The organism is Pseudomonas sp. HY2-MNA-CIBAN-0224 (genome assembly GCF_040310285.1).
In the GTDB taxonomy this organism is placed as follows: Bacteria; Pseudomonadota; Gammaproteobacteria; order Pseudomonadales; family Pseudomonadaceae; genus Aquipseudomonas; species Aquipseudomonas helleri.
The window spans coordinates 1-57,505 of the sequence record NZ_JBEOPQ010000024.1; the positions used below are offsets into that span (position 1 = coordinate 1).

Annotated in this window: 48 protein-coding genes and 7 pseudogenes; 28 read left to right on the plus strand and 27 right to left on the minus strand. The window is 55.7% G+C overall.

Translation table 11 applies throughout. The features are described from left to right. Window positions 1-295: 295 nt before the first annotated feature. The 3 genes from AAEZ03_RS12945 to AAEZ03_RS12955 are packed head-to-tail and all read right to left on the minus strand — an operon-like array spanning window position 296 to window position 1,972. Window positions 296-886: an LON peptidase substrate-binding domain-containing protein gene (locus tag AAEZ03_RS12945; RefSeq protein WP_123751706.1), complete on the minus strand. Its 591-nt coding sequence runs from the start codon at window positions 884-886 to the stop codon at window positions 296-298. A 10-nt stretch (window positions 887-896) separates the two neighbouring features. After that, window positions 897-1,613: an LrgB family protein gene (locus AAEZ03_RS12950; RefSeq protein WP_123751705.1), complete on the minus strand. Its 717-nt coding sequence runs from the start codon at window positions 1,611-1,613 to the stop codon at window positions 897-899. Further along, the gene (locus AAEZ03_RS12955; RefSeq protein WP_123751704.1) at window positions 1,610-1,972 is read right to left on the minus strand and encodes a CidA/LrgA family protein; all 363 of its coding nucleotides are present in this window, start codon (window positions 1,970-1,972) and stop codon (window positions 1,610-1,612) included. Before AAEZ03_RS12955 ends, AAEZ03_RS12950 begins: the two co-directional genes overlap by 4 nt. 185 nt (window positions 1,973-2,157) lie before the next feature. Between AAEZ03_RS12955 and AAEZ03_RS12960 the strand changes: the two genes are divergently transcribed. Both AAEZ03_RS12960 and AAEZ03_RS12965 read left to right on the plus strand, forming a co-directional pair. Further along, window positions 2,158-3,840, plus strand: a complete 1,683-nt coding sequence (locus AAEZ03_RS12960) for a C13 family peptidase (protein ID WP_350579174.1) — start codon at window positions 2,158-2,160, stop codon at window positions 3,838-3,840. 61 nt (window positions 3,841-3,901) lie between these two features. After that, complete coding sequence (locus AAEZ03_RS12965) at window positions 3,902-4,543, plus strand: oxidoreductase (protein WP_048367662.1); 642 nt, start codon at window positions 3,902-3,904, stop codon at window positions 4,541-4,543. Between the two features lie 51 nt (window positions 4,544-4,594). Here the strand turns inward: AAEZ03_RS12965 and AAEZ03_RS12970 are convergent, their stop codons facing one another. From AAEZ03_RS12970 to AAEZ03_RS12985, 4 genes are all read right to left on the minus strand, one after another. Then, window positions 4,595-4,882 carry a YceK/YidQ family lipoprotein gene (locus AAEZ03_RS12970; protein WP_048367664.1) on the minus strand — a complete coding sequence of 96 codons (288 nt, stop codon included), beginning with the start codon at window positions 4,880-4,882 and terminating at the stop codon, window positions 4,595-4,597. Continuing rightward, window positions 4,875-5,504: a flavin prenyltransferase UbiX gene (gene ubiX, locus AAEZ03_RS12975; RefSeq protein ID WP_048367666.1), complete on the minus strand. Its 630-nt coding sequence runs from the start codon at window positions 5,502-5,504 to the stop codon at window positions 4,875-4,877. The genes AAEZ03_RS12970 and ubiX overlap by 8 nt, the downstream gene beginning before the upstream one ends. Then, entirely contained in the window at window positions 5,501-6,850 is a 1,350-nt protein-coding gene (gene mpl / locus AAEZ03_RS12980; RefSeq protein ID WP_350579179.1) for a UDP-N-acetylmuramate:L-alanyl-gamma-D-glutamyl-meso-diaminopimelate ligase, read from the minus strand. Before mpl ends, ubiX begins: the two co-directional genes overlap by 4 nt. 192 nt (window positions 6,851-7,042) lie before the next feature. After that, complete coding sequence (locus AAEZ03_RS12985; RefSeq protein ID WP_350579182.1) at window positions 7,043-8,944, minus strand: sigma-54-dependent Fis family transcriptional regulator; 1,902 nt, start codon at window positions 8,942-8,944, stop codon at window positions 7,043-7,045. Window positions 8,945-9,286: 342 nt separating this feature from the next. Here AAEZ03_RS12985 and exaC point away from each other — a divergent pair, with 342 nt between their 5' ends. From exaC to AAEZ03_RS13030, 9 genes are all read left to right on the plus strand, one after another. Beyond that, complete coding sequence (gene exaC / locus AAEZ03_RS12990) at window positions 9,287-10,807, plus strand: acetaldehyde dehydrogenase ExaC (RefSeq protein ID WP_153333069.1); 1,521 nt, start codon at window positions 9,287-9,289, stop codon at window positions 10,805-10,807. 201 nt (window positions 10,808-11,008) lie between these two features. Next, window positions 11,009-12,457, plus strand: a complete 1,449-nt coding sequence (gene eat, locus AAEZ03_RS12995) for an ethanolamine permease (protein ID WP_048367672.1) — start codon at window positions 11,009-11,011, stop codon at window positions 12,455-12,457. Window positions 12,458-12,509: 52 nt separating this feature from the next. Beyond that, the gene (locus tag AAEZ03_RS13000) at window positions 12,510-13,910 is read left to right on the plus strand and encodes an ethanolamine ammonia-lyase subunit EutB (RefSeq protein WP_350579187.1); all 1,401 of its coding nucleotides are present in this window, start codon (window positions 12,510-12,512) and stop codon (window positions 13,908-13,910) included. A gap of 2 nt (window positions 13,911-13,912) precedes the next feature. Further along, window positions 13,913-14,713, plus strand: coding sequence for an ethanolamine ammonia-lyase subunit EutC (gene eutC, locus AAEZ03_RS13005; RefSeq protein ID WP_153328183.1), 801 nt, complete (start codon window positions 13,913-13,915; stop codon window positions 14,711-14,713). Between the two features lie 266 nt (window positions 14,714-14,979). Continuing rightward, window positions 14,980-15,627, plus strand: a complete 648-nt coding sequence (locus tag AAEZ03_RS13010) for a DedA family protein (RefSeq protein WP_048367677.1) — start codon at window positions 14,980-14,982, stop codon at window positions 15,625-15,627. A gap of 13 nt (window positions 15,628-15,640) precedes the next feature. Further along, complete coding sequence (locus AAEZ03_RS13015; RefSeq protein WP_350579191.1) at window positions 15,641-16,453, plus strand: M90 family metallopeptidase; 813 nt, start codon at window positions 15,641-15,643, stop codon at window positions 16,451-16,453. Window positions 16,454-16,555: 102 nt separating this feature from the next. Beyond that, window positions 16,556-17,083: an inorganic diphosphatase gene (ppa, locus tag AAEZ03_RS13020; RefSeq protein WP_016779241.1), complete on the plus strand. Its 528-nt coding sequence runs from the start codon at window positions 16,556-16,558 to the stop codon at window positions 17,081-17,083. Window positions 17,084-17,317: 234 nt separating this feature from the next. After that, window positions 17,318-18,073 (plus strand): LexA family transcriptional regulator, encoded by a 756-nt coding sequence (locus AAEZ03_RS13025; RefSeq protein ID WP_350579194.1) that lies wholly within the window; start codon window positions 17,318-17,320, stop codon window positions 18,071-18,073. A 422-nt stretch (window positions 18,074-18,495) separates the two neighbouring features. Next, a complete protein-coding gene (locus AAEZ03_RS13030) occupies window positions 18,496-19,698 on the plus strand; it encodes a tyrosine-type recombinase/integrase (protein WP_095039838.1) in 1,203 nt (400 codons plus the stop codon). Window positions 19,699-19,974: 276 nt separating this feature from the next. On the opposite strand, the gene AAEZ03_RS13035 is transcribed toward AAEZ03_RS13030, so the two are convergent. Next, window positions 19,975-21,096: a hypothetical protein gene (locus AAEZ03_RS13035; protein WP_126588958.1), complete on the minus strand. Its 1,122-nt coding sequence runs from the start codon at window positions 21,094-21,096 to the stop codon at window positions 19,975-19,977. A gap of 397 nt (window positions 21,097-21,493) precedes the next feature. On the opposite strand from AAEZ03_RS13035, the gene AAEZ03_RS13040 reads away from it, so the two are divergent. Beyond that, the gene (locus AAEZ03_RS13040; RefSeq protein WP_223817932.1) at window positions 21,494-21,838 is read left to right on the plus strand and encodes a helix-turn-helix transcriptional regulator; all 345 of its coding nucleotides are present in this window, start codon (window positions 21,494-21,496) and stop codon (window positions 21,836-21,838) included. A 67-nt stretch (window positions 21,839-21,905) separates the two neighbouring features. Next, the gene (locus AAEZ03_RS13045; protein ID WP_126588959.1) at window positions 21,906-23,324 is read left to right on the plus strand and encodes a YfjI family protein; all 1,419 of its coding nucleotides are present in this window, start codon (window positions 21,906-21,908) and stop codon (window positions 23,322-23,324) included. Window positions 23,325-23,622: 298 nt separating this feature from the next. Here AAEZ03_RS13045 and AAEZ03_RS13050 read toward each other — a convergent pair whose 3' ends face one another. Next, window positions 23,623-23,943 (minus strand): hypothetical protein, encoded by a 321-nt coding sequence (locus AAEZ03_RS13050; protein WP_350579200.1) that lies wholly within the window; start codon window positions 23,941-23,943, stop codon window positions 23,623-23,625. Here AAEZ03_RS13050 and AAEZ03_RS13055 point away from each other — a divergent pair. Further along, window positions 23,936-24,859: a hypothetical protein gene (locus AAEZ03_RS13055; RefSeq protein ID WP_350579203.1), complete on the plus strand. Its 924-nt coding sequence runs from the start codon at window positions 23,936-23,938 to the stop codon at window positions 24,857-24,859. The two genes, AAEZ03_RS13050 and AAEZ03_RS13055, sit on opposite strands and share 8 nt — an antisense overlap. A gap of 93 nt (window positions 24,860-24,952) precedes the next feature. Here AAEZ03_RS13055 and AAEZ03_RS13060 read toward each other — a convergent pair whose 3' ends face one another. Next, a complete protein-coding gene (locus AAEZ03_RS13060) occupies window positions 24,953-25,222 on the minus strand; it encodes a hypothetical protein (RefSeq protein ID WP_126588962.1) in 270 nt (89 codons plus the stop codon). 283 nt (window positions 25,223-25,505) lie between these two features. Here AAEZ03_RS13060 and AAEZ03_RS13065 point away from each other — a divergent pair, with 283 nt between their 5' ends. From AAEZ03_RS13065 to AAEZ03_RS13085, 5 genes are all read left to right on the plus strand, one after another. Then, on the plus strand, window positions 25,506-25,835 hold the full coding sequence (locus AAEZ03_RS13065; RefSeq protein WP_126588963.1) for a hypothetical protein: 330 nt from the start codon (window positions 25,506-25,508) through the stop codon (window positions 25,833-25,835). A gap of 95 nt (window positions 25,836-25,930) precedes the next feature. Further along, entirely contained in the window at window positions 25,931-26,899 is a 969-nt protein-coding gene (locus tag AAEZ03_RS13070; RefSeq protein WP_126588964.1) for a DUF932 domain-containing protein, read from the plus strand. A gap of 78 nt (window positions 26,900-26,977) precedes the next feature. After that, window positions 26,978-27,979 carry a YqaJ viral recombinase family nuclease gene (locus tag AAEZ03_RS13075; RefSeq protein WP_126588971.1) on the plus strand — a complete coding sequence of 334 codons (1,002 nt, stop codon included), beginning with the start codon at window positions 26,978-26,980 and terminating at the stop codon, window positions 27,977-27,979. A gap of 86 nt (window positions 27,980-28,065) precedes the next feature. Next, window positions 28,066-28,962 (plus strand): recombination directionality factor, encoded by an 897-nt coding sequence (locus tag AAEZ03_RS13080; RefSeq protein ID WP_126588965.1) that lies wholly within the window; start codon window positions 28,066-28,068, stop codon window positions 28,960-28,962. Window positions 28,963-29,015: 53 nt separating this feature from the next. Continuing rightward, window positions 29,016-29,228 (plus strand): hypothetical protein, encoded by a 213-nt coding sequence (locus AAEZ03_RS13085; protein ID WP_126588966.1) that lies wholly within the window; start codon window positions 29,016-29,018, stop codon window positions 29,226-29,228. 102 nt (window positions 29,229-29,330) lie between these two features. Here AAEZ03_RS13085 and AAEZ03_RS13090 read toward each other — a convergent pair whose 3' ends face one another. From AAEZ03_RS13090 to AAEZ03_RS13150, 12 genes and pseudogenes are all read right to left on the minus strand, one after another. Then, window positions 29,331-31,277 carry a hypothetical protein gene (locus AAEZ03_RS13090; protein ID WP_198717401.1) on the minus strand — a complete coding sequence of 649 codons (1,947 nt, stop codon included), beginning with the start codon at window positions 31,275-31,277 and terminating at the stop codon, window positions 29,331-29,333. After that, complete coding sequence (locus AAEZ03_RS13095; protein WP_025167099.1) at window positions 31,274-31,744, minus strand: PaaI family thioesterase; 471 nt, start codon at window positions 31,742-31,744, stop codon at window positions 31,274-31,276. Before AAEZ03_RS13095 ends, AAEZ03_RS13090 begins: the two co-directional genes overlap by 4 nt. Before the next feature lie 35 nt (window positions 31,745-31,779). Next, complete coding sequence (locus AAEZ03_RS13100) at window positions 31,780-32,775, minus strand: BtrH N-terminal domain-containing protein (protein WP_232925853.1); 996 nt, start codon at window positions 32,773-32,775, stop codon at window positions 31,780-31,782. A gap of 453 nt (window positions 32,776-33,228) precedes the next feature. After that, window positions 33,229-33,333, minus strand: a pseudogene (locus tag AAEZ03_RS13105) (lycopene cyclase family protein); the annotation flags it as partial. A gap of 239 nt (window positions 33,334-33,572) precedes the next feature. Then, a complete protein-coding gene (locus AAEZ03_RS13110; RefSeq protein ID WP_126588967.1) occupies window positions 33,573-35,132 on the minus strand; it encodes a methyl-accepting chemotaxis protein in 1,560 nt (519 codons plus the stop codon). A gap of 117 nt (window positions 35,133-35,249) precedes the next feature. After that, window positions 35,250-35,942: an OmpW/AlkL family protein gene (locus AAEZ03_RS13115; protein ID WP_022963140.1), complete on the minus strand. Its 693-nt coding sequence runs from the start codon at window positions 35,940-35,942 to the stop codon at window positions 35,250-35,252. 103 nt (window positions 35,943-36,045) lie between these two features. Further along, the gene (locus AAEZ03_RS13120) at window positions 36,046-37,686 is read right to left on the minus strand and encodes a long-chain-fatty-acid--CoA ligase (RefSeq protein ID WP_126588968.1); all 1,641 of its coding nucleotides are present in this window, start codon (window positions 37,684-37,686) and stop codon (window positions 36,046-36,048) included. An 84-nt stretch (window positions 37,687-37,770) separates the two neighbouring features. Then, window positions 37,771-39,429: a GMC family oxidoreductase gene (locus AAEZ03_RS13125; RefSeq protein WP_022963142.1), complete on the minus strand. Its 1,659-nt coding sequence runs from the start codon at window positions 39,427-39,429 to the stop codon at window positions 37,771-37,773. Between the two features lie 38 nt (window positions 39,430-39,467). After that, window positions 39,468-40,919 (minus strand): aldehyde dehydrogenase family protein, encoded by a 1,452-nt coding sequence (locus AAEZ03_RS13130; protein ID WP_022963143.1) that lies wholly within the window; start codon window positions 40,917-40,919, stop codon window positions 39,468-39,470. Window positions 40,920-40,960: 41 nt separating this feature from the next. Next, the gene (locus AAEZ03_RS29255) at window positions 40,961-41,488 is read right to left on the minus strand and encodes a rubredoxin (protein WP_126588969.1); all 528 of its coding nucleotides are present in this window, start codon (window positions 41,486-41,488) and stop codon (window positions 40,961-40,963) included. Window positions 41,489-41,528: 40 nt separating this feature from the next. Continuing rightward, window positions 41,529-41,933, minus strand: a complete 405-nt coding sequence (locus tag AAEZ03_RS29260; RefSeq protein WP_126588970.1) for a rubredoxin — start codon at window positions 41,931-41,933, stop codon at window positions 41,529-41,531. A 282-nt stretch (window positions 41,934-42,215) separates the two neighbouring features. Continuing rightward, on the minus strand, window positions 42,216-43,424 hold the full coding sequence (locus AAEZ03_RS13150) for an alkane 1-monooxygenase (protein WP_025167106.1): 1,209 nt from the start codon (window positions 43,422-43,424) through the stop codon (window positions 42,216-42,218). Between the two features lie 440 nt (window positions 43,425-43,864). Here AAEZ03_RS13150 and AAEZ03_RS13155 point away from each other — a divergent pair. Continuing rightward, window positions 43,865-44,194 (plus strand): annotated as a pseudogene (locus AAEZ03_RS13155) (transposase); the annotation flags it as partial. Beyond that, window positions 44,175-44,525 carry a LysR substrate-binding domain-containing protein gene (locus tag AAEZ03_RS13160; protein ID WP_269816595.1) on the plus strand — a complete coding sequence of 117 codons (351 nt, stop codon included), beginning with the start codon at window positions 44,175-44,177 and terminating at the stop codon, window positions 44,523-44,525. The pseudogene AAEZ03_RS13155 and the gene AAEZ03_RS13160, both read left to right, overlap by 20 nt. On the opposite strand, the pseudogene AAEZ03_RS13165 reads toward AAEZ03_RS13160, so the two are convergent. Next, a pseudogene (locus AAEZ03_RS13165) lies at window positions 44,458-44,628 on the minus strand (IS1595 family transposase); the annotation flags it as partial. The gene AAEZ03_RS13160 and the pseudogene AAEZ03_RS13165 sit on opposite strands and share 68 nt — an antisense overlap. Here AAEZ03_RS13165 and AAEZ03_RS13170 point away from each other — a divergent pair. After that, a pseudogene (locus AAEZ03_RS13170) lies at window positions 44,625-45,071 on the plus strand (IS630 family transposase); the annotation flags it as partial. The pseudogenes AAEZ03_RS13165 and AAEZ03_RS13170 sit on opposite strands and share 4 nt — an antisense overlap. Window positions 45,072-45,349: 278 nt before the next feature. Here the strand turns inward: AAEZ03_RS13170 and AAEZ03_RS13175 are convergent. From AAEZ03_RS13175 to AAEZ03_RS13185, 3 genes are read right to left on the minus strand one after another with little or no spacing between them, the layout of a single operon-like run. Continuing rightward, entirely contained in the window at window positions 45,350-46,075 is a 726-nt protein-coding gene (locus AAEZ03_RS13175; protein ID WP_126589733.1) for a hypothetical protein, read from the minus strand. 57 nt (window positions 46,076-46,132) lie between these two features. Continuing rightward, window positions 46,133-46,741 (minus strand): sll1863 family stress response protein, encoded by a 609-nt coding sequence (locus tag AAEZ03_RS13180; protein ID WP_126589732.1) that lies wholly within the window; start codon window positions 46,739-46,741, stop codon window positions 46,133-46,135. A 59-nt stretch (window positions 46,742-46,800) separates the two neighbouring features. After that, window positions 46,801-47,460 carry a CerR family C-terminal domain-containing protein gene (locus tag AAEZ03_RS13185; protein WP_126589731.1) on the minus strand — a complete coding sequence of 220 codons (660 nt, stop codon included), beginning with the start codon at window positions 47,458-47,460 and terminating at the stop codon, window positions 46,801-46,803. Window positions 47,461-47,559: 99 nt separating this feature from the next. On the opposite strand from AAEZ03_RS13185, the gene AAEZ03_RS13190 reads away from it, so the two are divergent. The 6 genes and pseudogenes from AAEZ03_RS13190 to AAEZ03_RS29265 form a co-directional block, all read left to right on the plus strand. Next, on the plus strand, window positions 47,560-48,660 hold the full coding sequence (locus tag AAEZ03_RS13190) for an efflux RND transporter periplasmic adaptor subunit (protein WP_150056066.1): 1,101 nt from the start codon (window positions 47,560-47,562) through the stop codon (window positions 48,658-48,660). Then, on the plus strand, window positions 48,657-51,983 hold the full coding sequence (locus AAEZ03_RS13195; RefSeq protein WP_025167810.1) for an efflux RND transporter permease subunit: 3,327 nt from the start codon (window positions 48,657-48,659) through the stop codon (window positions 51,981-51,983). Before AAEZ03_RS13190 ends, AAEZ03_RS13195 begins: the two co-directional genes overlap by 4 nt. Continuing rightward, complete coding sequence (locus AAEZ03_RS13200; protein ID WP_126589729.1) at window positions 51,980-53,059, plus strand: lipid A deacylase LpxR family protein; 1,080 nt, start codon at window positions 51,980-51,982, stop codon at window positions 53,057-53,059. The genes AAEZ03_RS13195 and AAEZ03_RS13200 overlap by 4 nt, the downstream gene beginning before the upstream one ends. 172 nt (window positions 53,060-53,231) lie before the next feature. Continuing rightward, complete coding sequence (locus AAEZ03_RS13205) at window positions 53,232-54,686, plus strand: efflux transporter outer membrane subunit (RefSeq protein WP_051394296.1); 1,455 nt, start codon at window positions 53,232-53,234, stop codon at window positions 54,684-54,686. 63 nt (window positions 54,687-54,749) lie between these two features. Next, window positions 54,750-54,905 (plus strand): annotated as a pseudogene (locus tag AAEZ03_RS13210) (IS5/IS1182 family transposase); the annotation flags it as partial. A 264-nt stretch (window positions 54,906-55,169) separates the two neighbouring features. Further along, window positions 55,170-55,805: pseudogene (locus tag AAEZ03_RS29265) on the plus strand (transposase); the annotation flags it as partial. A gap of 501 nt (window positions 55,806-56,306) precedes the next feature. Here AAEZ03_RS29265 and AAEZ03_RS13225 read toward each other — a convergent pair. Next, window positions 56,307-57,397: pseudogene (locus AAEZ03_RS13225) on the minus strand (IS630 family transposase). Window positions 57,398-57,505 lie beyond the last annotated feature (108 nt).

Here is a 57,505-nt window from a genome sequence, read left to right on the forward strand (position 1 = left end):
ACTCTGCCCCCGCGCGCGCTCTTCAACTCTAGACCCAGTTTGCTGCGCGACAGCGCGGCGTCGAAGACGGGGCGGCCACTCTTATCAAACATAAAATAAGTGATTGATTCTAAAGGCCTTGTAGGAGCGAGCTTGCTCGCGATCTTTTGATCTTTATCTAAGAGCAACCCTCACCCTAGCCCTCTCCCGTAGGAGAGGGAACCGATTGGGGGATGCTGAAGATATTCGGCGGCCTGTTTGCTGCGCGACAGCGCGGCGTCGAAGACGGGGCGGCCACTCCTACAAGAGAGGTGGCTCAGTTAAGCATCTCGCCCTGCATCTCTTCGAGCAGGGCCTGGATCCCGTCGAGGCGCTGCTGCGGGTCGTCCACTTGCAGCAGGTCGAGTTTGTCTTCTTCGGCAAAGGGCAGCAGGTAGGCCAACTGATTGGCCAATGATTGTTGCCCGGTAACCTCAGTGTTCATGTTCAACGCGGCAACCATCGGGTGTTCCGCCAGGGCTTTGAGCAAGGCCAGCAGGTCCTGGTCCTCTTCCTGCAACGGTTGCTCCGGGATCTCGTCCAGCCATTGCACGTCGGCCATCAGCAGGTTGTCACGCTGCAACTCGGTGTTCAGCACCTCAAAACGCCGCCCCCCCTCGACGCGGATCCCCAGCAGGCCGTTTTCCTGCTTCTGGAAATCACTCACCCGCGCTTCACAACCAATCCCGGCGATATCGGGCTCGATGTCGCCGGTTTCGCTGCCCTCCAGAATGCACACCACGCCAAAACCGCTGCCTTGCTTCATGCAGCGGGCAATCATGTCCAGGTAACGGGCTTCAAACACTTGTAGATCCAGCACGCAGCCCGGGAAAAGGACGGTGCTCAAGGGGAACAATGGCAGCTTCATACAACCCTCCTTACACCACGAGGGTCACGGCCAGCGGCAGAAAGACCGCCGTGCCTACGCCCATTAGACTCATTGCCAACGCCGCAAAAGCACCCGCCTCTTCGCCTTCGTGCAACGCCACTGAAGTGCCCACCGCATGGGCCGTCATGCCCAGCGCCATGCCACGGGCTTCAGGGCTGTGCACCTTAAGTAGGTTCAACAGGGGTGGGCCGAAAATGGCCCCGATCACCCCGGTGATCAACACAAACACCGCCGCCAGCGCCGCCACACCGCCAATCTGTTCGGCCACCAGCATGGCAATCGGCGAGGTCACGGATTTAGGCGCCAGGGTCATCAGCACCATGTGCTCGGCACCAAACCACCACGCCAACAGCACCACCAACCCGGTTGCAAACACACCGCCTATGACCAGCGTAGTAAAAATAGGCCAGAACAGCTGGCGGATTCGCCGCAGGTTCAAGAACAGCGGCACCGCCAGCGCGACCGTGGCCGGGCCCAGCAAGATGGTGAGGATGTCGGTGCTTTTGCGGTATTCGTCATAGGTCAGCCCGCAACTGACCAGCACTCCAATCACCAGCAACATGCTGGCCAGCACCGGTTGCAGAAAGATCCAGCGGGTTTTCTCGTAGCCGGCGAGGACCAGTTGATAAGCCCCCAGGGTGATGCCGATGCCAAACAACGGGTGATGGATCACCGACTGCCAGGCACTTTGCCATTCAACACTCATGGTCGCTCCTCACGGCTGGCGTGAGGTTTGAGCAAGCGCTGCATCAGCACGCCGACGAACGCCATGGAGATCAACAGCGACAGCACCAGCGCCCCGGCGATGGCCCAAAAATCAGCAGCAATATCGGCGGCATAAACCATCACGCCCACCGCAGGCGGCACCAGCAGCAAGGGCAAGTAACGCAAAAGACCTTTGGCCGCTTCGTTCAGAGGCTCGCTGACCTGGCCACACACCAGCAAATACACCAGTAACAGCAACAGGCCGATAATCGGGCCGGGCAGTACCGGAATGAACAAGTGGTTGAGGGCGGTGCCCAGCAATTGAAACAGCACCAGCCACGTCAGGCCGCGTAACAACATGTCATCTCTCCAGCGATCTTTTTCGCGCAGCATTATAAGCACGTCCCGACACCGCTCACCGAAGCGGATCACTTTCTGCTACCAGCTGTACTGAAAAACACAATATCTGCGCATGTTTCATCTGCCCCTATAGACAGCTTTTTTTGCTTCGGCATACTCGGCAGCCTAACTATCCGGATCCCGCTATGCGCCCACTTGCCCCCCTTGCTTTGACCCTGCTACTGACGGCCTGCGGCGATGGCGAATCGCTATTGCCGCCTGACGCACGCCTGCCCGATGGCGGCCGTTACCGGGGCGAAGTGGTCAATGGGTTGCTGCAAGGCCAGGGCCGTATCGACTATCCAAACGGCAGTTGGTACGCAGGCCAGTTCAAAAATGGCCAATGGCACGGCCAGGGCGAGTGGCACGGCAGCAACGGCGAGGTCTATATCGGCCATTTCGAGCAGGGCCTGTTCAATGGCCAAGGCAGCCTGACCACCCACAACAGCAGTTATGTGGGGGGCTTCAAGAACGGCCGTCGCGAAGGCGAAGGCACGCTCAAAGAAGGCAGCATGAGCTATCGCGGCGAGTTCCATGATGACGAGTTTTCCGGGCTCGGCCATCTGGAACTGGACGACGGCAGCCAATACGAGGGGCAATTTGCCAACGGCAAGCCCAACGGCGAAGGCAAGCGCAGCGACTCAACCGGCAATGAATTCAGCGGGCACTTCGTCAACGGCCAGCTCGAAGGCAACGGCACGTTCAACAGCGCTGATGGCGACCAATACGCCGGCGGGTTCAAAAACAACCAGTTAAACGGCAAAGGCCGCTATGAAAACGCCGACGGCGACGTCTGGATCGGTGACTTCAAAGACGGCGCATTGACCGGCAAAGGCGAACTGATCGGCGTCGATGGCAGCCACTATCGCGGCCAGTTCAGCGAGTGGCGCTTCAATGGCCCTGGCCATTTGAGCATGACTGATGGCAGCACCTACATCGGTGACTTTGCCGCCGACACGTATCAGGGCAACGGCACGCTGACCACCAGTGACGGCACGGTCGAAAGCGGTTTCTGGATCAATGGTCAGCGGGTTCGCGACGCCCAGGGCGGCCTGCTGCCCGATACCCTGGAACTGGGCCTGCTCAACCAGGGCGAATTGCTGAACCAGGCACTGCAAGCGGTCCCGGCCTCAACCCCGGCCATTGAGTTGTACAGCCTGGTGGTTGCGGGCGACGGCAAACAAAGCGTTTTCATGCGCGAAGCCGACTACGTGACCGACATGCTCGCCAGCCGTTTCGGCAGTCGCGGCCACATCACCCTGGTCAACCATCGCGACCATCTGATGGACCGCCCCATGGCCACCCGTGAAAACCTGCACCGCGCCGCCAAAACCCTGGCCGAGCGCACCGGGCCGGAAGATCTGGTGTTTATCTACCTGACCAGCCACGGCACCCAGGACCATGAACTGGTGCTCGATCAGCCGCGTCTGGAACTTGCAGACCTGCCCGCCGATGAACTCGCCGCAGCGCTGGAGCCGTTGAAAAACCGCGACAAGGTGATTGTGATTTCATCGTGCTATTCGGGGGGCTTTATCCCCGCGCTCAAAGATGAAAGAACCCTGATCATGACCGCCTCACGTACCGATCGCGTGTCATTTGGCTGCTCTGAAGAAGCCGATTTCACCTACTTCGGCAACGCCTTGTTTGCCCAGGCACTGAACCAGACCGATGACCTGCAAAAAGCCTTCAAGCTGGCTAAAGAGGCCATTGCTGAACGTGAGCAAACTGATGGCTACGAGGCGTCCGAGCCGCAAATGTGGGCGCCAAAAGGCGTGTTGAACCATTGGCAACGCCTGCGCCAGCAACAAGCCAAACGCGCTTTGCAATAAATCAGTTGAACAGCAAGCCCTCAAAGAAGGACTAAGCTGAATGTATCAAGGGAGAACTCGCATGTACTTGACGCCTCAGCACATTCTGCTCGCAGGAGCCACCGGCCTGACCGGCGAGCTTCTGCTCGACCGCCTGCTCAACGAACCTACCATCAAGCGCGTACTGGCCCCCTCGCGCAAACCATTAGCGGCTCACCCGCATCTGGAAAACCCGGTGGGTGACCCGGCCGTATTCTTGCCGCAACTGAGCGGCCCGGTAGAGGTGGCCTTCTGCTGTCTGGGCACCACCATCAAACAGGCAGGCTCAGAAGAAGCATTCCGCGCCGTGGATCACGATATGGTCGTGGCCTTTGCCAAGCGCGCCCTGGAAATGGGGGCAAAACACCTGATTGTCATCAGCGCAATCGGCGCCGATCCAAAATCCTCAGTGTTCTACAACCGGGTCAAAGGCGAGATGGAGCAATCGTTGCGCGCTCAAAATTGGCCGCAATTGACCATCGCCCGCCCGTCATTACTGATTGGCGAGCGCCAGGAAGAACGCCCCGTAGAAAAAATTGCCGGCACCCTGTCCAAGCTGATTCCAGGCAAGTACCACGGCATCGAAGCCTGCGAACTGGCCCGGGCCTTGTGGCGTTTAGCGCTGGAAGAGCAAAAAGGTGTGCGGGTGGTCGAGTCGGATGAGCTGCGCAAGCTGGGTAAATAACCGGCGGCAGTTACTAATGCGGCGCCTGAGCCGGGCAATAAAAGCCCGGTATCAAAGGCCGCCGCTGGCTTGAAACCCGACACCCAGCACAGTCAGCACTGACAACGGCAGCAACACCGTGTCCAGCAATGCACTAGCCGGCAAATCCAGCCCCGGATAGCGCGGCGCCTGAGCGCCAAAACGATCCTGCGCACAACACCCGCCTTGCAGTGCGTACCAGTCCAGCCGCGTACCGGAATAGACAATCGGCGCCCCCGGCTTGGCAGCGTCCAGCGTACGAACGCTGGCGCAGCCGCCGATCTGGATCAGCACCCATAGGGCCAGCAGAGCCTTAGTCATTACTGCCCAGATGGTGCTCGCCCCAACGCGGGAGCATGTCTTGCGGGATGTTCAGCAGATTCAGAATGCGCGCGACCATGAAGTCCACCAGGTCATCAATGGTCTGCGGCTGGTGATAGAAGCCAGGGGATGCGGGCAATATCACGGCCCCCATGTTCGACAGCTTGAGCATGTTTTCCAGGTGGATACTGGAATACGGCGCCTCACGCGGCACCAGAATCAATTGGCGACGCTCTTTAAGTGTCACGTCCGCGGCCCGCTCAATCAGGTTGTTGCAAGCGCCTGTGGCAATCGCTGACAACGTACCCGTCGAACACGGCACCACCACCATCGCCGCCGGTGCTCCAGACCCCGACGCCACGGGCGACATCCAGTCTTCCTTGCCGTAAACGCGAATCTGCCCTGCGGCAGCGCCCGTGTATTCGGTCAGAAAGGTCTGCATGGCTTGTGGCTTGGGTGGCAAGTTAACGTCGGTTTCAGTCGCCATCACCAATTGCGCGGCCTTGGAGATCAAAAAATGCACCTCGCGATCTTCGCGTACCAGGCAGTCGAGCAGCCGCAACGCGTAGGGCATGCCCGACGCGCCGGTCACGGCCAGGGTAATGCGCTCCGGGCCGCTCATTGCAGCGCTTCCGCCAGCTTGCCATGCAGGCCGCCGAAGCCGCCGTTGCTCATGATCACCACGTGGGTGCCCGGCTTGGCCTGGGCTTTCACATCGGCAATGATCGCTTCCAGCGAATCACACACCCGCGTCGGCACCGAGCTTGAAGCCACGGTTGCGGCCAGGTCCCAACCGAGGTTAGGCGGTGCGTACCAGACCACGTGATCCGCCTGGGTCACGCTGCCGGGCAAGCCGTCACGGTGGGCACCGAGCTTCATGGAGTTGGAGCGCGGCTCAATCACGGCGATCAACGGCGCATCGCCGATGCGTTTACGCAGGCCGTCCAGGGTGGTGGCAATCGCCGTCGGGTGATGCGCAAAGTCGTCATAAATAGTGATGCCCTGCACCTCAGCGACTTTTTCCATACGGCGCTTCACGCTTTTGAAGGCGCTCAAACCGTCGATCGCCAAACTCGGTACCACGCCCACATGACGCGCGGCGGCCAGAGTTGCCAGAGCGTTGGCGACGTTGTGCTGGCCGGTCATGTCCCACTCAACGATGCCTTGGGCAACGCCTTCAAACAGCACCTCAAAGCGTGAGCCGTCATCGCTCAGCAATTTGACTTGCCATTGACCGCCTTCGCCGGTGGTTTGCACCGGGGTCCAGCAGCCCATCTCGATCACGCGCTGCAAGGCAGGCTCTGTGGTCGGGTGGATGACCAGGCCTTCACCGGGGATGGTGCGCACCAAGTGGTGGAATTGACGCTCAATCGCTGGCAAGTCCGGGAAGATGTCAGCGTGATCGAACTCAAGGTTATTGAGGATCGCGGTGCGCGGGCGGTAGTGAACAAATTTTGAGCGCTTGTCGAAGAATGCGCTGTCGTATTCATCGGCCTCCACCACGAAAAACGGCGTATCGCCCAGACGGGCCGACACGGCAAAGTTCTGCGGCACCCCGCCGATCAAGAAGCCCGGCGCCATGCCCGCGTGTTCAAGCACCCAAGCCAGCATGCTGCTGGTAGTGGTTTTGCCGTGCGTACCGGCCACGGCCAGCACCCAGCGCCCTTGCAGCACGTGATCGGCCAGCCATTGTGGGCCAGACACATACGGCAGGCCTTTATTAAGTACGTACTCAACCGCCGGGTTGCCCCGTGACAGCGCATTGCCGATGACCACCAGATCCGGCGCCGGATCGAGCTGTTGCGGGTCGTAACCTTGAGTCAATTCAATGCCTTGAGCTTGCAGCTGGGTGCTCATCGGCGGATAGACGTTAGCGTCAGAACCGGTAACGTGATGGCCCAGTTCTTTGGCTAATACCGCCAGCGAACCCATGAAAGTGCCGCAAATACCAAGAATATGAATGTGCATAGTCGACCTCGTAAATCATCGGCGAAGGGTAGCGTAGGGGGCTGTTTTTCGCACCTGATGATTCTCGTTGAGGGCTAAACCCGACGCGCAACCTTGTAGCCGCTGACAAAGCATGAGGCTGCGATGGGTTGCGCAGCAGCCCCACACGGCGGTCCTGCGGCCCGCATCGCAGCCTTCGTGCCTCGACAGCGGCTACAGGTTTCTCTCTATCCCATGTCGGCGCAGCTTTCTGTATAGCGTATTGCGGCTGACACCCAACTGCGCGGCGGTTTGGGTCATGTGCCAACGGTGCTGTTCCAGTGCGGCCAACAAGGCGAGTTTTTCGGCGTCTTCGAGCGGGTTGTCGGAGCAAGGCGGTAGCGGTTTGAGCGGAACCTGACGAATCGCCACGGGCAAGTCGTCAAACTCAATCACCTCGCCTTCACACAACGCCGCCAAGGTGCGCAGCACATTGCGCAGTTGGCGCACGTTGCCTGGCCATTGAAAATGCAGCAACGCCTGACGCGCCGCCGGGCTGATCGTCAGCCGCTGCCCACCCGCTTCCTGGGCCAGCAGAAAGTCCAATAACTGCGATTTGTCGGTGCGTTCGCGCAATGCTGGCAAGCCTACTTCCAGGCCATTGAGACGGTAGTACAAGTCTTCGCGGAAGCTGCCGTCGGCCACGCGTTCCAGCAAGTTACGGTGGGTCGCGCTGACAATGCGCACATCCACCGTCTGCGGCTCGCCGCCAATCGGCACCACCACGCGGTCTTCCAGCACCCTCAACAGACGGGTTTGCAGCACCAGCGGCATGTCGCCAATTTCGTCCAGAAACAGCGTTCCGCCATCGGCCTGCTGCAATTTGCCCTGCATGCCTTCTTTGCGCGCCCCGGTAAAGCTGCCACCGCGATAACCAAACAGCTCGCTTTCGATCAGGCTCTCGGGGATCGACGCGCAGTTCAGCGCCACAAACGGCTTGCTGGCCCGCAGGCTGGCCTGATGCACGGCCTTGGCAAAGGCCTCTTTGCCTGAGCCGGTTTCGCCGTTGATCAACAACGGCACGTCACGCTCAAACACCCGCAGCGCCCGGCGAAAATCACTTTGCAGGGTTTCATCGCCCAAGCAGATCCCGCCCGCCGGCACCCGCACTGGCGCTGGCGCAGGTGCTGGCGCCACCCACACCGGTATTGCGCGAGGCTGGCCACGCAGTGCGGCAAACAACAGGCGACCATCGCGGCTGCGCAGCGGCCAACTGGCCGTGGCCTGCACACTGGCGCGGGCGAACAGTTCATCCGCGCTGCAATCGAAAATGCTGTCCACCGCTTGCCCGAGCAAACCGCTGCGGGTCTGGCCCAACAGGTTCAGTCCGCTTTGATTGACGCCACAGATCACGCCATCGCCGTCAAACGCCAGCATGCCTTCACTGAACAGCCCCACCGACTCGGCTTGTAGATGAAAGCGCAGTAACCATTGGTGTTCGTATTGGCGCAGGAAATAACTGCTTTCGATGGTCTTGGCCGAGAGGTTCACCAGCGCCATGGTGTGGAACTGGCTCTGGCGCGAGGCTTCATGGCGCGCCGAAGACACGTCCAGCACCGCCAGCAGCTCGCCGTGCGGATCAAACACCGGGCTGGCCGAACACGTCAGGCCGGTATGACGACCACGAAAATGCTCGTCCTGATAAATGCTCAGGGCCTGGCGCTCTACCAGGCAGGTGCCGATGCCGTTGGTGCCTTCACGGGCTTCACTCCAGTCGGCCCCCAGCCACAAACCTGCGTGCTCGAAGACTTTGCGCTCAGTGGGCGCAGTGATGCAGTTGAGGATGACCCCGCGGGCATCGGTCAACAGCACCGCATGGCCAGCGCCCGATAACTGCTGGTGCAGGCTGTTCATTTCGTGCCCGGCGATTTGCAGCACCTGCTGCAGACGCTCGCGTCCCTCAAGGATGCGGCTGTGTTCCAGTACCGTCGGGGCGATGTTTTGCGCGGGGTCGAGGTGGTAGTCCTCCAGGCAACGCTGCCAGGAGCGGACGATAGAAGGGTCACACCCTTGGGGGCGGCCCTGAATGACATTGATGACTTGTCGGGCGTGCCGATTTAAATCGGTACTGTGCATTTTTATTGTTCTCCGCTCTGTCACGACGACCCCACCGCGCAAAAAAAGCCAGCCTTGTGCGACGCATGGGACTCAGTCCAAACCGAACAGCCAGCATCCTCTTGCGCTCGATGCATTGCAATCTCGAACTGACCCGTCGGTCACTTGTTGTGCCATTTTTGACACAACCTGTCACTCACGCTGTACCAGCCTTGTCACACTCGCCCTGCTTCAGCCCACCCCTGAAAACCTGCAAGCCCCGGTTTACAAGGGCTTGCGCTATTTGGCCCAGCCTTTGCTCCGGTATGGGGCAGCGCCACAGCGCGTCCTCCCATAAGCACAATAAAGCCAAGGAGACACTCCATGCGTTACGCACAACCCGGTACTGAAGGCTCGGTCATCACATTCAAGGGCCGCTACGGTAACTACATCGGCGGCGAATTCGTGGCACCGGTCAAAGGCCAGTACTTCACCAACACCTCGCCGGTGAACGGCAAGGCCATCGCTGAATTCCCCCGCTCCACTGCCGAAGACATCGAAAAAGCCCTGGATGCCGCCCACGCCGCTGCTGATGCCTGGGGCGCGACCTCCGTGCAGGCGCGCTCGCTGGTGCTGCTGAAAATCGCAGACCGCATTGAGCAAAACCTCGAACTGCTGGCCGTGACCGAAACCTGGGACAACGGCAAAGCCGTGCGTGAAACCCTGAACGCCGACGTTCCGCTGGCTGCCGACCACTTCCGCTACTACGCCGGGTGCATTCGTGCACAAGAAGGCAGCGCGGCAGAGATTGATGGCAACACCGTGGCTTATCACATCCACGAGCCGCTGGGCGTGGTCGGGCAGATCATCCCGTGGAACTTCCCGCTGCTGATGGCCGCCTGGAAACTCGCCCCGGCATTGGCTGCCGGTAACTGCATCGTGCTCAAACCGGCCGAGCAAACCCCGCTGAGCATCACCGTGCTGATGGAACTGATCGGCGACCTGCTGCCACCGGGCGTGCTCAACGTGGTGCAAGGTTTCGGCAAGGAAGCGGGCGAAGCGCTGGCCACCAGCAAACGCATCGCCAAAATCGCCTTCACCGGCTCGACACCGGTGGGCTCGCACATCATGAAATGCGCGGCAGAAAACATCATCCCGTCGACCGTCGAGCTGGGCGGCAAATCGCCGAACATCTTCTTCGCCGACATCATGCAGGCCGAGCCGACCTTTATTGAGAAGGCCGCCGAAGGTTTGGTGCTGGCGTTCTTCAACCAGGGCGAAGTCTGCACGTGCCCGTCACGCGCACTGATTCAAGAGTCGATCTACGACGACTTCATGAAAGTGGTGATGAAGAAAGTCGAATCGATCAAACGTGGCGACCCGCTGGACACCGACACCATGGTCGGCGCCCAGGCGTCCGAGCAGCAATTCGACAAGATCCTGTCCTACCTTGAAATCGCCAAAAACGAAGGTGCAGAACTGCTGACCGGCGGCCAGGTGGCCAAGCTCGAGGGCGATCTGTCGACCGGTTACTACATCCAGCCGACCCTGCTCAAGGGCACCAACAAAATGCGCGTGTTCCAGGAAGAAATCTTTGGCCCGGTGGTCAGCATCACCACCTTCAAGGATGAAGCCGAAGCATTGGCGATTGCCAACGACACCGAGTTTGGCCTGGGCGCCGGCTTGTGGACCCGCGACATCAACCGCGCCTACCGCGTGGGCCGTGCGATCAAAGCGGGCCGCGTGTGGACCAACTGCTACCACCTGTACCCGGCGCATGCCGCGTTCGGTGGCTACAAAAAATCCGGTGTTGGCCGTGAAACCCACAAAATGATGCTCGACCATTATCAGCAGACCAAAAACCTGCTGGTGAGCTACGACATCAACCCGCTGGGCTTCTTCTAACCCACACTCTCTGTAGCCGCTGCCGCAGGCTGCGATGGGTCGCGCAGCGGCCCTGCTTTTGAAAACAAAGGCGAAGGCCCTGCGGACCTTATCGCAGCCTGCGGCAGCGGCTACAGATTGTTTACAAAACGGGCCGGTGGCCCGGCTCTTGCTTTGCTCCCTGTCAAATTTTCCAAACAATAAAAGAACAGGTGATCTGAAATGCCTAGCGAACCCAATGCGGCTCCTGCAGCCAACTCCTCTGTCGACTTTGAAAAAGTTGGCTCCGAATACTTTCAACAACGTGAACTGAAAAAAGGCGCTGCCGGCTGGGTCCTGCTGGTGGGCCTGGGCGTGGCGTACGTGATCTCCGGCGACTACGCCGGGTGGAACTTCGGCCTGGCCCAGGGCGGCTGGGGCGGGATGTTTATCGCCACCCTGCTGATGGCCACCATGTACTTGTGCATGTGCTTCTCGCTGGCCGAACTGTCATCGATGATCCCCACCGCAGGCGGCGGCTACGGCTTTGCCCGCAGTGCTTTCGGGCCGTGGGGCGGGTTTTTGACCGGCACCGCCATCCTCATTGAATACGCCATCGCCCCCGCCGCCATTGCGGTGTTTATCGGGGCGTATTGCGAGTCGCTGTTCGGCATCGGCGGCTGGATGATTTACCTGGCCTTCTACATCATTTTTATCGGCATCCACATCTTCGGCGTCGGTGAAGCGCTCAAGCTGATGTTCATCATCACCGCCGTGGCCGCCATTGCTTTGGGCGTGTTTTTGGTCGCGATGGTGCCGCACTTCAGTGTCGCCAACCTGCTGGACATCCCCGTCACCCAAGCCAAGGGCGCCAGTTCGTTCCTGCCGTTTGGTTATGTCGGCGTGTGGGCGGCCATCCCGTATGCGATTTGGTTTTTCCTCGCGGTCGAAGGCGTGCCACTGGCCGCCGAAGAAACCAAAAACCCCAAGCGCGACCTGCCCCGCGGCCTGATTGGCGCCATGCTGGTGCTCGCGACCTTTGCCCTGTTGATCTTGTTCATCGGCCCGGGCGGCGCCGGTGCCCACCACTTGATGACCTCGGGCAACCCACTGGTAGAAGCACTGAGCAAAGCCTACGGTGGCTCGACCTGGATGGGCAGCTTCGTCAACCTGGTCGGTCTGGCCGGTTTGATCGCCAGCTTCTTCTCGATCATTTACGCCTACTCGCGTCAGATCTTCGCCCTGTCCCGTGCAGGCTACTTGCCACGCAAGCTGTCTGAAACCAACAAGAGCAAAGCCCCGGTATTGGCGCTGATCATCCCCGGCATTATCGGCTTTGGCCTGTCCCTGACCGGTCAGGGTGACTTGCTGATTCTGGTGGCAGTGTTTGGCGCGACCATTTCGTACGTACTGATGATGGCCGCGCACATCACCCTGCGCATTCGTCGCCCCAAAATGGAGCGTCCTTATCGCACGCCGGGCGGTATTGTCACTTCAGGCACCGCTTTGGTGCTGGCCTGCGTGGCCGTGGTGGCCGGGTTCCTGGTGGATCCGCGCGTAGTGATTGGCGCTGCGGTGATCTATGGCGTATTAATTGCCTACTTTGCTTTTTACAGTCGACACCATTTGGTGGCCGGTACGCCGGAAGAGGAATTCGCAGCCATCCAACAGGCTGAGCAATCCTTGCACTAGTCGCTGAGAAACCCGCCAGGCGCACCGCGTCTGGCGTTAAGGAGCACCTTGTATGGCAACTTTTTCTCACGCGGTGGGGACACAGACCTACCGTTTTGACAGCCTCAAAGACGTCATGGCCAAAGCCAGCCCGGCCCGTTCCGGGGACTTTCTGGCCGGTGTTGCGGCGACCAATGATGGCGAACGCGTCGCGGCGCAAATGGCATTGGCTGACATCCCGCTCTCGTACTTCCTGCAAGAAGTGCTGATCCCTTACGAGTCCGACGAAGTCACCCGGCTGATCATCGACAGCCATGATCGACAGGCTTTTACCACGGTCAGCCATTTGACCGTGGGCGGCTTTCGTGACTGGCTGCTCAGTGACGCCGCCGACGAACACACGCTGCGCGCATTGGCCCCCGGGCTCACCCCGGAAATGGTCGCGGCCGTATCGAAGATCATGCGCGTGCAGGATTTGATTCTGGTGGCGCAGAAGATCCGCGTCGTTACCCAGTTTCGCGGCACCATGGGCTTGCGCGGGCGATTGTCGACCCGTTTGCAACCCAATCACCCCACCGACGACCCGGCCGGGATTGCCGCGAGCATTCTCGACGGCCTGCTCTACGGCAATGGCGATGCGATGATCGGCATCAACCCGGCCACCGACAGCATCGCCTCGATCTGCGACCTGCTGAACATGCTCGACGCGATCATCCAGCGCTATGACATCCCGACCCAGTCTTGCGTGCTGACCCACGTCACCACCTCCATTGAGGCGATCAACCGTGGCGTGCCGCTGGACCTGGTGTTTCAGTCGATTGCCGGGACAGAAGCGGCCAACGCCAGCTTCGGGATTAATCTGAATGTGCTGCAGGAAGGTTATGAAGCAGGCTTGAGCCTCAATCGCGGCACGCTGGGCAACAACTTGATGTACTTCGAGACCGGGCAAGGCAGCGCGCTGTCGGCCAACGCGCACTTCGGCGTTGACCAGCAAACCTGCGAAACCCGTGCCTACGCCGTGGCCCGGCACTTCAAGCCATTTTTGGTCAATACCGTGGTCGGCTTTATCGGCCCCGAGTACTTGTACAACGGCAAACAGATCATTCGCGCCGGGCTCGAAGACCACTTTTGCGGCAAGTTGCTCGGCGTACCGATGGGCTGTGACATTTGCTACACCAACCACGCCGAAGCCGATCAGGACGACATGGACAACCTGCTGACGCTGCTGGGCGTGGCCGGGATCAACTTCATCATGGGCATTCCGGGGTCGGACGACATCATGCTCAACTATCAGACCACGTCCTTTCATGACGCACTCTATGCCCGAAAAACTTTGGGATTAAAGCCTGCGCCCGAGTTTGAACACTGGCTGAGCCAGATCGGAATTTTCACCCAGAACGATGGCCGGATTGAATTTGGTCATCAATTGCCGCCTGCGTTCCGTCAGGCGCTGGCCCATTTGGGAGGGCGCTGAGCATGGCCACCGACACCCTTAACCCGTGGCTCGAACTGCGCCGCCTGACCCCTGCACGTATTGCCCTTGGGCGCACCGGCACGAGCATGCCGACCCAGGCGCAACTGGACTTTCAATTTGCTCACGCCCAGGCGCGGGACGCGGTGCATTTACCGTTTGATCATGCCGGGCTGAGCAGCCAATTTGCTGAACTGGGCCGTGACAGCCTGTTGGTGCACAGCGCCGCCAGTGATCGCCACAGTTACCTGCAACGGCCTGATCTGGGGCGCAAACTCAATGACGCTTCGGCGCAACAGTTACGCGACTACGCGCAGGCCAACACGGGCGGCTTCGACGTTGTGGTGGTGGTAGCCGACGGGCTGTCCGCGTTGGCGGTTCATCGTCACACCGTGCCTTTTTTAACGCGCATGCAAGAGCACTTCAGTACTGAAGGCTGGAGCCTGTCGCCGGTGGTGCTGGTGGAGCAAGGCCGGGTCGCCGTCGCCGACGAGATTGGCGAACTGCTGGGCGCCAAGATGGTGGTGATGCTGATTGGGGAACGCCCGGGCCTCAGCTCGCCGGACAGCCTCGGGCTGTACTTCACCTACGGGCCGAAGGTGGGTTTGACCGACGCGTATCGCAACTGCATCTCCAACGTCAGGCTCGAAGGCTTGAGTTACGGCATGGCCGCTCATCGGCTGGCGTACCTGATGCGCGAGGCCTGTCGGCGGCAGTTGTCGGGGGTCAACTTGAAGGACGAAGCCCAGGTACAGACCCTGGACGTGGCCGCGCCCAACGAAAATTTCCTGCTAAAAGACGCGTAATCACGCGCAAAACCCTCTGTAGGAGCGAGCTTGCCTCGCGATCTTTTGATCTTTAAAAAACAAAAAATCGCGAGGCAAGCTCGCTCCTACACGTTTGGTCAAGCAGAACTAATACATGCTTCGCTACAAACTCAAGCAGCACAATTTGTCTCAATCCGTATAATCCCCCACAACCAGAATGTACGAAAAAACTACATTCGTTGTAGTTAACTACCTACTCCCCCGCACAGACCTGCTGAGCCGGGTCATCAAGACAGGTGCCTTACATGGATTTCAACCCTATCGACATTATCCTGCACCTCGATGTGTACCTGGACATGCTGGTAAGAAACTACGGTGTATGGATTTACGCCATCCTGTTTCTGGTGATCTTTTGTGAAACCGGGCTGGTGGTCATGCCATTTTTGCCGGGTGATTCGTTGCTGTTTATCGCCGGCGCCGTTGCCGCGGGCGGTGGTATGGACCCGGTATTGCTGGGCGCACTGTTAATGCTGGCGGCGATTCTGGGTGACAGTACCAACTACGTCATCGGACGAACGGCCGGGGAACGCTTATTCAGTAACCCCGACTCGAAGATCTTCCGTCGCGACTACCTGCAAAAAACCCACGACTTCTATGAACGTCATGGCGGCAAAACCGTAACCATGGCGCGCTTCCTGCCGATCTTCCGCACCTTCGCGCCGTTCGTGGCCGGTGTGGCCCGCATGTTCTACCCGCGCTTTTTCATGTTCAGCGTGTTCGGCACCATCCTGTGGGTCGGCGGCCTGGTCACCCTGGGTTACTTCTTCGGTAACGTACCGTTCATCAAAACCAACCTGTCGCTGCTGGTGGTGGGCATCATTGTGCTGTCGTTGGTGCCAATGATTATTGGTGTAGTACGCAGCCGTTTCGGACGCAGCCCTTCCAAAGCCTGATCGGAGAACGGCAATGTGGTCGCTGAGTGAATGGAGACGCCAGCGGATTCTGGCGCAGCACCCGGTGGCGGAGGACGTCTGGCATGACGTGCGCCAACACCTGAGTATTCTTGACGGGCTGGACGACGCGCAGGACAAATGGCTGCGCGAAAGCAGCGTGTTGTTCCTCAAGCAAAAACACCTGACGCCCATGCCCGGCGTCGAGCTGACCGAAGAAGGCGAGCTGCTGCTCGCCGCTCAGGCGCAACTGCCGTTGCTCAACCTGGGCGATCTGGACTGGTACCAGGGCTTTCATGAAATCGTCCTGTACCCCGATGACTTCGTCAGCCCCCAGCGCCACCGCGATTCCAGTGGCGTAGAACATGTGTGGGAAGGCCATCACAGCGGTGAAGCCTGGCAGCACGGCGCGGTGATTCTGGCCTGGCCGGGCGTACTGGCCAGTGGTCACTGGGAAGGTTACAACCTGGTCATTCACGAGCTGGCGCACAAGCTGGACATGCTCAACGGCGCCGCCAACGGCATGCCGCCGCTGCACAGCAACATGCAAGTGACTGACTGGACGAAGGACATGCAGCAAGCCTTCGACCACCTCAACCACTATCTGGACCACCACAACCCGTACCACGCGCCCATAGACCCGTACGCCGCTGAAAACCCGGCCGAGTTTTTTGCCGTCACCAGCGAGTACTTCTTTAGCGCGCCCGACCTGCTGCACCATGTCTATCCGCTAGTGTATAAGCAGCTCAGCCTGTTTTACCGGCAAGACACCCTGGCCCGGTTACGCAGGCTACAGAGTGAACACCCGGATTACCGTGCACATCACTGATACCGCCAGACGTGACGTGGTTGCAGGAATACGCCTATAATCGCCGCCACTTTTTGGCCACATCGGCCAAGTAAACTGGCCTACACACGGGGGCACCGCCCAATGAGCTACAGCAAGATTCCGGCTGGCAAAGACCTGCCGAATGACATCTACGTCGCCATCGAGATTCCGGCTAACCACGCGCCGATCAAATATGAAATCGACAAAGACAGCGATTGCCTGTTCGTTGACCGCTTCATGGCGACCCCGATGTTCTACCCAGCCAACTACGGCTTCATCCCGAACACCCTGGCTGACGACGGTGACCCCCTCGACGTGCTGGTAGTAACCCCTTACCCGGTTGCTCCAGGTTCGGTTATCCGCGCACGTCCAGTCGGCATTCTGCACATGACCGACGACGGCGGCGGCGATGCCAAAGTAGTAGCTGTGCCTCACGACAAGCTGTCCCAGCTGTACGTTGACGTGAAAGAGTACACCGATCTGCCACCGCTGCTGATCCAGCAGATCCAGCACTTCTTCGAGAACTACAAAGACCTCGAAAAAGGCAAGTGGGTAAAAATCGAAGGTTGGGGCGACGCAGAAGCTGCCCGCGCCGAGATCACCAAATCGGTTGCTGCCTACAAAGGCTAAGTGCACACCGGCAGGCGTTTTCAGCCCGCCCGACGCACTCAAAAAACCCCGGCTTGCCGGGGTTTTTTATTGCCTTCTAAACACCCGCAACACAGCCCGTTCATCGGTTTTGCACGAGAACCGACATACCGTAAGAAATCTCCTTTTAGCTCAGGGAAATGTCTCTTTTTCACCGTTTTTTTTGAACGTTTAGTTTATTTAAACGGTGCGGTCTTCTCCGTAAACTCCGCATTCATGAATACATCCGGTGATCGCCTCAGAACCCTCCTGCGGGAGTGTCATTTATCCGCTTCGGACTTCGCCGCCAATCGCCGCGTTACGCCGCAGCACGTCAACAACTGGTTCAAGCGTGGTATACCCATGGCCCGACTGGACGAAATCGCCGAACTGTTGTGCGTTAACAGCCGTTGGCTGCGCACGGGTGAAGGCACCAAACATCCGGGAGCCCCCAGTATTAGTCCTACGGCACGCAACACCGCGCCCAAACAACCCGTCAGCCCTCACCCCTACACCGTCTCAACCACCCCCCATGACATCGACGTCCCGTTCTACAGCGAAGTGTTAAATGCCAGCGGCTCAAGCCAAACCCATGTGGCCCAGATCATGGACTGTCAAATCCGCCTGAGCGCGGCCATCCTGCAGGCCATGGACGTCGGCCACGATCAGGCCATCTGCGCGCCCATGCTCGGCAACAGCATGGCGCCACGGATAGAAGACGGCTCCACCCTGGCCATCGACAGCAGCCTGACCCACATCGTGGACGGCGAAATCTACGCCATTGAGCATGACGGCATGCTGCGCATCAAATACGTCTACCGCCAGCCCAGCAATGGTTTACGCCTACGCAGCCACAACCACGAAGAGTTCCCGGACGAACACTACGGCGCGGCGCAGATACAAGAACAACGCATACGGATATTGGGCTGGGTATTCTGGTGGTCCACCCTCAATAAACGCCGCCCGCCAGTCCCGTGCAAACTGGCGGAATAGAGCCTTGGCGCGCGAACCAGCGAAGCCACAAGAGGAATTTGTGCTGGGAAATGCAACCGATTCCCAGTATGCTTCGCCCCACTCGCGCAACCCCTTGCTCAGGCAGGCCGGATTGCAGGGGCCGCCGCAAAAAGCGGCCATGCCCCACACCAGCACAACGCGCTGGTCGCCCCGATTTGAAGGCGAGTACGGTTTGCCAAAAACAAACCAAACCCGCCCCCGAGAAGCCGGCCACAAGCCGGTTTTTTTTATGCCCGAAATAATCCTACCAAATCCGAAACCTAAGCTGCTAGCCTAGATAAATAAAGGGCTACAGCCATTTACCCAACCAACCGAGTCCAATGCAATACAACCCCATCCGATGACTAAGTGGGGGGACAAGTGGGGGGACAAGCAGAAATGGCATTGCGGCGGAGGACACTATGGGTAAGCTAAATCCGAAACAGGTCGAGAACCTGACAGAACCTGGCACCTACGAAGATGGAGATGGGCTTCGCCTAGTCGTCAAACACACAGGGCGCAAGTCTTGGCTACTGCGCTTCCAGCTCGCTGGTCGCCGCCGGGAAATGGGTTTAGGTTCGTATCCAGAGATCAGCCTCAAGAGCGCCCGACTCGAAGCAAGCACCAAACGCCGCCAGCTGATAGATGGTATCGACCCACTTGCCGCCCGAGATCAGGAACGTGAAGCCCTGCGCGAGGCTCAGCGAGCCCAAGAGGCAAAACAGCTCAAGTTTGAAGTTCTGGCAACAGATTACTGGATAGCCCACGGCGGGAGCTGGTCTGCGCAGTGGCGTAAAGGCTGGATGCGCAAGCTAGAGCTCTATGCATTCCCCCATATCGGCAAGCTGGCTGCCGAGCAGATCGACACAGCACACATTCTCAAGGTTCTGCAGCCCATATGGACCACCAAAACCCGGACAGCTGACGAGGTACGCGGACAGATCGAACAAATTCTGGACGCAGCAAAAGCGCGCGGACTTCGTGACGGAGAAAACCCAGCACGGTGGCGTGGCCACCTGGACAACTTACTCAGCCGGGCAGAAAAGAAAAAAGCTCGAAAGCGCGAGCACTTTCCCGCAATGCCGTGGCAAGACGTACCAAAGCTAATGCATCAATTGAAAGCGAACATGACATCGCCATCTCTTGCCGCACAATTGCTGATCATGACCGCCGCACGCGCACACATGGTGCGATTCGCACGCTGGGATGAGTTTGATTTTGAAGCTCGTACGTGGTCACTTCCCGACGAGCGCATGAAAATGCGCGTCGCCTTCGTCATACCACTTGCTAACCAAGTCATTGATTGCCTGCGAGATATTCCACGTATTGAAGGCAGTCCATTCTTATTCCCTGGCCAAGGTAAAAGCGGTGTAATGCATGTAAATGCGATCCGCACCCTACTGCATGACATGGGATATAAATCTATTACGCGACATGGTTTCCGCTCATCATTTCGCGACTGGGCTGGTGAACGCACACACTACCCGCGTGAAATTTGTGAAATGGCACTTGCACATGACGAACGCGATCAAACCGAAGGGGCATATTCCAGATCTGACTATTTAGAAAAGCGCAGAGAACTAATGGAAGATTGGGCGAAATATCTGAGCACAAAAACATTATAACCCTTAGAAAATACAGTGACCCAAAATCAAATTTCATAAAAGACAAGAAACGCGAATCAGACGACAGAGTATTTAGTAACCACAGCACCAAGGCAGAGGCCTTTTTTCTGAAAGACGAACAATGGCCCCCCAATATGCCGGCAAAACCGGCGCAAGAATAATAACAAAGTACTCCTACAAAATAAGACGAAATACGCCTTAGCCATACAGAAGAAAATAAAACCAGAAGAACTTATCAAAGGCATAGCCAAACCAATGAAACACCCCACTAAACCTTTACTTTATCAACCCCCTCGCAACCTTGTTTTCACTTATAAAATGCCAGATAAAAAGCTGCAAATCCTTATCCACGAAAAAATCACCCAGGCCCAGGGTTGAAATTTCGCCTTGCACAGCACCAGCTATCTTTCCAGCTATCACATCTACCCGATCTGATTTCCGATATAATTTCTTATCCTCAAGAACTTTAAGGATGGCGGACTCTATGCTTTTAACCTGACCTACCTTAATTTGATCAGACTTGATACGACCAGCTTTATCATGGCCTCGCCAACGCCCATTCCCACCCTCAATAGCACGACGCCTTATCTCTAACGAACTACTACCGTAAATATTTTCTAGCGCAACTAAAAACCCTAGAACACGCCTACACTCCTTAACATGATTAGTATATTCTGCATTATATAAATCAAGACTGGAAAGCGCCAAGCTAACGTGTATCGCTTGAATCAGATCCGCCTCTCGGGCCGCACTCCTACCAGGCTTACTTGTCCGACCGAACAAATCATTCAAATATAAATCTAAATCTTCCTGCTCCTTCATAGTTGATATAGCCGAACTGATTATCGACTTAATATATTCAGAGTAAAGCCCATCACCACCATAGCACGCTGAATCTCTACCAAGCACATAACGCACGCGATCGCAGAGCCTATCAAATTTCTCAAGCCATTTTTTTTGCTCTCCATCAAACGACTCTTCAGCAATTTTACGCCTTCGATTCCGGATCCATCTATCCAGAACTCCGAGCGACGCAGAGTCAGACAAAAGCACTTCATGGTCTTCCAACTTAAACACAAGTTCCCAAGCAGTTTTTAGTGTAACCCACTGAAGACCTACAGCTTCTATATCACCACCCAAATAGTGCACAATAAAATTAACGAGCGAGCCACCTTTAATAAAAACTATAGCATCATAACCCTCAATCAATTGAGCGTTCACACCAAATTCTTTATCCAAACATGATTGTACAAGCAGATCTGGCCGGGTATCTGAATCATGTGGCCATCTTAAAAATAAACCCTCACCCGTATTAGCATTCTTGCGCACCAAAATCTCAAAGGAGTCATTGGTAATTAATGCTCCGTAATAGCTCGCATCCGGCACATCAAACGTCATAAGCCCATCCATTCAACCGTAGACCCAGCCTCCCACCGCATCCGGACCCTTGAGGCCAATCACAGGGCCGGCTTCTTCCATGTTCCGAGAATAGAAGGGCCTACACAAGACCGCGACAGCTGCGACAGCTGTCGCAGCTGTCGCGGGAATTAGGTGCTGAGGGAGAGTCATTTTTTACGAACGGGCCTGACTGAAAGTAGCTTTAAGTATCTGATTTTTAGAAGTAATTACCTTTCATCCCACCCCTAGTCGTTACATGCAGGCTGAAAAGCCCTCATCACACACAGGAAAATTAATCAACAAAACAGCTTGCAGGTAAAAAAAAACCGCTAAGCAGAAACCGTGAACTGGGTCCAGCACAGGCATAGCATCGCCTCACCAAATCGGAGGCAAAAAAATGGCTGACAAACACGCATTAGAGGCAATGGCAGTTAAAAAGCATAAAAGCACCCTTCATCAAGGTGAGCGTTATACAAACACGCACAACTCGTTATCCGAGCAGCACCTAAATCAAACAAAAACGCATAAAGAGGAACTATCAAAATCTAAAATAATTCGATTAAGCCAACTTACTGAGATGCTATCGATCTCTCGCTCCTGCATTTACGACTGGCTAAACCCAAGCTCACCACGGCATGACCCATCCTTTCCAAAACAAGTTCGGCTATCCGGGCGAAGCAGTGGAGGAGCAGTCGGCTGGCGATTGGAATCAATCATGGCATGGCTCGACAGTCGCGACTGACTATCAATAAATTCAATACATGAAGCTTTGAAAAACACCGCAAATAGAACCTTATAGAGACACAGATATGAACCAAGAAACCACAAATAAAACAATCCTCTCAGCACTTGATAAGTTCCCCCTACTGAAAGAATTTATTTTTGAAGTAGCCGAAACAACACAAGCTCCGCTTGAGCTAGCCCTAGCTTCGGCCCTTTCAACAATTTCAATGCTATGCCAGCCATTAATAGATGTAAAACGACCAGGGAATATGATCGGACCAGTTTCACTTTTGATCATTAGCATTGCAAGCTCTGGCGAGAGAAAGTCAACAATCGAGAGTATGTTTCTAGGGTATATTCGAGAATATGTAAAGAATGCATTAATCACACACCAGAAAGAACTACTCGCCTGGAGTATTAAATTGGAAGTTTGGGAGGCGCGAAAGCGGAAAATCATCAAAGACATGAGTAACACGCCTCAAACTGAACCAGAATACCAATTACATGAAAGTGAGCTACTAAGCCATCAAGAACTGAAACCTGAACGACCACGGGCATTCAACCCGTTTTACGAAGACGCCACTACAGCAGCCCTTATAAAGGGCATGCGACTTGACATGCCTTGGGCAGCCCTGATGTCTAGCGAAGGGATTTCGGTTTTAAAAGGCGTATTCAATGACTTCGGCAAGATTAATGCATTATGGACCGGAAGCACTATAGACGTATCACGAGCAACAGTAGAAGGCTGTTCACTACATGATGCACGATTGACTTTAGGGATTATGATTCAGCTCGAAGTACTAAAAGAGTATCTAGAGGGCAAGGGGGATCTTGCTCGCTCTGTTGGATTACTATCTCGCGCCTTAGTTTTTCATCCAGAATCGACTCAGGGGACGCGCTTCATAAAGAACAAAACCATCAATAACGCAGTTATCGCAAAATATAACGAGCGGGTGCACAACCTGCTTGAAAAATGCATGCACCGCCTACGCAATACTTCCGAAGAAAAGAAAACTATAAGCTTATCAACTAGTGCAGCTGCGTACTGGACTGAATCATACAACAAGATAGAGTCAGAACTGCAAGTAGGTGGCACTTATGAAAGATCTAAGGATCATGCATCTAAGCTTAGCGAGAATATTGCTCGCGTAGCTGCACTTTTACGTTACTTCGAATTCGGCGAAGGGCTTATCACCCTAGAAGAGCTTCAAGCGGCAGAAAAAATTGTTCTCGAATGCTCCAAAACCTTTCGAAATGAATTTACATTTATGCCCAAGATCATCAGTGATTCAGAAATTTTATTCGCCTGGATTCAATCTAACTGTAAAAACTCGAATATATTTAACTGGGTTGATAAAAACGACATCCTCCGAAAAGGCCCATCAAAGTTTCGAGCAGTTTCGAAACTCAACCCCACACTAGACTGCTTAGTAGCCTCAGGAAAAATAATTGTGAATGATAAAGTCAGACCAGTCCGAATTGAAATAAATCGAAGCTTTTTATAATCCAGTACTTTACCACCGGCCTTGCGCCGGTGTTTTTTTACTTGTAATACGATTCAGATTACCGACCAATCCTCACTTTCCCCATGTATGCCGCCAGCCTCCTTTTTCTGCTCAGCCTGGGACAGTTGGCTAGCTGAAATAAAATGTTCATGGCCGTCTTTCTCGAAAACGAGCTCACCAACTGGCTTAACGCGCATAGCACCTCCCATATCAAAGCGAGGGCTATAAACGAGCTGCTTAGCAGGCACTTCTAAGTTGAGCGCAAGAGTCCGATGACGACCTGGCGGAATGAGCACATTCAGACTGCGGCTACCGGAAATATGTCGGTGTCTGCAATGACGGAAAATCGGGATAGGAAACCCTTCTGCCCGGCAGTGTTCTGAAAGAAGCGTCCCAACGGATCGACCATGATGTACGACTCACTCATGTCGTCGTTGTCCTCGACGCACATCACCTCTCGAAGTGCGTCATGGCGAGCGACGAAGGCGAGAAAGTCTTCGGAGGAAACGGCCAGATCACTGGTTACTACCTGCAGCATGCGTAACACTTTCCATCGGTCTGGCATAAGCGCATGCATGATCGGCGTCATGTCTTCTTGGTGGTTCAGTGCATTGACCACTGTATTAACCTTCAATCGCAGAGCCGAATTCTGCGTCTTTGCGCGGACCAGCACTTCGGAGAGCGAGAGGGTTGCCGACTTTCTGTGCGAGCACGGCATGTCGGTGCCGACTGATCTCATTAAGTGGTCGTATTCGCCAAGAATGGTTGGTGCTCTAGCGGCGCAGCAGGTTGCCGATCGGTTGTTCAACTCCGGTCTGGCACTGCCCAAGCGGATCTTTACCGGGGTGGGTTCTTGCCTGTTCGCTCCGCGCGCGTACGGTCGTCTGGATTTTGACCAAGTAGCTGGCCGCACATTTTGGACAGACCAGCAGCGATACGCTTTTTGTGAGCAGCATGAGGACAAAATCCTCATGCGTGCAGAGTACATGCAGGATGGCTGCGGTCTCGACTACCTCGATATGACCGGCCGGATGTTGATGCTCAACGCGGTAAGTGAGTTCATCGGCTGCATGTACAACATGATGGGCAGCAATCTGATGGAGCCGGCAGTGGGTAAGCCGGTGATGCGCAGTTACAACATGTCCGAAGAAGATCTGGCGTTTGAGCTGCAGCTGTTCCGGCTGTTCCGTAAAGAAATTGAAGGCTCCGATGATGGCTGGGTGGACGTATTACCAGTTCCAGGAAATGCCAACCTTATATTCCTGAAAGGTGCTAACGGCGCTTTTGACTGGGTTGTTCGTGATCAGCGCGACAAGGAGTTTTCCTCCAATCCGCTTTACCCGTTCTTTAATAAGGACGAAGTCCCCAAGGCTATGGACCGGAGCAAGCTGGACGGGCATTTGTACTTTGCAACCGGCACTTGGGCGGAAAAGCTGGAGCACGATGCAGAATCGCGTCATTACGCCGAAGGTGGAACGGCAGCCAATTGGCCTGGTGAGTGGAAAGACTGGTGTAGCGAAGGGAAGCGGCGTTAACTCTACAGTGAGGCCGGAATGCCACATTGAAGCAATCAACGCCTTTTAGCGAATGACCTTTTCTACTTCCATTGAGGGGCCCCATGGGGCCACTCAATGGATAATCTGCGAAGCGGACTGCGCACCGAGGGTGCGGGCAAGTGCGTCCTGTAGCGCAACCGATTTGACGGAGCGCGCAATCTGCTTGGGAATGGGCCGCGACCAACGACTGCGCAGCTCGTCTACAGCACCACGGATGTGGTCGTGATGAAGGCCTTCGATTCGCATGGACCAGAAGCGCTCAGAACCCCAGTCTTCGGTGTTCGGCTTCTCAGTCAGGACATGGACGTCACGCGATGCACGCAACAAATCAGGCATATTCATAGCTCTCTCCAATAAAGCCACGGCAACAAAGCACCGTGCTGCCTCAGGCAACAGGTCATGGTCAGCAGGGATTTGGAGAGAGAGGGCAAGGTCCTTTGAGCTGATCAACTGAGGAGGCAACTGCTCAGCCGTGGTTGCTCAGGCACCACACGCACTCAAGCGTTGGTGAATCTTATTACTGACCATAGCCCGATTACAAGGGCTCGATTGTTGAGGTTTTCGATTCAAAAAAATCTCAACCACACATAACTGCAATGACATCACCACCAAGAAGGTTCGACCCATGTCATTGCACTGCCCTCGCTGTCACTCACCCAAAGTTGCTTCATTCCATCAAGCCATGAAAGTTGGCGCGGCCATCGGCACAGTAGGCGGTGTTGCGCGTGGCGTCAGCGCTGCACTGGCCGGAGGCCAAGCTGGTGCGTTGGTTGGCACTATCGCTGGACCTTTCGGCATCACGCTCGGCTATGTATCAGGTGCCATCCTCGGCGGCCTGGCCGGCGGGGTTGGTGGTTGTGCTCTCGGCGCACAGCTGGGCGATACGCTTGACCGCCACGTATTGGCCCACAACCTCTGCTTGCTCTGCGGTCACCGCTTCAATCTACCGGCCTGATCTGGCCGCACCACACATTTCAATCCATATCGTCCGGACGGTGCTGCGCTGGGCGCGGCGCTTTTTGCCGGCCTGCACCCTAAGGAATCTCAACCATGGCTCATCTCGTCGAAACTATGGCCTACGCTGGCGCTGCTCCTTGGCACGGCCTGGGCAATCAGCTCACGCAAAAACAACCCATCGAAGTCTGGCAACGCGAAGCCGGCATGGACTGGCAGATCCAGGAAAGCCCCGTGCATTTCAAATCGGACAGCATCGGCACACTGGGCGCGATCCACTCGTTCCCAGAGCAAAAGGTGCTGTTCCGCTCGGATACCAAGGCACCGCTGTCGGTGGTTTCTAACCGTTATCACACAGTGCAGCCACGCGATGTGCTGGAGTTCTACCGGGATCTCACCGAGGTCTCCGGCTATGAGCTAGAAACTGCTGGTGTACTGAAAGGCGGGCGCAAATTCTGGGCACTGGCGCGTACCGGGCAGGGTGCTGCAATAAAGGGTAATGACCAGGTAAACGGCTATCTGCTGCTTGCCACATCCTGCGACGGCACCCTGGCCACCACCGCAACGCCCACCACGGTTCGGGTGGTGTGTAATAACACCCTGACCATCGCCCTGGACGGCACCAGCCGCGCCATCAAGGTGCCGCACAACACCCGCTTCGATTCATCGGTGGTAAAGAAACAGCTCGGCATCGCCGTCTCGCAATGGGACGACTTTATGTACCGCATGCGTGCGCTGGCCGAACGCAAGGTGCAGTGGCATGAGGCGCTGGGCTTCTTTATGAACGTGCTGTGCGAGACCAATCCGACCGGTGCACTGCCGGAGGTGCTTCCCAACGAGCGCGCCCTGCGCAAAGTCCAGGAGCTGTATGAAGGTCGTGGTCGGGGCAGTCAGCTCGACTCGGCACGCGGCACCGCCTGGGGCCTGCTCAATTCCGTGACCGAGTTTGTCGATCACGAGCGCCGGGCACGCAGCAACGAGTACCGCATGGACTCGGCCTGGTTCGGCCAGGGCGCGCAGATCAAGCAACGTGCCCTGGACACCGCCCTGCAACTGGTCGCCTGACCGCTTACTTACCCACCCCATAACGCCCGATCAGCCTAGTTGCTGATCGGGCGTTTCTATTTCCGCAAGGTGAACGCAATGACAGCTACTCCGTTGAGCAGCACCAGCAAGCCGCGCCCGGCGCTGCGCTTGATCAGTACCAAGGAACTACCGCGTGAAGATTGGTTGGCGGTGCGCAAGCAAGGCATTGGCAGTTCTGATGCTGGCGCGGCCGTTGGCCTAAATCCCTATAAATCGCAGCTCGAACTATGGATGGAGAAAACCGGGCGTGACACCACATTGCCCAAGGCAGATCCGCACGATGAAGAAAGTCCGATGTACTGGGGCAATGTGCTGGAGCCGGTCGTGGCCTGGCATTACAGCAAGCGTACGAAGAACAAGGTGCGACGCATCAACGCCGTGCTGCAACACCCTGATCCTCAACTGCCCTGGATGCTGGCCAACATCGACCGCGAGGTGATCGGTGCTGACGATGTGCAGATTCTCGAATGCAAGACAGCCGGCATAAACGGCGCACGCCTTTGGAAAGAAGGCGTACCCGAGTATGTGCAGCTGCAGGTGATGCACCAGCTCGCTGTCACCGGCAAGCAGGCAGCGGATGTCGCGGTACTGCTGGGCGGCCAGACGCTGGAGATCCACCGCATCGAGCGTGACGAGCAGATGATTGCTCGCCTGATCGAACTGGAACGCAAGTTCTGGCACTACGTGGAGACCGACACGCCACCGGCTGCTGATGGCTCAGCATCAGCTGAAATGGCGCTCCGCTGCCTCTATCCGGAAGACAACGGCCAGACCGTCGACTTCAGTGGCCGTGCCAGTTTGGCAGCAGCCTTCCTGGAGCTCAAGGCGGTACGCCAATCCATCAGCGAGAAGGAAACCCGCGAAGCCCAGCTCAAGCAGATGCTGCAGCAGGCCATGGGTGATGCCACACGCGCGGAGTTCAGCCACGGATTTATCAGCTGGAAGAAATCTCAAGACAGCAACGTGCTCGATGTTCAAACCATGCTAAAGGACAAGCCCTACCTGCAGGTTCGTTACACCAAACTCAAGGAAGGCAGTCGGCGCTTCCTGATCAGCTAATCCCCCGCTCAACCATTCCCTCCCCCTGGCCAGTACATGCAGTTAGCGCTGCGTGGCTGGCCTTTTTCGTTTGCAGGAGAACCACCATGCTTAAAGGTCTCGCTATAACCCCGCCGGTTCTCGGACGGATTTCTATCGGTAAAGTCATCGAGAAAAACGGTAAACGCCTACCGGAGAAAGATGATCAATTCACCATCACCTCACAGGTGCAAGGTAAGGACGGCTGGCTGCTGCACCCGCTTAATGACGAGCTACGCAAAAGCCAGGAAGACAAACTGCGCAGCATCCCGGTGCGCCTGCTGTTCAACGAACCTGAGCTGAATTTTCGCGCTGACTACACACTGTTTGATCGGCAGTCTGGCCGACCGTTGTGCGTAGGCAATGGCGAGACCTGCAAGCGAATTACCCAGGACGGCATGCAATCACTGCCCTGCCCTTCGCCCGATACTTGCCCACTGGCCAAAGGCGGTGCCTGTAAGCCTTACGGCCGGCTGAACGTGCTCATTGGTGATGACGACCCACTGGGTAGCTTTGTGTTCCGTACCACCGGGTTCAACAGCATCCGCACCCTGGCTGCTCGCCTGCATTACTTCCAGGCCATTTCTGGCAATCGACTGGCCTGCTTACCGCTGGAGTTGCGCCTGCGTGGCAAATCCACCCGACAAAGCCATGGCACGCCGATTTTCTACGTAGATCTCACAGTGCGTAACGGCATGGATATGTCCGAGGCGCTGCTAACTGCCAACGAACTGGACACACAACGGCAAAACGCTGGCTTCGATCAATCCGCGCTGGATGAGGCTGCACACCGTGGCTTTGGCAACGGGGCATTCGAGGACAGCGTGGAGGATGCCGGTGCAGTGATCGAAGAGTTCTATTCGAGCGCGGACACCACCACTGCCAACGTCAAGGGTGAAGTGCTGCAACCAGCTACCAAGTCGCTTGCGGGCAAACTGGAAGTGCTCGCCTCATCAACCAACTGAGCACTACCCCCGATTGAGCCTATCGGCCAGTCGGGCTCTTTCGGAGAGCCGTCATGACCTTGCTTCGATTTCTGCTGTGCCTGTTCATCTTCATCGGCGCACTGGCTGCGGCTGGAGTTCTGGTGCTGAGCATTCTGCTGATGCTGCGTTTTCCGCCGTTGCTGATCGCCGTAGTCCTGGCGTGTTGGATCTTGAACCGCCTGCTCAAGCTACTGCACACGCTCCGCTCAAATCCCCCCACGTCAGATTCCGCGTCGCAGCGGTGACCTCATAAACCTTCATAAGCGGCCTGCCAGGGCGTGGCCGCATTCACTCATCTGGAGAATGAACCATGCTCAGACAGTGTTTGATATGCGAGTCCGCAGCAGTCATGACGCAGGAAGCAGCCATGAGGATTGATGATACTGCCCTTTCTTTTTGTCGATCTCTCCAAGCACCAGGACCGACTGCAGCCGAACTTGCACAGGGTTGGGCCAACCCCACAAGGAGGAATCATCTCTCCGGAAATGGCGAATTGGACGCTGGATGGCCTGGAAGATGTCGTCTAACCCAACGAAAACAGCACACGCTATGATAACCGTCGCAGCCACCCTACCCGCGACGGCCCTGTGACCGGTGTTGCACTCCGAACCAGGCCAGAGCAATCCGTGCCTGGAACACTCCTTCGATACCCGGCCGAACAGGTTCCTTATCGAACCGCGCCAGGCCATCATCGCGAACTTGTCCACCGTAGCGATCATCATCGACGGTGGGCGGTGATACATCTCCTCATCCACGACCATCACAGGCAAACCTGGGTGTGCCTGCTTGCTCGAACGACCACGAGAGAAGTCACAGGCACTTAGCTTGTCGCCGCAATAAATCGTCGTACGCCCGGCGATCTTATCGACCTCAATATCTCTCTTCGGGTCGATCTCCGCTCCGCACCACGGGCAGCCTGTCAGCTGTGCCGGCGAAGCCATTCCGGTCGGGTTTCTCCCTGGGGTACGAATGGCCTCAATGAACTTGTGACTATCCTCAGTGGTACCCGGGGTCACCTTGTTACCAACCCAAAGGCCGATAGTGAACGCGCTCTCACCTAAGTACTTGTCGCCTGCTGCAAGCGCTTCCCGGCGAATATGTTCCATCGCACAGATCAAGGCAGTGGCACGCTGGAACTGTTGCAAGGTCAGCAAACGTAGGGTGTACCGCATGATCACGGCTAGTCCGCGGGATGAGTCGTAGCCACCCAGATTTCCTTGCAGGCGGCGAATCGCCATGGTGAATGCAGCGACACCCAGGTATGCCTCGGTCTTGCCACCACCAGTGGGGAACCAGAGCAGATCCGCATAGGCCTGCAGAGGCTGAGTCCGGTCGGTATGTTTCGGATCGGTCAGCCCAGGCACGGACAACAGCAGGAAGGCCAACTGGAAGGGACGCCAGGAGCGGTTCTTGGGAATATCGAACTCCGTTAGCTCGACAGTGCGCCCGCGACGGCGTTGCAAGGCGAAAGCGCTGTGTACCCGCTGAATTGCCATCGCTCGGTTTGCGAAACGAAATGCTGCCAGGGCATTATCGTCTGTCGCCAGCAGACTCACCCCCTCGCGCAGACGAACCAGAATCGACTCGCAGTGCCCCAGCGCTTCATCGGCCTGCTGTACGTAGCCAGCGGCATCGCTCTCGACACGTGCGTGCTGATCTTCGATCCAGGATGCATAGTCCTCGGTCAGTATCCCGAGCGCGACAACAAGCTCTTCCTTCTTCAGCTCCGCCAGATATTTCATATCCAGCAAACCTTCGTCGACCAGCCTGCGCATCGCCGGCCGGTCCTGCGAATTCAACCCCGGCGTCTCGGTGACCGGCACTTCGTATTGCGGCATCACCGCGGTGCGCAGCTCTACGGCCCTTGCCACGTCTGGGCCAGCCACCGCATGCACTGCAACGCCATGACCTACAGCGAACTCGACCCGATCGCGATAAATCATTTCCAGCGCCAAGCGCTCACGTAAGTCGTCATCATCCGCAGCACCAACATCTGCCTCCAAAGCAGGACGGCGACGGAATATAAGCGTGGAGCAGGCAGGTAACTCGACCCTCGCCAGGGAACGTGCAAGATGAGTAGCCGCGACCACTTCGCCAAAGCTGGCAAGAACACCACCATGGAAGGTCCGGATCAGGGGATTGCCGACATGATTTTCGCAAAAATCCATGAGGTAGCGTGTCTCGCCCTCCACTACCTCCTCCCGCATCCCCAGAAACCGATGGAAGGGCACCGCCGGCACCAGGACCATTGCCGCCTCGGTACAATCCGGTATTGGTCGAACCAACCCCGTCATGCCGCACTCCTATCCGTCGTATCGAAAGCCGGCCCCAAGGTATCGATGGCAAAGGATCCGGTAACCGTGGCAAGCGGCATCTTGTCACCCACCGCATAACCTCGGCCGGAGACAAAGGCCACGCTGTCTGTCCAGCCGATGCATTCGACCACCGCGCGCAGGCCGCTGCCCGCCGGAATGGCACGCAGGTAATCGACGCGCAGGTCGATGGTGGCGATAGGCCGGAGCGAGCGGAGCGCGGAGAAAATGGCCAGTCCGCACGTCGTGTCGAGCAGGGTCACCAGCGTGCCCCGATGCAACGCTCTATGGCCGTCGGCCAGAGTCTCGGAAAACGGCATCGTCATCTCTGCCCTGGCGTCGACCACCGCCACCACGTCGATGCCGAAGGCGTTGAACAGCGGATGCTGGCTGCCGAAAAATGCTTTGGCCATGGCAGCTTGGTCCAGTTCCGGCTTCATATGGGACATGCCTACTCCTCTATGTGCACTGCAACTGCGTTCACTCAATACGTCAGAGCAGCGTCGACATAACGAAGCTCCGCCACCCGTACGGCTTGCAGGGCATCTGCGAGTAGCTCCGTAGGGAAGCATTCGCTCTCGGAGCCTGCTTTCAGCGCTAGCGCCAGCGCTGTCCAGCATCTGGCACAACCTGTCATCAGCTGCGGCAGCTGCAGCTCGCTGATGCGTGGATCAGCCGATGCGGCTTCCTCCAGAAATTCTGCGTACATCTTGCGAAAACCGCCGCCGCCCGTGCCGCGCCGTTCGATGATTTGATAAGCAAAACGCGTCGTCCAGCGCCAGTCGCCCTCGCGTTCCCAGCGGCCAAGATCGGCCTGCCAGGTATCGAGCGCGGCCACGCCGGTATAGGGTCCGCCCTCCAGCAGCAAACGTGCGTTGTGGCGTATGGCTGCCGCCACCCGCTCGACCGAAAGCCGGGTATGAATGGCGGGAGGAGCGAACAGGTTACCGGCATGAAAAAAGGGAGGCAGCTCCGCGAAGCGGGCACGGGCCAAGGCTGCACGTGCCACCGAGATGGGCGCAGGGCGCTCGGTATCCGTCACCAGAATGCAGCCATCCGCCGGCTGGCGCTGCCAGGCCATGATGGCATGGCCGGGAAAATGCGTGCGGCTGGCAAAGTACGGCAGGTGAAAAATATCGGTCAGCAGCAGGGCCGGGCGCCCCTGGTCGAGCAGGCCATCCAGCGCCTGCGCGCCCTCCTCGACCGAGCCGTAACTTGTCCAGGCGAACGGTACGTCAAGCGCCTGGAATACCCGCTCCTCGTATCCGAGCGAGCGCACATGGACCAGAAAGGGTACCGGCGCATCGGGCAGCGTCAGATACGTGATCCCTAGCCCCGAGCCCAGCCCAAAACACATGGCCTCGGTCAGTGTCGTGCCATGGAACTCGAGCAAGTCCCGGATGGCCGAACTCCCGCAATGGCGGCCGGGCCGATGGGGAATGGCAGGGACTGGTGCCATCTCTGCTGCATGTGATTTCATTATCGACTTACCCTTTTTGAAGACTGATGAATAAACTTGGGCTCATATCGTTCCGTCGCAATCTGCGTTGACGTGACGGTTGGCCCGGTCAATTACCCGGAAACGTTTCAGGTGCGGCCGGTGAGTTCAGCGCTCGCGTCAGGTGGCTTGCGCCAGCACCCGGTCACCGAACACCGTAGCCGAGAGCGCCCCGGGTCGATCAATTTTACCAATCACAGGGATGCTACAGCGGTGGCCTGGCCGATTCCCCGTGGTGCGCCGGTGATGAATATAACCTTGCCCGACGCACTGTCTCTCAACGCTGAGGCAGGGTCGATCGCATCATATCGGGCATGATGTTCCGTCAGAGAAAGGAATTGGGTCTCAATCGATGACATTGTGCCTCCTGTGACGGGTTGGTAGGGTCGCGGCGACGCCCACAGGAATGTGGATCAGCGGGGAGGTATCTTTTGGTCCAGCCTCCAGCAGGCAGACGCGAGTGTCCGGGTTGGCGCTCAGTCGGTTGGCCAAGACGCAGCCGGCAGAGCCGGCGCCGACGATAATGTAGTCGAATTCCATCTGTGCGGGCCTCGATTGGTGGCGAGGAGAACAGTGGAATTCTCAGTGGTTGTGGTAGGAGCTTTATTGGCTTATTACGACCATTTTTTGACTTTTTGCGACAACAGACTGCCGCAGTAGTAACCCCCCAACCCTGGACACACAAAATTCTGCACACCCTCGAGCGTTGCACTTATGGTGCTGAGTTCAGCAGGCCTTAAAAAGGCTGTCCCCGCCCAGAATTACAGAGTCGCCAAAAATTAATGTAACTTAAATACCTCTACCGCCCCCCCCAAATTACCAGCCAACTTAACTAAATATTGATTTACCTCCGAAATCCTCTCACTACCCAACTCAACTCCTGCCGCGATTTCTCTAATAACATTCGCATTATTTAGCATATCTTCAACAACTGCGCTCTGCTCTTCTGAAGCAGTTGCAACTTGTGTAATCTGCAACATGACTTGGGATACTGAATTTACAATATCCTCAATTGATCTACTAGCTTCGCCAGCTGCAATAACGCTATTTTTTGACACAAAGACACAGTCGCCCATGACATCAAGAGCAACACATATACTTTTATTTAAAGAAGCAATCATCGCCTGAATTTCATACGTGGAATTATTTGTACGTTGAGCTAAGCTTCGAACTTCATCAGCAACAACAGCAAATCCTTTCCCGGCCTCGCCTGCATGCGCGGCCTCAATTGCGGCATTCAAAGCCAGCAGATTTGTTTGATCGGTGATTAGATCAATAATTTCAATAATTGTACCTATTTTTGAAATATCAGTTTCAATGCATTTAATAGCCACGTATGAATCATTAACCCGTTGTGACAAAGCATTTATAGATGATACGGCTGTGTCAATAGCTTTTTGACCATGAACCGCCAACTGCCGCCCCTCAGATGATATTACTTCAGACTTACTTGCCGCATTTGAAGTTTCAGTTATAGCGAAAGAAATCTGTGATAGCGCACTGACAAATTCATCAATTTTACCTGCCTGATCACATATATCACTTGACGTGCTTTGTGAAATACTTAAAGCCTCGACTGCTGAATTAAACAAATCACCTTGTACGTGTTTTATCGATTCAATCAAGGCACACACCCCAGCAGCCATCGCCATGATTGATGACTGCATTTTACCCACTTCATCATTGCTCGGTATAGTGCGGTATGTAAGATCACCTTTTGACATACCATCCATAACATGAACTATCTCATCTATTGAATTGCGAGTCTTTTTCATAAGAAGCAAAATAACAAAAAAGAAGATACAATTAATTGCCACAACAAGAAAATACACATAGCTTTTAACACGCTTGGAAATATCAGCAAGTTCCATCCCAAAGCGATCAGAGTTAGTGTACGACCAACTTACAAGCCGTTTCATTTCCTCAACGCTCTCAGAGTTTAATCCATCTTTAGAAATGCTACTTGCATACCTCACGAGCTGCCCAAGCTTTATTTCTGAAGCATCAGATAGCTCAAGAATCAATCCCTTCCCCAATAATCTTAAAAGAGCTTTATCGCCATCCCACAAACTGTTTACAGACGTAGTTTGTCTACGCGCCCTCTGCACCTGCTCTACTATAAAATTTACATTTATATTTATTTCTTTTTTCTGCAGTTCATAGTGTACATTGCTCAAGGCAACAACATGCTCCCTTTCATAATAAGAAAACTCTGTCAACTTATGCATTAAGCGCATCCCGAACAGCGCAACAAAAAAAGAAAATCCTGCCATAATAAGAATCAAAAAAAATCGACAGCGCAGCGAACAGTTGATATTCATACCACCCCTTAGCACCATGAATGGAATATTATATCTCAACCAATATTGAAATATATTTATTCTTAGGCAAGATATAAAACAGCACTCTTTCTACAATCTAGAAGAGCGCTGTTAAACGAGCGAAATTATAATACCTCAGAACTTATATGATGCTCCAAGACTCAGAATGAAAGGATCAATCTCAATCTTGGTAGAAACAGGTGCAGCCCCAAGTGTACCAGAAATATCTGTTTTGAAAGGAATATAGCGCACATCTGAATTTAACATCCATGAGTTACCAAAATCATATCTAAGGCCGACCTGAGCAGCAGGCGCCCATTTATCTTTGATATCAAATGAAGTCAAGGCACCATCAGTTTTGTCGAAGAAAAACACTCGACCGACACCTAGTCCGACATATGGATAAAGTCGCTCAAAATTATCAAAATGATACTGAAGTGACAAAATTGCAGGGCCATAATCAACTTCACTGACTCTTCCCAGCGCAGAGATGGATTTTTCACCTTGAAACTTAGCTTTAGCTGGAATCCCGACGAAAAAATCCAGAGCTACATTGTTACTAATAAAATAGGAAATATCAAAAGTAACTGTTGTATCATTACCGATGCTTACAGCAGCATTGGGTACAGTAGCCCCACCTACATTTAGGGAGCCTAGCGTCTCGTCTACATAAACTTTAGACATATTAAAGCTAGCAACCCAGTCGCCCTGATTGTAGCCAGCAGTTTCAGTCGAATAGATTTCACCTGACCACGCACTGGCCCCACCCAACACAAAACTAGTTGCTAATATCGACATAGCGAGTTTTTTTACAATAGTCGGATTCATTATACTTCCATTTTTTGTTATATAAGTGAATTCATAAACAAGTTACTACCTTTCACAGAGGCTGATTTTCGAAAAAAATTAGCCAAAGTCCGTACCAAAAGCGTTACTCAAGTGCCGAAGAATCATTACACGAAAGAATATCAGCATATTTCTCACGCAAACGATTCTTCAGAATCTTACCAGCCCCATTGCGCGGCAGTTCATCAATAAATATAGCGGCGTCTGGAATTTGCCACTTAGCCACCTTACCTTCGAAATAACTAAGCAATTCATCATCCGTTAGCACTGAATTAGGGGCTCTGACTGCAACAAGAAGAGGCCGCTCATCCCATTTTTTGTGCTTTACAGCTATGACTGCAGCATCAACTATCGCGGGATGCGCAATCGCAACACCTTCTAGCTCTACCGTACTAATCCATTCACCACCAGACTTTATAATATCCTTTGCGCGATCACAAATTGTCATAAAGCCATCCTGATCAATAGTGGCCACATCCCCAGTTGAAAACCATCCATTCGAGAGTGTTGTACCAATATTGCTACGAAAATAATCTTTAATAACCCAATGCCCTCGAACCATAAGATTGCCTTTGGTAACACCATCTTCAGATAGTGTGACACCCTCATCATCAACTATCTTTAGTTCGACACCATAAGGTGGACGTCCCTGGCTTTGGCGCAGTGCAAGTTTTTCATCCCATGGCAAATTCACTTGATGCCCGAGTGGCGTGTTTGCCGTACCAAATGGCGAAAGCTCAGTCATACCCCAAGCATGAATAACTTCGACACCATATAGATCGTTAAATTCTTTAATCATAGAAGGAGGGCAGGCCGAGCCTCCTACAACAGTTCGCGTAAGGCTTTCTGCTTTCGAACCACTTTCCGCTAGAGAGGCTAACAACCCCTGCCAAATAACCGGCACTCCAAGAGCAATACTGACACATTCCTGATCAATTAGCTTCGCTAAGCTAGCGCCATCAAGTGCCGGGCCAGGAAGAACTAATTTTGCACCAACCATTGCAGCGGAGTATGGAATCCCCCACGCATTTACATGAAACATCGGAACAACTGGCAAAATTGTATCTCGCGCAGACAAATTGAGCGTATCAGGCATTGCAGTCGTCATTGAATGTAAAACTGTCGAGCGGTGTGAATAAAGTACGCCCTTAGGATTACCCGTAGTACCCGAAGTATAGCAGAGACTAGAAGCCTCTTTTTCATCTACATCGGGCCACACATAGTCATCATCACCTTGTCCAATCAAATCTTCGTAGACAAGTAATCCTGGAATCTTGGCGGATGCCTTTAAATTTGCACATCCCATCAAGACAAAGGCTTTGGCTGTTGTTAATAGCCCATCTAGCCCAGCAATTATCGGCAAGAATGTCTCGTCAAAAAATACTACCTTATCCTCCGCATGATTTATCACATAGGCAATCTGCTCTATGAAAAGCCTAGGATTTATCGTATGACATACCATCCCTGCACCTGAGACACCGAAGTAAATCTCAAGATGGCGGACATTATTCCACGCAATGGTTGCACAATGATCACTTTGCGTGAGCCCCATCTTGCCTAGCGCAGAAGCAAGCTTACGGGCACGCAGCGCCACTCCTGACCAATAAGTTCTTGTTACTTCACCAGAGGTTTCAACAGAAACCACCTCTGTATTACCATGGTATCGTGCAGCATGATCAATAAGTGAACTTATGATCAACGGCTGACGCATCATCTGACCAATCATAGCGCTGCTCCATATCGACAACTAAATTCAATTGAATCAGTAAATTTAGTCAAAAATTAGTTTTCTATTACGTGCAAACTAATTCTACAGTAGCTCTGGCTCTAAATTTTGGCGAGCAAAACCAATACTTGCATCTAATGATGTCATATCAACTTTTCGCATAATTATTTCCGCGGCATTTTCAGCAATCATAATAGTCGGAGCGTTTGTATTCCCTGCGACTAAATTCGGCATAATTGATGCATCAACGACTCTAATGTTTCTTAAACCGCGCACCTGCAAGCATGGATCAACGACTGACGCTGGATCTTTACCCATTCTACAAGTACCTACCGGATGATAAATCGTCTCAGCTCGACTACGAATATCTGCAACTATTTCATCATCGCTAGTAACAGCAGGGCCAGGAACTATTTCCCGTTTAAAATGCTTAGCCATGGATGGGGCATCAAAGATAGCGCGACCGATCTTTATACCAGCAATCATAGTCTTAATATCTTCAGGATCACTAAGGTAGTTGGGGTCAATCAGTGGATCATCCATAGGATTAGCACTTTTAAGTCCAATCCTACCTCGGCTTTTAGGTAAAAGATCACATATGTGTAGCGTATATCCATAACCAACGGCTATTTTACGACCATGATCTTTTAAATAGGTTGGCAAAAAATGGAACTGCAAATTAGGCCGATCACGCTCAGGGGAGCTTTTCACAAAACCACCTGACTCAGCCACATTGCTCGTCAGAAAACCCTTGCGCTTAAAAATATAGGAAAACAAACCCACAAGACCACGAGGGATGAAAGAAAATGCCACACCTATCGGCGCTCTAGAATTTGCGGCGCACATTAAAGTAATATCTAAATGGTCTTGAAGATTTTTTCCAACTTCAGGAAGGTCGTGCACTAGAGCAATTCCATGCTCCTTAAGCTCGGCTGCCGCCCCAACTCCAGAAAGCATTAGAAGTTGAGGTGTGTTAACCGCACCAAGAGAAAGAATCACTTCACCACTATCTGTAGTCTTAACTTGCTGATGCATATTTTTTTGAATATAAGACACCCCTACTGCCTTACGATCTTCGAAAAGTACTTTTGTAGCATGCGCTTCAGTAATTATATCTAGATTAGGTCGATCAATCACATCATGTAAGAATGCACGAGCTGAGCTCCAGCGCTGTCCATGCTTTTGTGTTACTTGATAAAATCCTACTCCCTCTTGGTGCGCACCGTTAAAATCACCGTTGAAGCTAATTTTAGCCTCCATACCGGCCTGAACGAATGATTTGCTAAGCGGGTTGAGATCCTTTAAATCACTAACGGCCAGTTCTCCGTCCGTCCCATGATAGTTTGACTTATCAAAGCGCTGGTTGTGCTCAAGTTTTTTGAATAACGCGAAAGCACGCTTCCATCCCCAATATTCCCCCCCCGCTTGCTCCCAAGCCTGGTAATCCTCCTCATGCCCCCGGATATACACCATCGCATTGATCGAACTTGATCCACCTAGCGTCTTCCCTCGGGGCCAAAATAGACTACGTTCATTGAGGTGTTGTTGTGGTGCAGTTTGAAATGCCCAGTTGAGTTTTTTACTATTTGAAAGTAAAGCAATACCTAGCGGCATATGAATTAGCGGATTTGTATCTCGCGGCCCGGCCTCAAGTAAGCAAACTCGTTTCGACGGGTCGGCTGAAAGGCGATTAGCAAGAACACACCCAGCGGATCCAGCACCAACAATTATATAATCATACATTTTTTGTTATCCTAAAAGATAAATATTGCAATAACACTTCAGCTCAAATACCTTACCGTCATGCTAATTAATCGCTTCACCTTTCCAGTGTAAGGGGGGAACAACAAATGTGTAATTGAGAACCTATCCAGCAGAATGGGCTTCTCGTGAGAAAACGCCTGGAAACCGTAAAACCCATGAGCACTACCAATACCGCTATTATTAACTCCGCCAAATGGAAGATTGGGATGCAAAAATTGGACAACGCTTAAATTTATCCCAACTGACCCAGAACTTGTGCGACCCACAATATCCTGAGCAAACTCTTTGTCTTCAGAGAAAATATAAAGCGCTAGAGGCTTGGCGTTATCGTTTATCTGCTTAATCACATGATCTATATCATCGTATTCAATAATCGGCAGTAATGGGCCAAATATTTCTTCACGCGAAATGTCCATCTCAGGCGTGACTTTGGATATTATAGTTGGCGCTACAAATCTATCCAATGCATCAATCTCGCCCCCTTGTAAAATTTTCGCGCCTTTTGATTTTGCGTCACCTATGAGCTCATAAAGTCTATTAAGGTGCTGATCATTTACAATTCTGCAATAGTCCGGCGATTTCTTCTGCGCCTCAAAATCCTTCCCATAAACCCGCGTCACTTCTTCCATTATGATTTTATGAAAATCATGGGCTATGCTTCTATGCACAAATACATGGTCAGGTGCAATGCACGTCTGTCCATTATTCGAAAATTTGCCCCATACGATGTTACGCGCAGCTTTTTTTAAATTTGCTGTCGGACCAATAATGGTTGGGGATTTTCCGCCTAGCTCCAACGTAACCGAAGCGAGTGTTTTCGCCGCTGCTTCCATTACTAATTTTCCAACTCGTGGACTCCCTGTGAAGAAGATATGGTCAAATGGTAGAGTCAACAGCTCTTGGGAAACAGCGGCGTCGCCCTCCACCACAGTGACTAGATCAACGGAAAAAGCCTCCCGAATGATAGAGCCGATCAATGAAGCAGTGTGCGGTGTCAACTCAGATGGCTTTATAATAACGCTATTACCTGCCGCCAGCGCAGAAACAAGTGGGCCAAAACTAAGGTTGAAGGGATAGTTCCAAGGCGCAATGATTAAACAAACCCCCTTTGGCTCGAAACTAAGCCTTGCTTTGGTGCCAAGTACACTGAGTGCTGCCTTCACTCTTCGTGGCATCATCCAGGTTTTTAGGTTCCGTTTTGCGTGACTGATTTCTTGCAATACCGGAAATATTTCTGTCAGCTTTACCTCACTCGCCGGTTTACGGAAGTCTGCCGCAAGTGCAGCGATAATTTCTGACTCACGACGCTGAATTATTTCTTTCAGTATATTAAGGGCCGCAATACGCTCTGCTAAACTAAATTTTCCACGGCGAGCGCTACTTGCTTTTTTTTGCGCATTAAAGATGTCAATGACTGAATGGCTTTCAGTGCTTGAGTTGGACTCAGCTAGCCTAGTGTGCATAGTCATTTTTATTATTTTCCTGTATTATTCTGAATGACTTAATGTTTTTAGCCTAACTTTTCCTGATAGAGTACATAGTCTTCTTTAGTGGCTCCACAATCCGGACAGCACCAGTCACTAGGGATATCCTCAAAGCGAGTACCTGGAGCAAAGCCCTCGACCTCGTCACCCAACGCCTCGTCATATATATGGCCGCAAGTAATACAAATCCATTTAAGGAATGCTGCTCCGCTCTGCGAATTAGTTACCCGCGGCTTATGCCCGTTCAGATGCTGTCCTTCAGTTGCAACGTCAAGCGCTATCTCTGCACCCATCGTCGTATTTGATATTTCAGTGTTTACATCAGAGCTGCTCACTTTTGCCGAAACTGAAAGAGTGTTGTTTGAACTGATATTTTTCTCGCCTGTACTTCCCTCAATCAATACGAAATCTAGCTTGTCTCGAACGGCACAGTCGGGACAACACCAATCCTCAGGAATGACGATCCAAGGAGTATTTGGGGCAAACCCTTCATGCTCTTCCCCCTTACTTTCATCATAAACATATTGACAATCTGGACACTGATACCTAGCCATATCTATTACCGTGTTAATGAGTTGCGTACTCTACAGTACGTTAACGCTCGTTATTTTTTATCTTCTTTACGGAAGACCTACGCACAGCTTGTGATTGACTTCGTCGCTCAACTTTATTATCAGGCGTATTTTCACACTCATCAGTTATACTGATTTTTTCCGCTGTAAACTCTAGCTCTGCACTCAATATTGAAGGCTCGGATAACGTGTCTTCGATAATATTATTATCTTGCTTAATGACGGGATCGTTTTGCTTTAATTGTGTGATTTCGCACCGTGGATCCGCGAGCATCTTAAAGTCAATTTTGTCTCGAACAGCGCAGTCAGGGCAGGCCCACTCTTCAGGGATTTCACCCCAATTAGTATTAGGCTGAAAACCCTCGTGCGGCTCCCCCTTGCATTCATCATAGATATACTGACAATCTGGACACTGGTACTTCGCCATTACCCCTTCTCCTTTTAGACCGGTGCTCGCAGCCCTTGAGGCTACCGCTTATTTACTGAGCAAGTCTAACTATGAAATTTATTATTATGGACGTCTGCCGATAGATCCATAGAAATGAATCTATCGGAAGAGCTCAATTATATAAATAACTTGCAGAATGCAACAGTTAATCAATCGTCAGACTTCTAGTGCATAAGGCTCATTACAATTTAACTTGTTAACGCACGACGAACTCAAACAGATATATTAAAAATCCACCGTTATTTCTGCATGCTCACACCACTATGATGCTACCGCGGTTGCGCCCCGTTTATCATCCGCACCAACATTATGAGTAAACTTTTTTATGTATTCTGCACGCATTGAATCTTCAATTTGAATCTTGCTCAGGTCGCCATTAGCCCAATTTACCACCTTAGGGTCCATGACCGATCTAAACCATTGAGGAATCATTGCCATCAAAAATGCACCGGGGTAGCCAGTCGGAAGTGCGGGAAGGCCGGGGAAATCACGTAATGACTGGTAAGAGCGAGTTGGGTGCGCGTGGTGATCAGAGTGCCGTTGAAGGTGAAACAGAACCAGATTTGACACGATGTGGTTACTGTTCCACGAGTGATGTGGCTTTTGATGTTCATATCGTCCATCGGCCATTTTTTCACGCAGCAAACCGTAGTGTTCAATGTAGTTCGCGCTTGTTAACTGCCACCACCCGAAAGCCATCTGAATTGGAAGGAATACCAGCATCTTCGGACCAAAGAAGGCAAGCAGGAGGGTGTAGAGAACAACTGTGATGACCATTGGCTGGAGGATCTCATTATCGAAACTCCAAACGCTTTGCCCGCGGCGCGAAAGGCGTTGTTCCTCAAGCCCCCAAGCACGACGAAACGCTCCAGGAATCTCACGGGTTGAGAATTTATATATATTTTCTCCCATACGTGAGGTCGCAGGGTCCATCGGTGTAGCAACATCACGGTGATGGCCTTTATTATGCTCAATAAAGAAGTGGCCGTACCCGACAACCGCCAGCACAATTTTCGCCATCCAACGATCAAAGGCTTCTTTTTTGTGACCCAGTTCGTGACCTGTATTAAGCGCTAAACCATTCACGATGCCCAGTGACAAGGCAAGTGCGCCGATTTCGAACCAAGACATTGACTGAGTCCCTACCCACCATGCAGACACGATTAGTGCTGCGTAATGCATTGGAACTGTTAGATACGTTAAAACTCGGTAGTAACGTTCTTTCTCCAGTTTCTCCACTACTTCCTCAGGCGGATTATTAAAGTCCTCACCAAACATCGCGTCAAGCAATGGAAGAACCCCGTACCACACAGCTAGAACTAAGCCATAAAAGATACCCCAGCCAGTCTCATTGGCAAGCCAGATTCCGATCATCGGAGTAGCCGGCCAAAAAGTTGAAAGTATCCAAAAATATTTCTTTTTATCCACGTATTCTGGAGCAGAATCCAGAACGCTGTTTTTGCCATTCATTTTGTTGTTCTCCTATTGTCCAATAAGTCTCTGCGAGCACCACACAACCTAATTTCTGTCCCAACAGGGAAAATCAGGCCATCTACTCTCACATCTGACATGGTAAAACTGCACTCACCTTAAGCCTGCTTCAACTACTCCTTGGTGTAGTTTTCTGAATAACATTAACCATCTCGGCGACGAGATCCGCAGTCAATGTCATCCCTCCAGGCCAAGGCGAGCCAGTGTCCTGGCCTTGAATTAGGCTATGTACCCATTAACTGTTGCAGGCCTAGACTGAAGACGTGTGCTCATCAAGGAGTGCCGTTATGGATGCCCAATCCTTTCAACATTTACTGGCTCGGCTTGATCGCCTGACGGTCAAACAGAAGTCCATCGTTCAGCATGTTCTCCAAATCAGCGTGCCGAGAGATGACCTTGTAGAGGCCATTCCTGACCTGAAATCCTGCCCTCACTGTGCCGCAGATGCCACGCAGTTGGCCTCATGGGGTCGCAGTGGTGGCTTGCAGCGCTATCGCTGCAAGGCCTGTCGCCGCACGTGCAACGCATTGACCTGTACACCCCTGGCGCGTTTGCGAAAAAAGTACTGCTGGCTGGATTATGCCCAGGCACCTATTGCTGGGTTGACCGTGAGGGCGGCGGCCAAGCACTGCAGCGTCAGCAAGAACACCGCCTTTCGCTGGCGTCATCGCTTTTTGCGCGATGCGGCTGCGCATCACGATGCGCGTGAAAGCGGCATTGTCGAGGCAGATGAAAAATTCTTTCTTGAGTAGGCCTGCAGGTACCATACGCATCACATCAATGGAGGACGCAGCCAAAACCATCCTGTGGCCTGTGCTGCGGGAACTGATGATCACCTACCCTGACATCAAGACCGATATCACTTTGGACTATGGGCTGACGGACATCGTTGCCGAACGCTTTGATGCCGGCGTCCGCCTTGGTGAGGATGTCGATAAGGACATGATCGCGCTACGCATTTCGCCAGACATTCCGATGGCCATCGTCGGCGCATCGTCCTATTTCGATAAGGCTATGTCTGAGTTAACTGTTGCACGCCCGTATACCCCAGCGACTCTCCCAAGAAAATCAATGGGTTGAGCTGCGCTTTGTAGCGTTCAAGTAGGCGCCGCCAGCCCAGATAGTTCGTTAGGTACTTGGTGGCCACACCATGAAAAGGAATCATCCAGCTCTTGAGCCAGCTGGTTATGCATGGGAACTCTGCCGCAAAACCTTGGGCAACGTGCCCGAATTCTGTTGCTGCTGGCCAGCGGTCTCACGCCCAAGCAGGTGAGTGATCGGTTGGAAGTTTCGGCACCTGTCGTATTCAAATGGCGCAAGCGCTATCAGGAAGCTGGCCTCGATGGGCTGAGCGATCTCCCGCGTAGCGGACATCCACGCACGCTCGACGAGGCGAAGATTAAGGAAATCCTCACCCTGACGACCCAGCGTGTACCGCGTGAGGCGACTCACTGGAGCCTGCGCCTGATGGCCAAATACGTGGGCGTTACCGTCTGGCAAGTCGCCCAGGTATGGGCCGCTGCCGACCTCAAGCCCCACCGGCTGAAAACCTTCAAGATCAGCAACGACCCACACTTTGCTGGCAAAGTGGTCGATGTGGTTGGGCTGTACCTGAGCTCGACTGATCCGCTCGGGTGGACAGCTTGGCGGAGGCTCCCCCGATGCGGCTTCCGCAAGTGGAGCGGCGTCTGGTCAATATCCGGTCAATGCAGCCTCGGGGGGGGCACAGCCAGCCTGAGTCTGGCGACAAAGCAAGCGTCAGTAGGTCACTGATGCCCGGAACTCCGGTCTGCAAGCTCCTGCCTTTCGTCAGTACCGGAAGGACCGGCTGGGCGACAAGCCAAAGCGGCGCCAGCCCCCATGCGAGAGGCCGCATGCGGCAGTACTGCCGCATGGTCACATCATCACTTCTTGGCCGCCTCTGCGATCGACTCGCGAATCGAGGAATAGGTTTGAGCGAAATTCTGCTGTGCTTCGGCATAGCTCTGCTTTGCGTTTTCCCAGGCCTGTGTGGAAGCGTCCCGCAGTCGTGCGGCGCGGGCTTTCTCCTCTTCGACTCTGACCTTGAGTGCCTCGATGCGCACCTCGATAGCGACACGCTGCTCGGCAGAGAGCCAAGCAGCATCGGCACTGAGTCCATCGATGGCTTCCTGCCATGCCTTCTGGCGCGCATCGAATTCGGCCTGCAGGACTGCCCTGCGGGTGGCAACGTCGGCCTGCACGGTATCGAGATAACGGTCTTTGGTGCCCTGCAACGCCGTCCAGGAATCGTCAAGCGACTGCCTGGCCTGCGCCAGCTCCTGCTCACTGCGGATCTTGGCCTGGGCGGCAGCCGCCTCGGCCTCGGCCCGGTAGGCGTCGCGCTTGCCCTTCAGCTCCTGCAGTGCAACCTCAACCTTGGCGCGAGTATTGCCGTTGCGCTTGGCGAGATTCTGCTCAAACACGGCGATGGCGGCGTCCAGTTCGGTCAGGCGTGTCTGTGACCATTCGATGGATTGCCTGGCGAGCGATGGTTCGCTGGCTTGGGCTGCCGGGGTAGATTCTGATGACTGCTGTGCCTGTGCCTGTGCCTGCGCAAGGCCTGCCTGCACCAGCACGGCCAATGCCACGGTGGATAGACGGGGTTTCATGCTCAAGCTCCTTGCCAAATCAAATTAGATTCATGCGAAGAGGAAGCTCTCCCTCGCTCAGAGCGGCTTAGAGAGCGCGTCGCGGATCTTCTGGATCGTGCGGGAATGCACCTGCTTGGCTTCCTCAAGCCCGCTCTTGACGGCTTCCCAGGACGCGTCGCCGGCATCCTTGACTTCACCAATCCTGGTCTGGAACTTCTCGGCTTCGTCCGACACGCGCTTAATGGCGGCATCGAGTTCGGCGCGGGCCTTTTCCACGGCATCCGCAGTCTGGCCACGCAGTTCCTGAAGCGAGGCCTCCCACGCACTGCGCTGGGCCTTAACACGGGCGAGTACGATACCCCGCGCCGTCTGGGCATGTTCACCAACGGCGGACGTGAACGAATGGAACGCGGCTTCCACCTCGACCCATTCTGCTTCCAGTGCGTCCTGAACAGCCTTGACGCCCTGCTTGGTGGCACCGGTCTCGGCGCGGAGCTTGTCGTAATGAACCTGGAGCTTGCCTCGTGCCTCTCGAAGGCGAGCCAGTGCGTCGTCGGCTTCCCGGCGGATGTCGCCATTCACTTCGTCCAGGGACTTCTCGGCCGCAGCGATACCCGCGTCCAGTTCGTCCAGGCGCTGCTTGGCCCATGCAATGGTTTCGTGGATATGGGTTTGAGTGTTCATAACGTCAATACCTTTCTTGGGTGGGTAAAAAGCCGGAGCGCCATCTTGTGAACACAGTGTCATGTGGCGGGCCTGACGGGGAGAAAGCTGCTGCGGCAGAGGTCGCTGATCATCTTTTCGAGCTGAGCGGCGCCATCGTCCTGCAGGTTCTCCCAGTCCATGCCGCGGACCATGACGCCGCGCAGGAACCTGAAACTGAAAATGGCCGTCACGACCGCATTGATCCGCAGCCGGGCCGCGGCGATGCCGAGATCGCCAGACGAGATGGCCGTCACAGCCTCTACGAGACGCTGCAGCATGGGCTCGATCGCCTGCTTGTGGATCAGGGAGAACGCCTCGTCGTTCTCGTAGGCACAGCGCGCGACGAATGACGTCCATGAGTGCGGTTCTGCGTTGCTCAGAATGATGTGCAGAAGATGAAGGAGTGCCTTCTCGAATGCCTGGGATTCGCTTCCGGAAGCCGGTGCATCGAGAATGTGGATGACCTCCCCGAAACGCTCGCGGGCGTACTCGGCAATCATCTGGGCGGCTGCCATGTAGAGCTCGCTCTTGCCCCCGAAGTGGTAAGGGATGGCTGAAAGCGGCGTCTTCGCCACCTGCGTGATGACCCGAGTGCTAGCCCCTTCGTAGCCCACCGCGCCGATCACATCGATGGCAGCCTCGATGAGCTGCGCTCGCGTCTTGGCGCTACGGACTTCATGCCCGCTTGGTGCTGTCATGCACGTCTTCCTCGTTTAACGTATTTAAATTATAGTTCGTTCGAACGAACAATCAAATAAAGGCTTTCGGATCGAAGCCCTCCTTGGGAACCATGCGATATGACCCCACTCGTCCCAATGCTGCTCCATAAACTGGCGGTACTCATTACAGCGCTCACGCTCGCCGCCTGTGGCGGTGCAGAGCACGTCGCACCGGTGGAGCCACCGTCGGTGGCGCTGCCCGTGGTCACCGCCAGCAAAGCCGAGGTGGCCCTCGGTGACCTGGCCAGCGGCACGGTCGTGGCCGACGAGAGGGTACAGCTAGCTGCCCGCACGGCAGGCACAGTACGGGCCCCCGGGCTGCATGAAGGCCAGCCGGTAAGGGCCGGCCAGGTTCTGGTGACGATCGATGCGCAACAGGCCGAGGGTGCCGTGCAGCAGGCGCGCGCGGCGTTGCATGCTGCACAGGCACAACAGCGCCAGGCCGATGCCGATGTCGCTCGCAACGAACCGCTGGCGCGTGCCGGCGGGGTTTCCCGAACGGATCTTGAGCAGGATCAGTTGCGCGCCCAGGTCGTGGCGGCTGCTGTCGAGCAGGCACGCGCTGCGATGGCGATCGCCGAAGCCAACCGGCGCGACCAGCGCGTGACCAGCCCGATCGATGGTGCCATCATCACGCGCCACGTGCGCGACGGCGACATCGTGCAGCCGGGCGTATTGCTGCTGACCGTGGAGGGGCGCGACCAGTTGCTGTTCCGCTTCTCTGCGCCACAGGCCAGCCTGCATGCCTTCGCTTCCGGCGCCACAGTGCCGGTGCTGATCGACGAGCGTGAGGATCAGCCTGTCACGGGCACGGTGCGCGCCATCGTGCCGTCGGCCGATCCGGCAACCCGGCGCTACACGGTCGAGATCAGCCTGCCTCCGGACAGCGCGCTGCTGGCCGGCATGTTCGGTCGCGTGCGCCTGCCTGCCAATAGCGCGCACAGCGCAACGGCGGTGACGATCCCCGCCGCGGCGCTCACCGAACAAGGCGGGCTGACCGGCGTATTCGTGGTCGGCAAAGACGAACGGCTGGCGTTTCGCTGGCTGCGCCTGACCGAGCGGTTCGGAGACCAGGTGCTGGTCACCAGCGGACTGGCCGCGGGCGAACAAGTGCTGGCTCGGATCGATCCATCGGTCCGCGACGGCGCCCACCTGGTGCCAGTGGTGCCCGCTCAATGAGCGGGTCATCCCTGAACCTCGCCGGCCGGCTCGCGCGCAGCTTCATCACGTCCAAGCTGACCATCGTGTTCGTGCTCGGCGCACTGGCCCTCGGCGCTCTGGCCGTGCTCTTGAATCCTCGCGAGGAGAACCCGCAGATCGTCGTGCCCGGTGCCGTGGTGGTCGTCGCACTGCCGGGTGCCACCGCTGAGGAAGTGGATCGGCTGGTGGTTTCGCCACTGCAAGGCATCCTCAGCGAGATGACCGGCGTCGACCACAGCTACGGCAACGCCAGTCCGGGCCTGGGCACGGTGCAGGTGCAGTTCAAAGTCGGCGAGCCGCCGGAGGATTCGCTGGTCAAGCTTTACAACCGGGTGATTACCAGCCGCGCTCGCCTGCCGATGGATGCGGGCGTTCCGCTGATCCAGGCCGTGGATGCCGATGATGTGCCCATCGTCACCGTCACATTGGCATCCGACGCCTACGACGACCACGGCCTCAAGCGCCTGGCTGACGCGGTGGCCGAGCGCTTGCGTAGCACGCCCGGCGCAGCCGGGGTTACGGTGTACGGCGGTCGCGACCGCGAGATCGGCGTGGCGCTCGATCCAGTGCGGATGCAGGCCTTCGCGATTTCGCTGGCGACCGCACAGGCGGCGCTTACGGCGGCCAATTCCGCGCTGACGCTGAACGGACCGGTCTCCGGCAACGAGACACACGAACTGCGCTTTGCCGGTGACCTGGACTCGGCCAGGGCAATCCGCAACCTGGTCGTCAGTGTGCACGACGGGCAGCCGATCAAGCTCGGCGACGTCGCCACCGTCACCGACGGCTCAAATGAGGAGATCACGCAACTCAGCCGGTTTGCCTTCGGCCCTGGCGATGCGCGCGCCGAAGAAGCCATCGGCGAAATGCCGGCGGTAACCATCGCCGTGGCCAAGAAGAAAGGCGAAAGCGCCGTCGCAGTCGCGCGCGCAGTGAAAGACCGGGTGCAGCGCATGCAGGCCAGCTTCATTCCGCAGGCGGTGCACGTAGTGGTGACGCGCGACGACGGTCAGAAGGCTGAGGATGCCGTAAATGGCCTGATGGAACACATCATAATCGCACTGGTCACGGTCAGCTTTGTGATGCTGCTGTTCCTGGGCTGGCGCGAGGCGCTGATCGTCTCGGTGACGGTGCCGGTCATCTTCTCGATCACGCTGGCCGTCGACCTGCTTGGCGGCGTGACCATCAACCGCATCACGCTGTTTGCTCTGATCCTGGCGCTTGGTCTGCTGGTCGATGCCGCGATCGTGGTGATCGAGAACATCCATCGTCACTACCACCACGCCCGAACGCCCGGCTCGAAGGAAGAAGTCACCGTCCTTGCGACCAACGAGATTGGCAACGCCACCAACCTGGCCACCTTCGCCATCATGCTGGTGTTCCTCTCGTTGTTGCTGATAACCGGCATGGCCGGAGACTATTTCTATCCGCTGGCCTTCAACGTGCCGGTGGCGATGCTGGCGTCGATCATGGTGGCCTACATCATCACGCCGTGGGCAGCCAACCGCTGGCTCAAGCGGCCCCAACCTGCCGGCACGGCCGTGGCTGGTAATGCGCAAGGTGATGACCACCACGAGTCCAGGCCGGACTGGCTACAACGTACCTATCTGAAGTTTTTCATCCCGCTGCAAGAGCGCCCGCGGGTGCGCCGCTGGCTGGCGATCGGCATTGCGGTAGCGATGGGGCTGTCGCTGGCCCAGGGCGGCTGGCAGTTCGTGCGACCGGCCGGCATTGGCGGGCCGGCACCCTATCTGGGCGTGGCGCTGGGCTTTCTGCCCAAGGACAACAAGAACACCTTCAGCATCGTGCTTCAGGCCGCGCAGGCCAGCCCGGTGGAGGAAACCGACCGACTGGTGCGAGAAATCGGCCGGGTACTGGCCCGGCTTCCTCAGGTGACGAACTACCAGAGCTGGGTCGGCCGAACCGGAGTAACAGACTTCAACGGCCTGATTCAGGGCACCTCCTTGCTGACCGGCGAGCACATTGCCGAGATCCGCGTCAACCTGACTGACAAGCACAACCGCTCCGAGAGTTCCATCGACATCGTCCACGCATTGCGCCCGGACATCGAGGCGATCCGCGCCCGTCATCCCGGCGCGCGCATTCGCCTGGTCGAGGACCCTCCCGGCCCGCCGGTGCGCGCCACGGTGCTGGCGGAGCTCTACGGCACCGATCTGGAGGTGTTGCGGCAACTCTCGCGTCAGGTCGAGGCTGAATTTGTCCAGACCTATGACATGGTGGACATCAGCAACAGCGAGCCGACCGATATGCCGCAGTGGCGGCTGGTGCCCGACCGCGAGAAGGCCGCGCTGTCGGGCGTCTCGACCGCGCAGATCGCCGAGGTGCTGGACATTGCCTACGGCGGCCGAGTGGTCGGCCGCGCGCACCTGGACGGCGAACGCAATCCGGTGTCCATCCGCGCCTACGTACCACGCGCCGCACAGCCCGATCCGGCACGGCTTGAAGGGCTGTACGTGCCCAATGCCGAAGGCCGGCAGATTCCACTGGCTGAAATAGTGCGGCGCGTGCCCGCCGAGGCCGATCGGCCGATCCTGCGAAAGGACAACGAACCGGTCATCTTCATCGGCGGCGAATTGGCGCGCAGCGTGCCCACCTATGCCGTGCTCGATCTGACGCAGCGACTGTCAGGGATGCGCGCACCTGACGGGCAGCCGCTAGCGATCGGCAATCTCGGTCTGCGCGAGACTGTGCCCGACACCATCGACGGCTACCAGTTGCTGTGGGACGGCGAGATGCGGCTGACGCTGAACATCTACCGCGACATGCTCGCCGCCCTCGGCGCGGCGCTGGCGGCGGTCTACGTGCTGCTGGTGGCCTACTACCGTTCCTTCCTGATCCCGCTGATCGCGATGGCCGCGGTGCCGCTGGGAGCGATCGGCATCCTGCCCGGGCACTGGCTGCTGGACACGGATTTTTCAGCCACCTCAATAGTCGGGATCATCGCGCTTTCGGGCGTGGTGGTGCGCAACTCGCTGCTGATCATCGACTTCATCCAGGACAACCTCAAGCAGGGCATGCCGCTGGCAGAAGCCGTGCGTCAGGCCGGTGCGGTGCGGCTGCGGCCCATCCTGCTGACCATGCTGGCCATCATCCTCGGCTCGGCCATCATGGTGCCCGACCCTGTGTTCGGCGGGCTGGCGATCTCGCTGATCTTCGGCACGCTGGCCTCCACGGTGCTTACCGTCTTCGTTGTGCCCACCCTCTATTACCTCGACGCGTTACGCCGTGAAGGGCTTACGCCGCAAGCAGGCCTGGCCGTCGATAAGGAGAACACCCAATGAATCATGCAGTTTTCCGTCGGACTGCCTGGCTGGGGGCAACGCTGTGCGCTGCCGCGCTGTTGGCGACCGAAGCCATGGCGTCGGAATGCCAGTCGGTGCTGGATCAGATCAGCCGGCCGACTGTGAGTCTGCGCGTGGACAACGACCTGTTCGGCGGCAGATCCCAGGATCAGGGTTATACCAACGGCCTGCTGGTGACGCTGGTGTCGCCCAACCTGCTCGATTACCTGGACGACCCCTTCCTGCCGACAGCCGCCAGGTGGATCAACCGTGGCCTGACATGGCTGCAGGTCGACGACTTCGACCAGATCAACATGATTGCCAGCTTCGGGCAAGGCCTGTTCACCCCGGAAGATCACGGACCTTCGGAGCTGACTCCAGACGATCGCCCGTACGCTGCGGTGTTGTTGTTCAGTGTGGGCTACAACGCCCGCAAGGGCGATCACCTGACAACCAACCAGTTGCGGCTGGGCATGGTGGGACCCTCCGCACGCGGCAATGAGGTACAGAGCAGCGTGCACAAGGTGATCGGCAGCCCTCACTTCAATGGCTGGGATCACCAGTTGCGTGATGAGCCCGTGTTCCAGCTCCTGCATGAGCGCATGCGCCGCCACGATCTGCCGCCGGTGCCTTTCGCACGTGGTAGCGGTCTGTCGCAGGACATGATCACTCACTGGGGCGGCGCGCTGGGCAACTTCGGCACCCATGCCAACTTCGGCGCCGAGTGGCGTATCGGTTGGCGGCTGCCCGACGACTTCGGCAGTTCGCCACTGCGCCCGGCAGGAGAGAACACCGCACCGCCGGTCTCCGGCAACACGTACCGCGGCTGGGCCGGACATTTCTTCGTCGCCGCCGACGTCCGTTGGGTGCTCTACGACCTCACGCTCGATGGCAACACCTGGAAGAACAGCCATAGCGTCGACAAGCGCTCCTCCGTGGCCGACGTCGGCCAGGGCATCGCGGTGACCCGTGGCGACTGGAAGTTTGCGTTCGCGCACCACCTACGCACGCGGGAGTTCCGCGAGCAGAAGGAGTTGCCCGTCTACGGCAGTTTCACCATCAACCGCAGGTTTTGATCTGCATGGGCTGCGCAGATCGTTATTGGTTGGTCATTCATAACGTAAGGAATCTCTCATGCGGAGTACGGTAATTGGATCGGGCAGGCTCGGAGGGCCGGCCTTTGCCGCAAAGCACAGGGCTGAAGTTTTCCCCCTCCTGAAGCGTGCCGTGTGGCATCTGGGATGCGTGATGGCGGCAATGGCCGTCGCGGGCTGCGCGCCCACCCTGAACATCCGCGCAGTGCCCGAGGAGTTGCCGGTGGCCACCCACTGGCCTGCCAATGCCCTGCCTGCCGAGAGACAAGGCATCCGCCCTGTGGAGTCGCCATGGCGCGACTACGTAGTCGACGAGCAACTGCGCGCGCTGATCGAGAAGGCGCTCGCGAACAACCGCGACCTACGCCTGGCGCTGCTGCGTGTCGAGGAAGCGCGTGCCGCCCACGGTATCCAGCGGTCCGAGCAGTTCCCGATGATCGGTCTGACCGGCGTGGGGGCTCGCGCACGCGTGCCGGACGATCTGATTCTGACCGGAGAACCTGCCATCCATGAGGTGGCTGGCCTAGCGGTCGGCCTGACCAGTTGGGAACTCGACCTGTGGGGCCGGGTGCGTAGCCTCAATGAGGCCGCACTGCAGAACTACCTGGCGACCGACCATGCACAACGCGCCGTAAGGGCCAGCGTGATCACAGCCGTCGCGCAAGCCTACCTGAGCCAGCGCGACTACGATGAGCGCATCGCGCTGGCGAATCAGACCATTGCCAGCCGCGAGGAGTCCTACCGCATTTTCCGCCGCCGCAACGAGATGGGGTCGACCTCCGACCTGGAGCTGACCCAGGTCGAAACGTTGCTGATCCAGGCCCGCACGCTGGGCACGCAGCTTCAGCAGGCCCGTGCGGCGCAGGCCCATGCGCTGACCCAACTGGTGGGCGCGTCCATCGAGCAGCTAACCATCGCCGAGCCTGCGCTGCGCGACGAGGCCATCTTCGCCGCGCTGGATGCTGGCCTGCCCTCCGACCTGCTGACGGCCCGCCCCGACATCATCGCGGCCGAGCGCCAGCTCGCCGCCGCCAACGCCAACATCCGTGCGGCTCGGGCTGCCTTCTTCCCGCGCATTGCGCTGACAGGAAATTTCGGCACATTGAGCGCCGAACTCGCCGGTCTTTTCGAGTCCGGCAGCCGCACCTGGGTGTTCGCACCCACGATCTCCCTGCCGATCTTCGATGGCGGGCGACGCCGCGCTGCGCTGGACTTGGCCGAGGTGCGCAGCGACATCGCCGTGGCCAGCTACGAGAAGACCATTCAGAACGCCTTCCGCGAAGTGGCCGATGCGCTCTCCGCTCGCCAGGCGCTGGCGCAGTTGGTCGAGCAACTGCGCCAGGCCCGCGATGTGCAGGACCGGCGCGCCCGGCTGGCGCAGTTGCGCTATGAGAGCGGTGCCGCCGCCTATCTTGAAGTCCTGGACGCGCAGCGCAACCAGCTGGAGGCACAGCAACAACTCGTTCAGGTGCGCCGACAGCTGCTGGCCAGCCAGGTGGCCCTGTATGCCGCGCTCGGCGGTGGCGCCGGTTTCGACCGTACTGTCGAGAGTACTGCCGGCAGTCCGTCGAATCCCTCCCTGACCACCAGGCTCCCCCATCAAGAGTAAGGCTGCGCAATGGCACAAATGTCTTTCCTCAAGCCACCGTCTCATCGCATTCATCGTCGTACTCGCCGTGGCACCTACAAGAAACTGGGCAAGCGTAGCGCTCTATATAAAGCCAAGTGCAAGATCGAGAAGGCAAAGGCAAAGGTTGAACACCCATTCAGAGTGATCAAGCGCCAGTTCGGTTATGTGAAACCACCCTGGGCTGCATACGTAAAGAGCGTGTGTGGTGAGCGCCACGGGAAAAGGCTGACCAAGAGTCAGTCAGGTATGAGTGATTGAGACGAACGTAAGTGAACCATCGAAGAAGTGTCGATAATTGCAGACGATATCGAAACCAGAGACTCGACAACGCTCTGGGACAAGTCAGACGGGCGCCTGGGTTCTGGTCTGGCGGTATCCGGCATAGAGGTGGCGTGACGATCATTCAGGCACATGTACGGAACATGGAAATCTGTCATTGCGATGCCAAGGGAGCGATTCAACCAGAGAGGCGTTATCTCTCCGGCACTTGCGAATTGGACGCTGGATGGCCTGGAAGATGTCGTCCATGCAAGCGTGGCTTCGACAGAGCGCAAGCGTAAGCCATTCAAGATACACGTCGTACGATATGCCGATGACTTCATCATCACAGGGGCCACGAAAGCTGTTTTGCAACATCAGGTTCGTCCTGCAATTGAGGCGTTCCTGAAAGAGCGAGGTTTGGAACTCTCTGATGAAAAGACTCAGATAACGCATATCTCGCAAGGCTTCGATTTTCTGGGCCAGAACGTACGCAAGTACACCGGCAAGCTACTCATCACTCCGGCTCGCAAGAGTGTGAAACCACAGACCATCCGTAGTGACAACGGCCCGGAGTACATCAGCAGTAAGCTTGTTCTGTGGGCGGAAAAGCGCGGCGTTCGCCTGGAGTACATCCAGCCAGGAAATCCACAGCAGAACGCCTACGTCGAGCGCTACAATCGCACGGTGCGTTACGACTGGCTGGGGCATTATTTGTTCGAGTCGATCACCGAGGTGCAGGAACATGCAACTCGCTGGATGTGGACATACAATCACGAACGGCCAAACATGGCCCAGGGAGGTATCACCCCCAAACAGAAGTTGGCCCGCGCGGCCTGACCTCTACTTTTGGCGAGTGCTAAAAATGGGGGGATTCCCCCCTCAAGGCGCAAAACTATGCATTTGAAGGTGGAAAATGATCCGTTTTTCGATTGAGACGTTGTTTTTTCGAGTCGTTGAGAAAAACACCATGAAAATCGCGACTACTTCAGACCTTCCGTAGAGAAAGCGAATGCCGGGCTGTAATGGCTCGGAAAGGGGTTGGAACATTACTCTACGGGAAACCGGGCTGACTTCTGCGTGGTCGTTGAACACATGAGCGAAGATTAGGTTGGGCCTGAAAGGGTGCAGGTCAGCGCGCAAGAGCATGGGTTCCCCATGTCCGCGACCTGAGTCCGTATAGCGGAAACTGGCCAGCTCAGAGCGGATTGTGAAGATCCATCTGTACCCAGAAGGAATCAAGGCAGATAGATCGGCTCTTGATCGGGCTTACAACGGATTGAGCCGTATGCGGTGAAAGTCGCACGTACAGTTCTTAGGGGGCCCTAGCGGACTGTTTGGTTAGTTCAATAACTTATTCTTGATTGCGGTGAGCTTTGCGCGACTAACAGAGTTGATGATGGATTCAGCCGTTTTGTTCCAGCGAAATGGCTTGGCTGAATGTTCATTATGGGCCTCGATAAAACGGCGAATTGCCGCTTTCAGATCAGCCACGCTGCTGAACGCATCGCGATACAGCGCCCGCCTTCCAATTGAGCAAACCAACCCTCAACGGCGTTCAACCATGAGGCGCTGGTCGGCGTGAAGTGCAGCTTGAAGCGGGGATGCTTCTCCAGCCACGCCTTGACGGCGGCTGTCTTGTGAGTCGAGCTGTTGTCCAGAATCAAATGCAGATCCAGCTCGGCAGGCGTCGCGCGGTCGATCTGTCGCAAGAATTCAAGGAACTCTTTGGCCCTGTGTCGTTGGGTGATGCGACCAATGACCTGGCCCGTCAGGATGTCGAAGGCGGCATACAAACTGGCCGTACCGTGACGCTTGTAGTCATGCGTCCTGCGTTCGATCTGACCCGGCTTGAGCGGCAGCATGGGCTGGGTGCGATCCAGCACCTGGATCTGGGTTTTCTCGTCCACTGACAGCACCATCGCATTGTCAGGCGGGTTCAGGTACAGCCCAACCACATCGACCACTTTGCCAGCAAAGTGTGGGTCGTTGCTGATCTTGAAGGTTTTCAGCCGGTGGGGCTTGAGGTCGGCAGCGGCCCATACCTGGGCGACTTGCCAGACGGTAACGCCCACGTATTTGGCCATCAGGCGCAGGCTCCAGTGAGTCGCCTCACGCGGTACACGCTGGGTCGTCAGGGTGAGGATTTCCTTAATCTTCGCCTCGTCGAGCTTGCGTGGATGTCCGCTACGCGGGAGATCGCTCAGCCCAACGAGGCCAGCTTCCTGATAGCGCTTGCGCCATTTGAATACGACAGGTGCCGAAACTTCCAACCGATCACTCACCTGCTTGGGCGTGAGACCGCTGGCCAGCAGCAACAGAATTCGGGCACGTTGCCCAAGGTTTTGCGGCAGAGTTCCCATGCATAACCAGCTTTGCAGCGTCTCAACATCAGTGGGTTTTAAACAAAAAGAAGCCGCTGGTCGAGCCATGCTACACACGCCGAAAAAGGAGGGATGCACAGTATATTTGTTATCCCCCTATCGATAAACGAACTTTACGGACAGCCAACTAAGCCAGCAGTGGCCTAGGGGCTACCC

What these genes read in the sequence shown, in the direction of transcription:
- AAEZ03_RS12945 (WP_123751706.1), bottom strand. Translation starts at nt 886, where the DNA reads ATGAAGCTGCCATTGTTCCCCTTGAGCACCGTCCTTTTCCCGGGCTGC.
- AAEZ03_RS13095 (WP_025167099.1), bottom strand. Translation starts at nt 31,744, where the DNA reads ATGTCCCATATGAAGCCGGAACTGGACCAAGCTGCCATGGCCAAAGCA.
- AAEZ03_RS13130 (WP_022963143.1), bottom strand. Translation starts at nt 40,919, where the DNA reads ATGACTATGCACACTAGGCTAGCTGAGTCCAACTCAAGCACTGAAAGC.
- AAEZ03_RS12985 (WP_350579182.1), bottom strand. Translation starts at nt 8,944, where the DNA reads ATGCACAGTACCGATTTAAATCGGCACGCCCGACAAGTCATCAATGTC.
- AAEZ03_RS13070 (WP_126588964.1), top strand. Translation starts at nt 25,931, where the DNA reads ATGGCTCATCTCGTCGAAACTATGGCCTACGCTGGCGCTGCTCCTTGG.
- eutC (WP_153328183.1), top strand. Translation starts at nt 13,913, where the DNA reads ATGGCCACCGACACCCTTAACCCGTGGCTCGAACTGCGCCGCCTGACC.
- AAEZ03_RS13110 (WP_126588967.1), bottom strand. Translation starts at nt 35,132, where the DNA reads ATGGTGCTAAGGGGTGGTATGAATATCAACTGTTCGCTGCGCTGTCGA.
- AAEZ03_RS13015 (WP_350579191.1), top strand. Translation starts at nt 15,641, where the DNA reads ATGTGGTCGCTGAGTGAATGGAGACGCCAGCGGATTCTGGCGCAGCAC.
- AAEZ03_RS13180 (WP_126589732.1), bottom strand. Translation starts at nt 46,741, where the DNA reads ATGAACACTCAAACCCATATCCACGAAACCATTGCATGGGCCAAGCAG.
- AAEZ03_RS29255 (WP_126588969.1), bottom strand. Translation starts at nt 41,488, where the DNA reads ATGGCTAGGTATCAGTGTCCAGATTGTCAATATGTTTATGATGAAAGT.
- AAEZ03_RS13195 (WP_025167810.1), top strand. Translation starts at nt 48,657, where the DNA reads ATGAGCGGGTCATCCCTGAACCTCGCCGGCCGGCTCGCGCGCAGCTTC.
- AAEZ03_RS12965 (WP_048367662.1), top strand. Translation starts at nt 3,902, where the DNA reads ATGTACTTGACGCCTCAGCACATTCTGCTCGCAGGAGCCACCGGCCTG.
- AAEZ03_RS12955 (WP_123751704.1), bottom strand. Translation starts at nt 1,972, where the DNA reads ATGTTGTTACGCGGCCTGACGTGGCTGGTGCTGTTTCAATTGCTGGGC.
- AAEZ03_RS13205 (WP_051394296.1), top strand. Translation starts at nt 53,232, where the DNA reads ATGGCGGCAATGGCCGTCGCGGGCTGCGCGCCCACCCTGAACATCCGC.
- AAEZ03_RS13120 (WP_126588968.1), bottom strand. Translation starts at nt 37,686, where the DNA reads ATGATTGGTCAGATGATGCGTCAGCCGTTGATCATAAGTTCACTTATT.
- AAEZ03_RS13030 (WP_095039838.1), top strand. Translation starts at nt 18,496, where the DNA reads ATGGGTAAGCTAAATCCGAAACAGGTCGAGAACCTGACAGAACCTGGC.
- AAEZ03_RS13060 (WP_126588962.1), bottom strand. Translation starts at nt 25,222, where the DNA reads ATGAATATGCCTGATTTGTTGCGTGCATCGCGTGACGTCCATGTCCTG.
- AAEZ03_RS13190 (WP_150056066.1), top strand. Translation starts at nt 47,560, where the DNA reads ATGACCCCACTCGTCCCAATGCTGCTCCATAAACTGGCGGTACTCATT.
- AAEZ03_RS13065 (WP_126588963.1), top strand. Translation starts at nt 25,506, where the DNA reads ATGTCATTGCACTGCCCTCGCTGTCACTCACCCAAAGTTGCTTCATTC.
- AAEZ03_RS13075 (WP_126588971.1), top strand. Translation starts at nt 26,978, where the DNA reads ATGACAGCTACTCCGTTGAGCAGCACCAGCAAGCCGCGCCCGGCGCTG.
- AAEZ03_RS13040 (WP_223817932.1), top strand. Translation starts at nt 21,494, where the DNA reads ATGGCTGACAAACACGCATTAGAGGCAATGGCAGTTAAAAAGCATAAA.
- AAEZ03_RS12960 (WP_350579174.1), top strand. Translation starts at nt 2,158, where the DNA reads ATGCGCCCACTTGCCCCCCTTGCTTTGACCCTGCTACTGACGGCCTGC.
- AAEZ03_RS13045 (WP_126588959.1), top strand. Translation starts at nt 21,906, where the DNA reads ATGAACCAAGAAACCACAAATAAAACAATCCTCTCAGCACTTGATAAG.
- AAEZ03_RS13025 (WP_350579194.1), top strand. Translation starts at nt 17,318, where the DNA reads ATGAATACATCCGGTGATCGCCTCAGAACCCTCCTGCGGGAGTGTCAT.
- AAEZ03_RS13035 (WP_126588958.1), bottom strand. Translation starts at nt 21,096, where the DNA reads ATGACGTTTGATGTGCCGGATGCGAGCTATTACGGAGCATTAATTACC.
- ppa (WP_016779241.1), top strand. Translation starts at nt 16,556, where the DNA reads ATGAGCTACAGCAAGATTCCGGCTGGCAAAGACCTGCCGAATGACATC.
- AAEZ03_RS13115 (WP_022963140.1), bottom strand. Translation starts at nt 35,942, where the DNA reads ATGAATCCGACTATTGTAAAAAAACTCGCTATGTCGATATTAGCAACT.
- AAEZ03_RS13150 (WP_025167106.1), bottom strand. Translation starts at nt 43,424, where the DNA reads ATGAATGGCAAAAACAGCGTTCTGGATTCTGCTCCAGAATACGTGGAT.
- AAEZ03_RS13100 (WP_232925853.1), bottom strand. Translation starts at nt 32,775, where the DNA reads ATGAAATCACATGCAGCAGAGATGGCACCAGTCCCTGCCATTCCCCAT.
- AAEZ03_RS13200 (WP_126589729.1), top strand. Translation starts at nt 51,980, where the DNA reads ATGAATCATGCAGTTTTCCGTCGGACTGCCTGGCTGGGGGCAACGCTG.
- AAEZ03_RS13010 (WP_048367677.1), top strand. Translation starts at nt 14,980, where the DNA reads ATGGATTTCAACCCTATCGACATTATCCTGCACCTCGATGTGTACCTG.
- AAEZ03_RS13185 (WP_126589731.1), bottom strand. Translation starts at nt 47,460, where the DNA reads ATGACAGCACCAAGCGGGCATGAAGTCCGTAGCGCCAAGACGCGAGCG.
- AAEZ03_RS13080 (WP_126588965.1), top strand. Translation starts at nt 28,066, where the DNA reads ATGCTTAAAGGTCTCGCTATAACCCCGCCGGTTCTCGGACGGATTTCT.
- AAEZ03_RS13175 (WP_126589733.1), bottom strand. Translation starts at nt 46,075, where the DNA reads ATGAAACCCCGTCTATCCACCGTGGCATTGGCCGTGCTGGTGCAGGCA.
- AAEZ03_RS13000 (WP_350579187.1), top strand. Translation starts at nt 12,510, where the DNA reads ATGGCAACTTTTTCTCACGCGGTGGGGACACAGACCTACCGTTTTGAC.
- ubiX (WP_048367666.1), bottom strand. Translation starts at nt 5,504, where the DNA reads ATGAGCGGCCCGGAGCGCATTACCCTGGCCGTGACCGGCGCGTCGGGC.
- AAEZ03_RS12950 (WP_123751705.1), bottom strand. Translation starts at nt 1,613, where the DNA reads ATGAGTGTTGAATGGCAAAGTGCCTGGCAGTCGGTGATCCATCACCCG.
- AAEZ03_RS12970 (WP_048367664.1), bottom strand. Translation starts at nt 4,882, where the DNA reads ATGACTAAGGCTCTGCTGGCCCTATGGGTGCTGATCCAGATCGGCGGC.
- exaC (WP_153333069.1), top strand. Translation starts at nt 9,287, where the DNA reads ATGCGTTACGCACAACCCGGTACTGAAGGCTCGGTCATCACATTCAAG.
- mpl (WP_350579179.1), bottom strand. Translation starts at nt 6,850, where the DNA reads ATGCACATTCATATTCTTGGTATTTGCGGCACTTTCATGGGTTCGCTG.
- AAEZ03_RS13085 (WP_126588966.1), top strand. Translation starts at nt 29,016, where the DNA reads ATGACCTTGCTTCGATTTCTGCTGTGCCTGTTCATCTTCATCGGCGCA.
- AAEZ03_RS13125 (WP_022963142.1), bottom strand. Translation starts at nt 39,429, where the DNA reads ATGTATGATTATATAATTGTTGGTGCTGGATCCGCTGGGTGTGTTCTT.
- AAEZ03_RS13160 (WP_269816595.1), top strand. Translation starts at nt 44,175, where the DNA reads ATGAAAAATTCTTTCTTGAGTAGGCCTGCAGGTACCATACGCATCACA.
- eat (WP_048367672.1), top strand. Translation starts at nt 11,009, where the DNA reads ATGCCTAGCGAACCCAATGCGGCTCCTGCAGCCAACTCCTCTGTCGAC.
- AAEZ03_RS29260 (WP_126588970.1), bottom strand. Translation starts at nt 41,933, where the DNA reads ATGGCGAAGTACCAGTGTCCAGATTGTCAGTATATCTATGATGAATGC.
- AAEZ03_RS13090 (WP_198717401.1), bottom strand. Translation starts at nt 31,277, where the DNA reads ATGACGGGGTTGGTTCGACCAATACCGGATTGTACCGAGGCGGCAATG.